Below are 54367 nucleotides of genomic sequence, written 5' to 3'. Positions count from 1 at the left end.
ACCAGGTCGAGGACCTCGATGGAGTGGGAGAGGTCGAGGTAGGTGGTCGGCTCGTCGAGGAAGAGCACCTCGGTCTGCTGGGCCAGGACCATGGAGATCCACACGCGCTGGCGCTGTCCGCCGGACAGGGAGTCCACGGGACGGTCGGCGAGGTTGGCCACCGAGGTCATCTCGAGGGCGGCCATGACCTCCTCCTCGTCGGTGGAGGACCACTGGCGGATCCAGCTCTGGTGCGGGTGGCGTCCACGGGCGACGAGGCCGGAGACGATCAGCCCGGGAGGCGACAGCGGGGACTGCGGCAGCACGCTGATGATCTTCGCCAGGTCCTTGCGCTTCATCGTGCCGATGTCGGTCTCGTCGAGCAGGACGTCGCCGGTGCGCGAGGGCAGCAGGCGGGACAGGGAGCGCAGCAGCGTGGACTTGCCGCAGCCGTTGGGCCCGATGATGGTGGTCACCTTGCCGCCGGGGATGTTCAGCGAGAGGTCGCTGATGATCGGGTCGGCCTTGCCGTAGCCGACGGTGAGGCCGGAGGCGCTGATGGTGTTGGTCTGGAGACTCTTCTGGGTACTCATTCGGTGGAGGCCCTCCGGTTGTTCTGGATGAGCAGGTAGATCAGGAACATGCCGCCGACGGCGGAGGTCAGCAGACCGACGGGCAGTTCGACGGGGAGGATCGACTGGGTGGCCATGTCGGCGAGGATCAGCAGGCAGGAGCCGAACAGGCCGGACGCCAGCAGCGGCGGGGTGGAGCGTCCGCACAGCCGTTGGGCGATCTGCGGGGAGACGAAGGCGACGAAGCCGATGGGGCCGGCGGCGGAGACCGCGACGGCGGCCAGGGCGACGGAGAACACCAGCAGCGCGACCTGCACACCGGTGACGTTCTGGCCCAGCGAGCGGGCGACGTCCGGGCCCAGGATGCTGGCCATGAGCTGGAAGGAGATCCAGGCGAACACCGGCACGCCGATGAGCACCAGGAGGATCACCGGCATGGCGCGCGTCCAGTTGGAGGCGTTCAGCGAGCCGGACAGCCACATCTGTGCGGTGGTGGCGTCCCGCAGGTCCGCCCGCGTCATGAGGAAGGAGATGTAGGCCATCAGCAGGGCGGAGATGATGATGCCGGAGAGCACCAGGCGGAAGGGGTCCATGCCGCGCTGGTAGGCCAGCAGCCAGATGGCCAGGCCGGTGAGCAGGCCGCCGATGAGGGCGGCGACGGGGATGCCGACGCCGGAGAGCCAGCCGACCAGTCCGCCGGACGCCCCGCCGCCGAGCACGATGATGGTCACGGCCATGGCCGAGGCACCGGTGGTGATGCCGAGGATGTCGGGGCTGGCCAGGGCGTTGCGTGTCACGGACTGGGTCAGTGCACCGGAGAGTCCCAGGGCGGCGCCCACGACGATGGCGGTCACCGAGCGGGGCATGCGCCAGTCGAAGACCACGAGCTCCTCGATGCGCGAGGGCTCCACGATCATGTCGCGCAGGCCGGTGAGGTGCAGGGCGTCGAAGAGGCGGGAGACGATGACCTCGGCCACGCGGATCGGGGTCAGCGGGTAGTCACCGAGGCAGATGGACACCAGCAGCAGCAGGACGACGCTGACGGCCAGGGCCGCCGAGACGGCGAACTGCCGGGGACGCCAGACCATCGACAGTGCCCCGAGCCGGAAGGCGGGACGCCCGGGGACCGAGCCCTCGTGGACGTAGGTGCGTTTGGTGCGTGTGCGCGTGTCGGCGTTGCGGGTCATAGCTGCACGACCTTCCTGCGCACGAGCATGTAGATGAACAGCGGGGCACCGACGAAGGCGAGCACGATGCCGACCTGGAGTTCACCGGGGCGGGCGACGAGGCGTCCGAGGACGTCGGCGTAGAGCAGCAGGGTGGCGCCGCCGAGCGCGGAGTACGGCAGGATCCACCGGTAGTCCGGCCCGGTGATGGAGCGCACCAGGTGGGGGACGACGAGGCCGAGGAAGGCGATGGGGCCGGCGGCGGCGGTGGCGGCCGCGGCGAGCAGGGCGATGATGACCATGCCCATCAGGCGGGCAACCTTGGTGTTCACGCCGAGGGCGGTGGCCACGTCGTCGCCGAGGTTGAGGAGGTTGAGCTGCGGGCCGGTGGCGAAGGCGAGGATCAGGCCGATGATGATGATCGGCAGCACGCCCCAGAAGATCGTCATGTCGCGTCCGGCGACGGAGCCGACGGTCCAGAAGCGCATCCGGTCGAGGTTGTTCTCGTCGGTGAGGACGAAGGCGCTGATGATGGCCTGCAGGACGGCGTTCATCGCCGCGCCGCCGAGGATGAGGGTCAGGGGGTGGACGTTGCCGCCGCCGACGGAGGCGAGGCCGAAGACGGCGCAGGTGGCGATCAGTGCGCCGCCGAAGGCCCAGGCGGCGGTGGCCGCGGTGCCGGAGACGTTGAAGACGGCGAAGCTGACGACGACGGCGAGGGCAGCACCCGAGGAGATGCCGAGGATGCCGGGGTCGGCGAGCGGGTTTCTGGTGTGCCCCTGGATCAGTGCGCCGGCGACGCCGAGTCCGGCGCCGACGATGACGCCGATGAGTGTGCGGGGGAAGCGGAGTTCGGCGATGACCTGGAGATCGGGGTCGTCGATCTGGTCGGCGCGTAGTGCGGAAGGAAGCTGGCGCAGGGAGTCCAGCATGACGTCCGTGGGGATGACGCGGGAGCCGTAGGCGAGGCTGAGGAGGAATCCGACGACGAGCAGGACGGTGAGGCCGAGGAGGCCGAGGAGCCGGCGTCTGCGCAGTCGGGAGGTGGCGGATGGGCCGGGTGGCGCGGCAACATCGGTGGTTCCCGTCGTCATCGGGCCCCTTTCACTCGTCGGAACGAGCGTGGAGGCATGGCTCGACCCCTGCATCCACGCTCGAGGATAGGTTCACCTTAGATCTTGGGTGAGACTCACGCAATGAAAGCAGGGGTCGGGGGAGGGGGCGGCGGGGAGTACCCGCCGGGGTCTCCTTAGAGGGCGAGGCTGCCCAGGCCGACGGCGGCGGTGATGAGGCTGATCACGGTGGTGATGCCCTTGACGCCATCGAGCCAGGTGCCGTCGTCGTCGGTCACGAAGGAGCCGAGGACACCGTCGTCGCCGAAGATGTCATCGAGGAACGCCTCGATGTCGATGTTCGAGGATCCCTCGGCGGAACCTTCGCTGGAGCCCTCCGAAGAGCCCTCGGAGGAGCCTTCGCCGAGGGAAGAGGTGATCGAGCTGAGATCGCTGGACTCGGTCTCGTTGGAGGTGGACAGGGAGCCGGGCAGGCTGCCGTCCTGGGCGGTGGCGATGCCGGTGCCGGCGATCGCGAGGGTGGCGGCGGTGATGCCGGCGAGCAGTGACTTCTTGAGCTTCATGGGGATTCCTCTTGTGTCAGTGTCCAGCTACGCCAGGTGGTGTAGCTGACGTGTTCGTTCCGCCTCTTATCATGTTGTATCGAGGAAGAAAGGTCCACAGGGAGATCTTATGCTGCCCCGATCGGGTGTAGTTGCATCGTTCTGACATGCAGAAACACCCCGCCGGAGGGGGCGGGGTGTTAAGTAGTCGGCGCTCGGGCTCTTAGCCGATCTGGTTCTCGATGAAGCCCTGGCTGTCGGCGAGGACGCCCTGGAAGGCGTCGGAGGCGCTGACGACGGCGGTGTAGGCACCGGCGAGGGTGGCGACGGCTGCGCCACCGGCGGCCAGGCTCGCGAGGGCCTCGGAGGCCTTGCCGTAGTCGAACTGTCCGTCGGTCCAGGAGCCGAGGGCGTCGGCGCCGGTGATGGAGCCCAGGACGTCGCGCTGGTTCGACAGCTCAGCGGACGGGGAGGTCGGAGCGCTGCCGGACTCGTCGTTGGAGGCGGAGCTTCCCGTGCTGCCGGTCTCGTCGGGCAGGTCCTCCTGTGCGGAGGCGACACCGGTGCTGGCGATCGCCAGGGTGGCGGCGGTGGCTGCGGTCAGGAGAGTCTTACGGGTCTTCATGCTTGTTTCGCTCCTCTTGAGGATCGGTGGTGAGGGGGACAAAGCAGAACGTAGCATGAACGGTTTTCTCCGGGCAGGGATATATTCGCACTGGTCAAAGCGAAATGCGGGGGAGGGTATAGCGGTGTGAGGTGGCCTGGAGGCGTCGGTGTCGGGCCGGGGGTACGGGGCAGGGTACGAGGGTGTCGATGATGACGGGCATGATCGTAAACGTAGGGGGTGGGGGTATGCACTGCAGTGTCCCGGTGGCGCAGGTGACCGGGAGTTGGACCGGCGTTGAGGAGCTCGCCCCTCGTTCGGGGGTGTAGGCATGCGAAACGGCCCCGACCGAGTGGTCGGGGCCGTTCAGCTTCTTCTGACCCTCTAGGGGGACCTGTCTACCGCGTGGGCGGTGTCAGATTCAGAAGGGGAGGTTCGGGACGGCGGGGAGCTCGAAGCCGTCCACCATCTCCTGGAAGGTCTGGATGGCGTCATAGATGTCCGGGATCAGGGTGATGGAGCCGGCGACGGCGCCACCGAAGTCGTTGACGATGCCGAGGAGCTCGGTGGAGGACTCGATGGTGCTCGGGCCATCGGTGCAGACCTCCTTGCCGTCGACTTCCTTGCACTCCTCGGACGGCTCGAAGAGAGCGGAGCCGGAGACCGACTCGACGATCGCGGAGCCCGTGGTCTCGCCGTCCTCGTTGGTGTTGTTGGCGGACAGGGAGCCGGCGGTGGGCAGGCTGCCGTCGGTGTCCTGGGCGGAGGCGAGGCCGGTGCCGGCGAGGACGAGGGTGGTGGCGGTGGCCGCGGCGAACAGGCTCTTCTTGATGGTCATGAAAGTGTGTTTCCTCACTGAACTGGGGTGATCGGCCGGAGCGTCAGGTCTCCGGTCGAGGGCGGAGGTCCCGCCGTTCGGGAGAGAAGTTACCAGCGGGGAGGGGGCTTGTCGCGGGGTAAAACAGTTTCACTACCCCTATGTTCCGATGTGAAATGTAATTGGAGGCTTACCTGAGTCCGCGCGTCTACGCCCCCGGGTATGAGCCGGCCGCGATCTAAACGATTCAAATGGCGTGCTGCGATGTTCTATCAACGGCGTGGCTGGCGCTGCGAAACTACTGGTAGGGAACTGGGCGACCGCGTGTCGTCCACTTCGCATCGGCCCGGCTCTGGGCATCGTCCATTGCGGCGACAGCGGATGAATGTGACGTAACTCCCGACTGTGCAGAAAGTGAGCAGAACACAGTTTCGGGCGTTACTGTGACGTACCCCATAGGGTACTGGGCGGGGGTAATTCGGCGATCCGGCGTGGCTGCGGGCAACGGCGCGACGGCCGTGCGACAACCGCCGCGCCGACGGTGTCCTCAAGGGGGAGGGGAAGTCAGGTTTGGCCCGTGGCGTTGCTGGTGGCATACTTGAGCGGTTGCCTGTGGTCCACAGGTCGCTCCGGTGCGCTCCGCGCGGACCGGACCGCCGACCGGCTGGACCACGAAGAGGCACGGACCGCGCACGTGAGGGTCGGTAATCCCACGTGCACAGAACTACTAGGTCTACAAGGAGACTAGAAGTGATTCAGCAGGAATCGCGTCTGAAGGTCGCCGATAACACCGGAGCCCGGGAAATCCTGGTCATCCGCGTGCTCGGCGGCTCCACCCGACGCTCCGGCGGTATCGGCGACATCGTCGTCGCCACCGTCAAGGAAGCAACCCCCGGCGGAAACGTGAAGTCCGGTGACATCGTCAAGGCTGTCATCGTGCGCACCAAGAAGGAGACCCGTCGTCCGGACGGCTCCTACATCAAGTTCGACGAGAACGCTGCCGTTCTCATCAAGGGTGCGGACAACACCGACCCCCGCGGTACCCGCATCTTCGGGCCGGTCGCCCGCGAGCTGCGTGACAAGCGCTTCATGCGCATCGTTTCTCTCGCACCGGAGGTGATCTAACCCATGAAGATCCACAAGGGCGATACCGTCCTGGTCATCTCGGGTCCGGACAAGGGCGCGAAGGGTCGGGTCATCGAGGCCTTCCCGCAGCGTGACAAGGTCCTGGTCGAGGGCGTCAACCGCATCAAGAAGCACGTCGTGAACTCCGCGCCCGAGCGTGGCGCCGAGTCCGAGGGCATCGTCACCCAGGAGGCCCCCATCCACGTGTCCAACGTGATGGTCCTCGACGCTGACGGCGAGCCCACCCGCGTCGGCTTCCGCTTCGATGAGGACGGCAAGAAGATCCGCATCTCCCGCCGCACCGGGAAGGACATCTGATGAGCGACAACTACACCCCCCGTCTCAAGAGCCGCTACCGCGGCGAGATCCGGGAGAACCTGAACACCGAGTTCAACTTCGACAACGTCATGCAGATCCCCGGCGTGACCAAGGTCGTCGTGAACATGGGTGTCGGCGAGGCTGCCCGCGACTCCAAGCTGATCAACGGTGCCATCAAGGACCTCACCCTGATCACCGGTCAGAAGCCGCAGATCCGCCAGGCCAAGAAGGCGATCTCGAACTTCAAGCTGCGTGAGGGCATGCCCATCGGCGCCCGCGTCACCCTGCGTGGCGACCGCATGTGGGAGTTCCTCGACCGTCTGCTGACCGTGGCCCTGCCCCGAATCCGCGACTTCCGCGGTCTCTCGGACCAGCAGTTCGACGGCAACGGCAACTACACCTTCGGTCTCAACGAGCAGTCCATGTTCTACGAGATCGACGTCGACTCCATCGACCGTCCCCGCGGTATGAACATCACCGTGGTGACCACCGCCACCAACAACGAGGAAGGCCGCGCGCTGCTGCGCGAGCTGGGCTTCCCGTTCGAGGCCGGCCAGAACGCCGAGAAGTAGTCCCTCGGCAGCGCCGATTTTCTCCGGTGCGTTTTAGCGTCGCCTCGCTCCGCCTGAATGGCGTAGTGGGGCGGCGCTTCTTTCTTTTGGGGTGTAGGGTCAGCTGCCGGCTTGATACTTATGCGTTCTATCAACTTGCCCTAGATCGGGTGCAATCGGTCGGATGACCGGATTATTGAAACTGTCGCCGGTCAGCGGGTTGGAATATTTTTAGGGGGATGGTCATTAATTATTTACTTTCGTCGATTGTCGCCTTGAGTATTGCTGCCACACTGGGCATCGTAATTCGGGCGTTTAGTATTTCTCCCGCTCGGCGAATTGCGGCACTTCCTCCTTCGGAACCTTCAGGTGATCGACTTTGGAATCGTGATGGGTCATTACGGGAGGGGATTGCATGGTTGCGTCTTGACCTAGAATCACAAACCTTGACCCAGTACGAAAAGGGATACTTTCGTCTGATGCTGGGGGCGTTACTGGCGATCGCTATTACGACGGTCTATGTGCTAGCCCCCTACCCCGAGGTTCTTGGCGAAGCTAAGGACTCTTTTGAGACATACAATTTGTTCCGCGACTTGCGTCAGAATGAAATGTATATGGGGTTGATGGTCGGGTTGATGTTGGGGTTCTTGATCTCCCGATATTGCCGGATCGGGCCACGACGGGTCGAAGATTCGGAGATCCGGCGTTTTCAGATCTATTCGAACAAGGCGATGGGTCTGCGGTATTTCGGCGGAGAGACCACACGCCAGCACGAAACGTCTAAGCGTATAGAGTGGAATCACAGTGACGCGCAAGCTGTGCGCTATGTGCGGTCACAATTGAGTGTTCACTATGGGGTTTTGCCGCTAGTTCGCTTTTCCTATTTTTGGTTAGTTCTGGCCCCGCCGTCGGCGATGATTATGTCATTCTATATCGAACGTGCTAACTACTTTGATGTCGACCTTTCGGACATGCCCTACTGGCGCATCCCCTGCACTATTTCTATTCTAGCGGCGATGGCTTTTTTGTTTACCGCGTTTCGCTTTGTAATGTTATTTTGGCAGCGCGGAGATCAGGAATATTCTATTAAGGACTACTTCCTTTATCTGGCTAAGAAAAGTTAGTAAATTTTCCGATGCGGCCCAAGGCTCTTTGCTATAGGTTTGTGGCTATGCTGATCGCGCGGGACTCCGATGCTGATCTTATAGCCGAAATCCTGTAGGTACGATCGTGTCTGTTAAGCTCATCGGCCTCTAGGTAAGTAGTCCACTGCGATATATTTTGATCTCTGACTATTCGGTGAATGACTTCGAGAATAATTCAGGTGTTTTACGATAGGTAGACAATATTGTCTACCTCTTCGGTGTTTCGGTGGTTCTCCCTGTTGTAGGCGCGAGTATAATTATACACGCGTAGCCCTTTTTGGTATCGGTAGTCCACGTAGGTGGTATGCTGTATCCTTGCGGTTTGTTTAGAGCCTCTCTCATCTCTTCATTGACAACCAATACCGGAACATCGTTAACGACGGCTCTCATGACTTCGTTGCCACCTCGGCAATCATCACTTCATTGACAATCTGTCAAGCCCCGGGTTTTGTAGAGGGTGCTATGTTTGTTGATTAGGCCGCGAGGGCCTGGCTTCCGATGAGTTTGTCGCGGACCCCAACTGGCGGCCTGTAGTCAAGGGATTCGACCCCCTTATGGTGGACACGCTGACCCCCGCCGGTGAGCGGGGGTGCAGTGCCGCGTTGCCTTCGCCTGGTAGCGGTCCCAGACTTTGTAGAACGAGGGACGGCTGATGCCGAGACTGCGGCAGAACTGTGAGATCGTTGGAGCCTCGGGATCGGTGGGATCGTAGGTGATGATCTGACGACGAAGAGCGGGTGTGAGTGATTTTGGTATGCCCGATTCTGAAACGACTGCTACCTGTCAACGAAGTCATGAGACCGGTTGTAAGTGAAGTCATGAAACAGGATGTAACCGAAGTGCTGAGAGATAACGCGCCAACTGCGCGTATTGCCGCTACTGACAATAGCTACGTGGCCGTTACCTCGTATCGCGACTATAATTCGATAGTTGGTCGCAATTTCTTCGTTTTTTCGGTCTTCTTCTAGACCTCTCGGTTTCCGTCTTGCGATTGGGATACATTCGTCCGCTCCGGGTAGGTGTTCTGAATGTCGGCACACCGGCACGCATCGTGGTTTTGCAGTTGGCTGACGCTGTTCACCGTGGTCATAGCGTCGCATCTTGGGATATTCTGTTTTGTGGCTACCTACTGATGGACCTGACCAGGTTGGCGCGCGGTCCTGTGTACCGCATGATTCCCACGGTCTTTGAGCTCTCCGTCCCGTCGGACGACCCGGTCGGCCACGAGCGCAAGAGTGCCGCGGCACTGGGATTCATCGGGGCGATCGGTGGTTTCGGAGGTTTCGCCATTCCGCAGGTGCTGAACCTCTCGGATTCCGTCACCGGTGACTTCAGCGTGGCTTTCTGGCTATTCGCAGCCGCGTACGTCCTGATGGCCTTGGTGGCCTGGGGTGTCTACCACCGCCCGGGGACCCGATTCGCCGAGGCGAACGTGTAGTCACGGCGAGTGCTGAGCGCCACCTACCGGTAGTGTCGCCGCTGTGACCAACCACAGCGCACGAACCCCCGACGAACACCTCGCCGCCGTCCGTGAGCTCCTCGGCGAACTCCTCCTTGAGCGGCCCGTGGAGCACGTCGACCCGGCCGCGGCCCTCGGACGTCGCCTCGCCGCGGACGTCACCGCCGTCGAGGACTCACCGCGCTTCGACAACTCCCAGATGGACGGCTACGCCCTGGCCGCCGCCCACCTGGCAGGCGGCACCTTCGCCGTCGACGCCACCGTCGCCGCCGGGGCCGACCCCCGCGACGTCCTGCCCACCGGGGCGGTGGGGGACGCCGTGGTGCCGGTGATGACCGGCGCGCGCCTGCCCGCCCGTACCGCCGCCGTCGTACCCGTGGAGAAGTGCGAACCCGCGCACTTCGGCGCTGCGCAGGTCACAGTTCCGGCTACGCCGGACGCACAGTTCGTCCGGCTGCGCGGCACCGACATCCGCACCGGCGACCTGCTCGTGCCCGCCGGGGAGACCGTCAACCCCCGCACCGTCGGCGTCGCCGCCGCGCAGGGACTCACCACCGTGCCGGTCACGCGCACCGCACGCGTGCTGATCTGCACCGGTGGCGACGAGGTCACCGCCGGGCAGGACGCACCGGCGCAGCTCCCCGGGGCGGCCACCATCCGCGACGCCAACGGCCCGATGCTGCGCGCCCTGTGCCACGTCCACCACATCGACGTCGCCGGCACCGTGCAGACCACCGACAACCCCAACGCCTTCCGCGCCGCACTGTCGGCCGCCATCACCAAGGCAGAGCCGGACGCCGTGGTCACCAGCGGCGGCATCAGCCACGGCGCCTTCGAGGTCGTCCGGCAGACCCTCGAGCACACCCCGGGTGCCTGGTTCGGCCACGTCGCCCAGCAGCCCGGCGGCCCGCAGGGCCTGGCCCGCTTCGAGGGCGTGCCGGTGATCTGCCTGCCCGGCAACCCGGTGTCCACGGCGGTGAGCTTCCGGCTCTTCGTCGCCCCCGCCCTCGGCGAGGCGCCCTGCGCGGTCACCGCCAGGATCACCGCCGCCGAGGACGGCCTGGCGGACAAGGACCGCTACCTGCGCGGCCGCATGCAGGTGTGCGAGGGCGAACTGACCGTGAGCCCCGTCGGCGGCGCGGGCTCACACCTGCTGGCCCAGTCCGTCACCGCCGACGCCCTGATCCGCATCCCCGCCGGGGCCACGGTGGCTGCCGGAGCGCTCGTGGAGATCCATCCTCTGGACCGCTAGCCCCACCCCGGGGAAGTACCCTGTACGCATGTCGACGCCGCCGCACCCGCACAACCCCTTCATCGGATTCTTCGCCAGGACGCAGCCGAAGTTCACCCCGGCGGCCCTGCTGGTCTCCGGGGCGGCCGTGACCGTGGTCATCTGCGTGCTCGGTCTGCTCACCGAGGCCATCGGCCACCCGCTGCTCATGGCCGGGTTCGCGGCGTCCTGCGTGCTGGTCTTCGTCCTGCCCGCCGCCCCGGTGTCCCAGCCGATGAGCGTGCTCGGCGGACACCTCGTGGTGGCGGTCGTGGCGGTGCTGGCCGACTACGTGCTGCCCACGTCCTGGTGGGCGATCGGCCTGGTCACCGGAATCGCGGTGATGCTGATGTGCGCGCTACGCATCCTGCACCCGCCGGCGGCGGTGCTGCCGATCGTGATGATGACCTCCCACGAGCACTGGGAGTTCGTGCTCACCCCGGTGATGTTCGGAGCCCTGATCGTGACCCTCGCCGCCGTGGCCTACCGCGGTATCCTGCGCGGACGTATCCGCTGGTTCTAGAAACGGGCCCCGCTCAGCCGCCGATCGCGCTCATCGTGCGCTCGGGCTGCACGTACTCCGGGTCGTTGAGGGTGACCGCGTCCGAACCGTAGGCCCGCGGCTTGCCCCACATGGCCGTGGCCCAGGCCTGCGCGACCTCCACATCGTCGGCGTCGCCGCGCAGCAGGTGCATCAGGTCGGTCTCCTGCTGGGAGAACAGGCACGTCCGGATCCGCCCGTCGGCGGTGATGCGCGTGCGCGTGCACGCCGCGCAGAACGACTCCGTCACCGAGGCGATGATGCCCACCTTCCCCAACGCGGGGGAGGACGCCGCGGCACCGCGGTCGCGGACCTCCCACAGCTCCGCCGGCGCGGAGCCGCGCGGGGTGGGGTCGGACGCCAGGTCGAAGCGTTGCGACAGGCGTGCGCGGATCTCCTCGGCGGAGACCAGGTTGTCGCGCGCCCACGTGTGGTCGGCGTCCAACGGCATCTGCTCGATGAACCGCAGCTGGTAGCCGCGCTCCAGGCACCACTGCGCCAGGTCCGGCACGCCGTGGTCGTTGACCCCGCGCATCGCCACCGCGTTGATCTTCACTGGCTCCAGGCCGGCGGCCTTGGCTGCCTCGAGCCCGGCGATGACCTGCGGCAGGCGGTCGCGGCGGGTGACCTCGGCGAAGGTCTCCCGGTCCACGGTGTCCAGGGACACGTTCACCCTGGTCAGGCCGGCGTCCACCAGCGCATCCACCCGCTTGTCCAGACCGATCGCATTCGTCGTGATCGAGATCGGCACGTGCGGGTGGAGGGCGCGGACCCCGGCGACGATCTCCTCCAGGTCCTTTCGCACCAGCGGCTCACCACCGGTGAACCGGATGTCCTTGACGCCGAGCACCCGCACGCCGATGTCGGCGAGGCGCACGGCCTCGTCCGCGGTGAGCAGGGCGTCCTTCTTGAGCCACGGCAGCCCTTCGGCGGGCATGCAGTAGCTGCAGCGCAGGTTGCACTTGTCGATCAGCGAGATGCGCAGGTCGTCGGCGGTGCGTCCCCAGCGGTCGGTCAGGCGGAGGCCGGCCTCTGGACGGACGGACGCGAGCGTTGCGGTGATGGGGGCCTCCTCCTTCGGGTGCTCGTTGTTGTGTTCTGCCATGGTAGACCCGTCGTTCGGGCCTGTCTCTCCACCCTGTCTACCGTGAACCCGGGTGCGTGCGTGAATGACGGGCGTGCGGCAGCTCCGAACGCCGGTCCGGAGCCGCAGGCCGGTAGGCGTGGTTCCCGGCCGCGCGTCGTGGAGCGCACGCGGCTAGCATGACGAGGATGCGCGCCTTCGGCGTCGGCAGAGGAGAACCACACGGCAGAACGGAAGAACAATGTCAGCACTCACGACCCGCATCCTTCGCACCACGGCCGTCCTGGCCGCGTCCGGGGGCCTGGTGTTCGCCGCCGCCTGTTCCACCTCCGGCTCCGAGGACGCTGACGGCTCCGAGACCTCGCCGGTGCAGGTCTTCGCGGCCGCCTCGCTGAACAACGCCGGTGACGAACTTGCCGAGGCCTTCGCCGAGGAGCACGGCGACGGGGACGGCGACGGCGTCGATATCCGGTACAACTTCGCGGGCTCCTCCGCCCTGGTCCAGCAGATCGACCAGGGGGCGGACGCCGACCTGTTCATCAGCGCCGACGAGAAGAACATGGACGACGCCCTCGCCCTCGACGCCTTCGACGGTGCCGAGCCCGAGGTCATCGCCACCAACCAGCTGGTGCTGGCCACCGCCCCCGGCAACCCGGCGAACATCACCGCGCTGGACGACCTGGCCACCACCGCCGACGCCCGCCTGGCGGTCTGCGCCGACGGCGTCCCCTGTGGCACCCTGGCCCACGAACTCCTCGACGAGAAGGGCTACGACCTGGCCAACTGGACGGTGTCCGAGGAGGCCAACGTCAGCGACGTCGCCACGAAGGTCTCCACCGGTGAGGTCGACGCCGGCTTTATGTACGCCACCGACGCCATGGCCCTGCAGAAGAACTCCGGCGAGGAGATCACCGTCGTCGAGCTGGACGACGACCTCGAGCCCAACGCCTACCCGGCGGCGCTGACCGTCGACGGGCAGGACAACGAGGTCGCCGGCGAGTTCCTCGAGTGGCTGTCCTCCGACACCGCCCGTGGGATCCTCGAGGACTATGGCTTCGACACCCCGTAAGGCTCGTAACACCGGCTCGCACCCGGTGACCGCCGTGCCGGCGGCGGTGGCCGGTGTCGCCCTGCTCTCCGTCCTGCTGCTGCTCGGCCCCCTGGTCGCGCTGCTGCTGAACATCCCCTGGGCCCGGGCCGTCGAACTGGTCACCGACCCGGCCACCGTCCAGTCGCTCACGCTGTCGCTGTCCACCGCTCTGGTGGCCACCGTGTTGTGCGTGGTCCTCGGCCTGCCGTTGTCGTTGTGGCTGGTGGAGCTGCTGCGCCGGCACCCGCGCCGCGGCGACGTGGTCCAGGTCGTGATCTTCGCCCCGCTGGTGCTCTCCCCGGTAGTCTCCGGCCTGGCGCTGGTGTTCTTCTGGGGACGCCGCGGCCTGGTCGGCCAGTGGCTCGAGGGCCTCGGCCTACACGTGGCCTACACCTCGCTGGCCGTGGTGGTGGTGCAGGTCTTCGTCGCTCTGTCGTTCTTCGTCGCGACCACGGCCACCGCCCTGCGCGCGATCCCCACGGTGGTCACCGAGGCCGCCGCGTTGGACGGTGCGAGCCGCTGGCAGACGGTCACCCGCGTGCTCGTGCCCCTGGCGTGGCCCGGCATGGCCGTCGGCGTGGTGCTCTCCTTCGCCCGCGCTCTGTCGGAGTACGGCGCCACCCTCACCTTCGCCGGCAACGTCGCCGGTGAGACCCGCACGATCCCGCTGCTCGTCGAGCTCGGCCTCAGCGCCAACGACATGGACCGGGCGCTGGGGGCGTGCCTGACCCTGATCGGGCTGTACGTGGTGGTGGTCGGGGGGATCGCACTGGTCAGGAGGAGGAAGGGGTAGCGTCGACGACATGCTCCTGACCCAGCTGACCTACTTCGAGGCGCTCGCCCGCGAGCAGCACTTCGGTCACGCCGCCGCGTCCTGCTACGTGTCGACGTCCACCCTGTCCGAGGCGATCAGAAAACTCGAGGCCGAGGTCGGCTTCCCACTGGTCAACCGCGGCAAGTCCGCGTTCCAGGGGATCACGCAGGAGGGTGAGATCGTGCTGGCCTACGCCCGGCGCATCCTGTCCGAGCAACGCTCCCTGAGCCTCGACCTGGCCCACCGGCGCGGCAACCTCGAGGGCACGGTGCGGTTCGGCACCATCCCGTCCGGCACGGACCGGGCCGCCGGCATCGTGTCCAACCTCGTCGGAGAGCACCCCGCCCTGCGCGTGGACCTGGTCGCCGGGCTGACCAGCGAGGAGATCGTGACCCGGGTGCTCGACCACGACTTCGACGCCGGCATCGTGCACCCGCACGGTAGCGCCGCCCGCGCCGGACGCCACGACCCCGCCCTCACCTTCACCTCCCTGGGCACCACCCGCTTCGTGGCCGTCGGACGCCCCGGCCTGCTCGACGGTTTCGGCGGGCAGGTCACCGGTGCCGAGCTGGCCTCCTTGCCCACCGCGCTGCTGTCGCGCGGCATGGTCGCCCGTGAGGAGTTCGACCGGGTGATGGGCGAGGCGGGTGTGCAGGTCACCCCGGGCGTGGACGCCACCTCGGTGGAGTCGTTGCTCGCCCTGGCGCGCACCGGCACGTGGGCGGTGGTGGTCCCGGCCCCGGCGGTGGGCACCACGCGGCTGACCACGCTGCCCATCGTGGAACCGGAGGTACGCCTGGACCTCGCGCTGGTGCGCCGAGACTCGCGTCCCGCCCCGGTGCTCTCGGCCGCCTTCGACGCTGCGGCGGAGGCCACCGTCAGCTGAGCCAGGGGGATACCACGGGGGCGGCTGCGGGCCGGAATCTGCGAACGGTCGTTCGGCGTCACCGATCGCCACGGCGCGGGCTGCAGGTCAACGTCCTGCTTTCGCAGGTGAACGCAGGTGTGCCGGTCAAACCGGACCCCGGTGCTGGAGTACAAACACCCTATGGCGACGACTACCGAGACGAGAACCGAGAAGGAACCGCTGGCCGGGGCGTTCAACACCGCCGCCGACGCCGCGGTGGCCAAGAAGACCGCCCTGTTCGGCGACGACCTGCCCCGCTACACCGTGCGCGGCGTGCTGGCCGGGGCCTACCTCACCCTCGGCACGGCCTTCGCCGCGGTGTCCGGCAACGCCGTGGAGCAGCTCGCCCCGGGGTTGGGCCCGGTGGTCTTCGGCTTCCTGTTCTTCATCGGCCTGGCCATGACCCTGCAGCTCGGCGCGGAACTGGCCACCGGCTCCATGATGTTCATGGCCTACGGTGCCGCCCGGCACCACATCGGCTGGGTACGGGCCACCGCGATCGTGCTGTGGACGGTGCTGGCCAACCTCGTCGGCGCGGTGGTCATCGCGGTGATGCTCGGGCAGTCGGCGAAACTCGGCGGCATCGGCGTGGACCACCTCATCGCCGCGCTGGCCGACGGCAAGCTCACGAAGAGTCCGTCCGGCGTGCTCGTCGAGGCGGTGCTGGCGAACTTCGTGGTGAACATCGCCATCGTCGGCGGGCTGATGATCAAGGACTACGCGGGCAAGTTCCTGCTGACCCAGATGGTCATCGCCGTGTTCGTGGTGCTGGGCCTGGAGCACCTCATCGCGAACTTCTCCCTGTTCACCCTGGCCTTCTTCGGCCTGGGCGACGGCTTCGCCGCCGGGGCGGGCGTGCTGGACTCGCTGACCCTCGGCAATGTGGCGGTGAACTGGGCGATGGCGCTCGTCGGCAACATGATCGGCGGCGGCCTGCTCATCGGTGTGGTGTACGCGTGGCTGAACCGGGGGAGCAGCCGCGGCGGCGAACTCTACCGGGACTGAAAATTACAGCTCCACGTACTCCACCTCGTCGCCGGCGGCCACACCCTGCGGCGGGACGACGAGCAGGACGTCCGCCGCGGCGTAGCCGCGCAGCATGTGCGAGTGCGCGCCCGGCGCCGGGGTGAGGCGGGGCGCATCAGACTCGCCGGGGGCACTGGTGGCGGGCAGCAGGCGTACCCGCTGGCGGGGCATCGACTCGATCGACACGGCCATGGTCCCGGTGCGCGTCCCCACCGTGTCACCGGCGCCGAGCAGCGCGGCCACCGCCGGGGCGACGAAACTGTGCAGCGCCACGTGCGCGGCGAAGGGGTTGCCCGGCACGCCGATGACCAGCTGGGTGCCTGATCCAGCACTCTGCACCGGCGATCTGGTCGTGACCAGGGTGGGGTGGCCGGGCCGGCAGGCGATCTCCTCGGCGAGCACCTCGTCGGCGGCGCGGGTGATGAAGCGGCGGGCGAAGTCCTGCCCGGAGCGTCCCGACCCGCCGGTGAGCACCACGATGTCGGCGCCGAGCACCTCGGGACGCCGCAGCCAGTCCTCCACGGCCACCGGGTCGTCCGGCAGACGCTGGGTGCCCACGACCTCCGCACCCCAGGCGTCCAGCAGGGCGGGGAAGGAGACGCCGAAGGCGTCGCGCACCTCCCCGGGGCGCGGCAGACCGTGGGTGATGACCTCGTTGCCGGTGAACGCGCACGCCACGGTCGGGCGCGGCGTGACCTCCACGGTGTCGACGCCGCACGCGCCGAGCATCGCCACGTGGCGGGCGGTGAGCCGCACCCCGGCGTCCACCAGGGTCTCGCCGCTCGACCACTCCTGCCCGGCGGGGCGGATGTCCCGGCCGGCGGGCGGGGTGGTGGCCGTCAGCGTGTCATCGGTGACGCGCGCGTCCTCGGCGCGCACCACCGCGGTCGCCCCGTCGGGCACCAGGGAACCGGTGAGCGCCGGAAGCGCCTCACCGTCGGCGAGGGTGCCGCCGGTGATGTGCACATTGCGTCCCTGCGCGCCGACGGCCGGGGCGTCCAGCAGCCGCCAGGGGCCGTCGCCTGCCACGGCGAAACCGTCCATCGCCGAGGACGCGTAGTGCGGCACGTCCATCGGCGCGGTGACCGCAGTGTGCAGGACGTCGCCCGGGGCAGGACGCTTCGTCACCGCCGCGCGTAGCTCACCGGTCGGGGAGAGTGCGGCGACGATGCGCCGCCGGGTCTCCGCCCAGCCCACCGGGTCCATCGTGTGTCCGCTCATGACCTCTCACCGCCGTATCCGTGTTCCACCGCATCCTCCCACGTGTCCACGTCCGCCGCCGTGGCAGCGTCGATCCCGTCGGCCTCGCCGACCTCTGTGAGGTCCAGGCCGCGTAGGACGGCCCGGACCGGGGCGTCGCGCAGGTCGCCGGTGATGGTTGCGCGCAGCCGGTCGAGGCTCACCAGGGCGAGCAGCGGCTGACGCCGTCCGCCGACCACGGCGATACACCCGTCGCCACCGGTCCTCCGGTAGGTCCCGAGCAACCGGGCCATCGCGGCGGCCGGGGCGACGAGGTCCCCGGCGAGCAGGAACACAGCATCCCCGGAGCCTTCAGCGGCCCCGAGCGCGTCCACCCCGGTGGCCAGCGCCGCCGCAGGACCGGACAGGGGCGGGTCCTCACGCACCAAGGTCACGTCCTGCGGCAGGTCCATCACCTGGGCGACGACCACCCTGCGCGTACACCCGACCTGCGCCGCGGCGTCCAGCACCACGTCGATAAGGCGGACGCCGTCGCGTCCGACGAGCAGGGGTTTCGCCGGCGTCCCGTCCGGCGCCGAGGCGGCCAGGCGGGAGCCCGCACCACCGGCGACGACGACCGCATGCACGTCCATCTATCCCCCCGCGAACGGCGGCAGCACGTCCACCCGCGACACCGCGTCCAGCGACGTGGTCGCGGCGTCCTCCCGGGCCACCGAGCGTCCGTCGACGAGGAAACTGCAGCGCTCGAAGACCTGCGACAGGCTCATCCCGCCGGCCGTGAGCCCGGTGTGACGGCTGCCCAGCACCTCGAGCAGCGAGGCCAGGTCGTGCTCGGGCGCAAGCGTCTCCTGTGCGGCACCGCGGGCCGCCCGCGCCGCGGCGAAATAGTGGATCTCCAGCATGATGACAAGTGTAGGTCGGGGTAGCGTGTGACGGTATGGAGAGTCACCCCGATCACCTCACACACGTCCGCGAGGACGGGTCGGCGCACATGGTCGACGTCACCGCCAAACACGAGACCAGCCGCACCGCGGTCGCCACCGGGCGTGTGCGCACCCGCACCGACGTGCTCGACATGATCTTTGACGGCTTGTCTGAGGGCCTGCCGAAGGGCGACGCCCTGCCGGTCGCGCGCGTCGCCGGGATCATGGGTGCGAAGAAGACCCCCGAGATCATCCCGTTGTGCCATCCGCTGCCGCTGGGGAAGATCACCGTGGACTTCACGCGGGAGGACGGTGCGCAGGAGGACGGTGCGGAGTCAGGGGCCGTGCGCATCGAGGCCTCGGTGAAGACCCGAGGGGTCACCGGCGTGGAGATGGAGGCGCTCACCGCGGTGACCAGCGCCGCCCTGACCGTGGTGGACATGGTCAAGGCCGTGGACAAGCACGCCGTGATCGAGGACGTGCGTGTGCTCGCGAAGTCCGGCGGCAAGTCCGGGGACTGGGACGTGCGGGAGGACGTGTGAGAGCGACCGTGATCGTGGCGTCCACCCGCGCCGCCGCCGGCACCTACACCGACCGCACCGGCCCCGTGCTCGTCGAGTGGCTGCGCGGGCGCGGCCTGGACGTGCCGGACGCCACCGTCGTCGCCGACGCCGACATCGCCGCGCAGGTCGACCGCACGCTCGTCGACGAGCAGCCGACGGTGCTTCTCACCACCGGGGGCACCGGGGTGAGCCCCACCGACCAGACCGTGGCAGCCGTCCGCCCGCACCTCACCCACGAACTGCCCGGCCTGGTCACCGCCCTGCAGCAGCGCGGGGTGGACGCCGGGGTGCCGACCGCGGTGCTCTCCGGCGGGGTCGCCGGTGTCGCCGGACGCACCTTCGTGATGACCCTGCCCGGCTCACGCGGGGGAGTGGCCGACGGCATCGCCGTCCTCGACCCGCTGCTGGACCACCTGCTCGACCAGCTGCTCGACCGCCCGACCGCCGACCACGCAGGAGACCACCATGGCTGAGAACCCAGACCCCGCACGCGTGAACGCCGAGACCGGCGTGGTCGTGCACTCCGCCGTCACCCACCAACCCCTGGAGAACCACCTCGCGCACGCCCGCGCCACCACCGCGACGGACGCGATGGGCGCGGTCGTCACCTTCGAGGGCGTGGTCCGCGACCACGACGGCGGCCACGAGGTCAGCGCCCTGACCTACACCAATCACCCCGCCGCCGCCGCCACGCTTGCCGAGATCGCCGACGCCACGGTGCAGTCCCACCCGCAGGTCCGCCTGTGGGCCGAGCACCGCACCGGGCCGCTGGCCATCGGTGAGCTCGCCTTCCTCGTCGTCGTCGCCGCGGCCCACCGCGGGCCCGCCTTCACGGCGATCGCCGAGTTCGCCACCGCCGTGAAGGACGGCGTGCCGATCTGGAAGGAACAGGACCGCCCCGACGGCTCCACCGACTGGGTGGGGCTGTGATGGAGTTCTCCCCACACGAGTACGCCCGCTACCGCCGCCAGATCACCCTCGAGGGCTTCGGTGCGCAGGCCCAGCAGGCCCTGGCGGACGCCCACGTCGTGGTCGTCGGCGCCGGCGGGCTCGGCTCGCCGGCGTTGCTCTACCTCGCCGCCGTCGGCGTCGGGCACGTCACCGTCATCGACGACGACGTCGTCGAGCTGTCCAACCTGCACCGCCAGGTCATCCACACCGACGCCGCGCTCGGGCAGCCCAAGGCGGAGTCGGCGCGCCGGGAGATGCTCGCGCGCAACCCGGAGATGACCGTGACGGTGGTGCGCGACCGCCTCGAGGCGTCCTGCGCGGTGTCCCTTCTCGACGGCGCGGACGTGGTGCTGGACGGCACGGACAACTTCGCCGCCCGCTACGCCGCCTCCCACGGCTGCGCGGTGCTGGGGGTGCCGCACGTGTGGGCGTCGATCCTCGGCTTCGACGCCCAGCTCTCCGTCTTCGGCATGCCGGACGCACCGGTCTACGAGGACGTGTTCCCCACGCCGCCGCCGGCGGGCAGCGTCCCGTCCTGCGCGCAGGCGGGCGTCCTCGGCCCGCTGGTCGGCGTCGTCGGCGCGGCGATGGCGATGGAGGCGGTGAAGGTGCTCACCGGCGTCGGCACCCCGCTGGCCGGACGCATCGGCTACTACTCCGGGCTCACCGGGATGTGGGAGTACATCCCCGTCGCCGCCGACCCGGCGGTCGCCGCGCGCGTGCGCGCGACACCCACTCCCACGCAGGACGCCCCGGGCGCCGCGTCCGTCGCGCCGTCGCTGCCGTCGCTGGACGGTGCGGCGCTGCTGGACGTCCGGGAGCCCGACGAGTTCGCCACCGTGCGCATCCCCGGCGCGGTGAACGTACCCCTCAGCGTCCTGCGCGACCACGTCCCGGCGCAGGTGCGCTCGCTCGGGGACGCCGGGGATCTGGTCGTGTACTGCGCCTCCGGCGTGCGCTCGGCGCAGGCCGTGGAGCTGCTCGAAGCCGCAGGCATCACCGCCACCGACTACCCCGGCGGCATCAACGCCTGGTTGGAGACGCAGTGACCTACGACGACATCGCCTTCGACGAGCACGTCCGTGCCCGCCAGCAGGCCCGCGGGGTCGGCAACAGGGTGGACACCACCGGCAGTGGCGGCAGTGAACTCGACGCCCGTGACATCAAGCTGATCCGCCAGGCGCGCATGTTCATGATGTCCACCGTCACCGGCACCGGCTGGCCGTATGTACAGCACAAGGGCGGACCTGCCGGCTTCGTGAAGGTGTTGAAGGACGGCACACAACTGATGTTCCCTGACTTCGCCGGCAACCGGCAGTTCGTCACCGCAGGCAACCTCGACAGGGACGGACGGGTCTGCCTCTTCTTCGTCGACTTCGCGACGCGCTCGCGGGTGAAGGTGTTCGGGCACGCGCGCACCGTCGAGGCGTCCGACGACCCTGAACTCGTCGAACAGGTCCGTGACCTGGGGGAGCGACGGATCACCTCGGTGATCGAGCGGGTGGTGATCGTGGACGTGGAGGCCTCGGACGCCAACTGCACCAAACAGATCACCCCGCGCTGGACGCGCGAGGAGGTCGAGGAACGTCTGGACCTCTACCGCGCGGACATTGCCGCGCTGAAGGACGAGATCGCGGAGCTGAAGGCCTCCCGGTAGCAACCCAGTAACAACCCGAGCCGATTCTGCCGGTCGGGGACAATGGGACCGACAGATTCGGCCCGCATCCGTGCAGGGGCGCAACCGGCTATGCTTACCGCGAGCGGCAGGGGGCCGCGACCGGGGAGGATCCGGGGGAGGGGACGTCACCATGGCGCACCAGAACAAGAGGGACAGGCCTGCGAAGAAAGTGTGGACGACCGCAGAGCTGACGGCCGCAGGCTGGAACAGCCGCAAGATCGCCGCCGCCGTTGAGGCAGGCACACTGCGCAAGGTAGCTAAAGGGCTCTACGTCACGGTCGCCGACGACAAGGTCGTGCTGGAGGCACTGCTGCGGCCGGGTCTGACCTACACCGGAGCGACCGCCGCGTTCCTGTACGGGGCGATGCCGATGGCCTACCCCGCTCATGCGGCGCACCCCACCACCCAGTTCTCTGACAGGGTGATCACCATCCGCCGGCGCGTGGCGCGCAAGGTGAACATGTTCGAGGGGATGCCGGTGAGCACGCCGGCGCAGACCGCCGTCGACCTCATGAAGGACGACGAGGACGCCGCAGTCCGGGTCCTCGACTTCGGCTACAACAACATCAAGGGCAACGCCAGGCTGGCCGAGGACATGGCGGATCTGTCACGCGCCGAGCGCAAGGCGCTGGAGGGCATCCGTCACAAGACGTTGCTCGGCACCGCCAGCGGGCTGGAGAAGAAGGCGCTCAGGATCATCACCAAGGCGTTGCGTGATGAGGTGGAGAGCGGGGAGATCACCATCGTCGCCAATGCGATGGTCAGGGGCTACTGCTTCGACATCATGATCAAGGAAGCGCGGGTGCTCATCGAGATCGACAGTTACGCCTACCACGGGGAGGGTAATGCGAGACGCTCGAGTTTCACCAACGACCGCTGCAAGGGCAATCAGGCGGCGCGGTGGGACTGGCTGCTGCTGCGCTTCGCCTGTTTCAGCATCAACAAGGCGCCGGGGTACGTGGCCGACGAGGTGGCGGACACGGTGCGCTTCGTGCTGCGGCGACTGCGCCGCTGCCGGAGGGAGGACGAGGCGATCGCCACGGACCAGCCGATGCGGCTGTGGCACCCGGCGGTGTGAGAACGCGATCCGATTCTGTCACCCCGCGACAACGGGGCCGACCGAATCGGCTCGCGTCCCCACACGGGGCAAGCTACCCCAGCTCGCCGGAGTACAGGTTGAACCGGTCGTCTCTGGTGAAGCCGGTGAGCAGCAGGCCGGCCTCTCTAGCCATCTGTGCCGCCAGCGAGGTGGCCGCGGACACCGCGATCAACCCGGAGAACCCGGCGAGCACGGCCTTCTGCACTAACTCGAAGGACGCCCGGCTGCTCATCACCAGGTAGACCGGAGCGTCCTCTCCCTGCGTCTCGCCGGGGAGCCGGTCGGTGAGCAGCAGCGCGCCGATGACCTTGTCGGCGGCGTTGTGGCGTCCGACGTCCTCCCTGATCACCAGCGGACGCCCGTCGGCGGTGAAGGCGCCGGCGGCGTGGATGCCGCCGGTCTTGCGGAACGCCTGCTGGCCCTCGCCGAGACGTTGCGGCATCGCGACGATCTGCTGTGCCGTGGGGTGCACGGGCCGCAACGTGTAGCGGCTGGTCTTCATCAGGTCGTCGATGCTGGTGGTGCCGCACACCCCGCACGCGGAGTTGGTGGTCACGTTCCTGATCGGGATGTAGGGGGTCGGCTGGGGGACCAGCGCCACGTCGAGCGTGTTGTAGGTGTTGGCGTTGTCCGGGCCCACCGCGCCGGCACAGTAGCGAGCGGTGACCACGTCCTGCGCTGTGGTGATCACGCCCTCTGCGTGCAGCAGGCCGTGGACGAGCTCGATGTCGTGGCCGGGCGTGCGCATCGTGGTGGTCAGGTCCGTGCCGTCCACCCGCACCTGCAGCGGTTCCTCCACGGCGAGCCGGTCGGCCCGGGTGTCGGTGGTCACCGAATCATCCGTGACCCGCACCTTCGTCACCCGCGCATTGTCGATCAACCGTCCCATGGGGCCGCAGCGTACCCCTCTACTTCTCGGACGCCGGCATCGGAGGCATGTCGGACGCCCTGCGCCCCGTGGGCTCCAGGCGCACCGGCGTGGACTTCGACACCGGGGTGTTGGACTCCTCGGCCGTGTGGTCCAGCGGGATCACCACGTTCGCCTCCGGGAAGTAGGTCGTGCAGCCGCCGCGCGAGTGGGAGTACTCCACCACGCGGAAGTCCGGGGCGCGGCGCTGCCCGTCGGCCCAGTCGGAGACGATGTCGACCATGTCGCCGTCGGTGAGGCCGCGCTCGCGCAGGTCGTCCTTGTGCACGAAGACCACGCGGCGGCCGTTGCGGATCCCGCGGTAGCGGTCGTGCATGCCGTAGACCGTGGAGTTGTACTGGTCGTGGGTGCGCACGGTGTTCATCATCAGCTCACCCTCGCGCAGCTGCACGGTGTCCGGTTCGTTCACCGTGAGGTGCGCCTTGCCGTCGGGGGTGGTGAAGCGGCGCTCGCGGGGGCCGTTGGGCAGGTAGAACCCGCCCGGGTGCTCCAGGCGTTCGTTGTAGTTCTCGAAGCCGGGGATCGTGGCGGCGATGTGGTCGCGGATCACGTCGTAGTCGTCGATCATCGGCTGCCAGAAGTCGTCGCCGAAGGTCTCGCGCCCGACCGAGCAGATGATGTCCATCTCGCTCTTCAGGTTCTCCTTCCGGTTCGCCCTGCGCTTACCGGTGGAGGCGTGGACCTTGCCCACGGAGTCCTCCACGGTGACCGACTGGCGCCCGGACTTCTGCAGGTCCAGGTCGGTCCGGGAACGCACCGGCAGGATCAGCGACCTCGCACCGGGCCAGGCGTGCGAGCCGTTCGGCTTCGTCGACAGGTGCACGGTCAGGTCGTTGGACGCCATGCCCTGCTCGGCGACGGAGGTGTCGGAGACCACGCGCACCAGGTTGCCGCCCAGCGACATGAAGAAGCGGTTGGTGCCCTCGCGCATGGCGCGCAGCGCGTCCACCGTGTCGTGTCCGTGCTCGCGGGGGACGGGGAAACCGAAGTGGTCCTCGATGGAGGACAGGAAGCTCTCCGGGGACCGCTCCCAGACGCCCATCGTCCGGTTGCCCTGCACGTTGGAGTGGCCGCGCAGCGGGCAGGTGCCGGCGCCGGGCTTGCCGATGTTGCCGGTGAGCAGCAGGGTGTTGGTCATCTCGCGGATGGTGGCCACGGCGTTCTTGTGCTGGGTCACCCCCAGGGTCCAGGTGATGATCATGGTGCCGGCGGCCACGATCTCGTCCACGGTGGACAGCACCTGGGCGCGCGGGATGCCGTGCGCGGCGGCGAGCTCGTCGTCGTCGAGCGACAGCAGGTGCTCGCGGACCTCGTCGAAGCCGGTGGTGAACTGGTCGATGAAGGCGTGGTCCACCGCGTCGCGGGTCACGAGTTCCTTGTTGATGGCCAGGAACAGGGCCCGGTCGCCGTCGAGGCGGACCTGCAGGTAGTCGTCGGCGAGCTTCTGCTTCATACCCACGTAGGTGCCCAGGGCCTGCGGCTCGCGGAAGTTCATCAGCCCGGTCTCGGGGATGGGGTTGACCGCGAGGATGCGTCCGCCGTTCTCCTTGCAGCGCGAGAACGCCGTCAGGGCGCGCGGGTGGTTGGTGCCCGGGTTCTGGCCGACGGAGATCAGCAGGTCGGTGGAGTGGATGTCGTTCATCGTCACCGACCCCTTGCCCAGCCCCAGGGTGGAGGACAGGGCGGAGCCGGTGGACTCGTGGCACATGTTCGAGCAGTCCGGCAGGTTGTTGGTGCCCATGCGCCTGGCCAGCAGCTGGAACACGTAGGCGGCCTCGTTGGACGCCTTGCCGGAGGTGTAGAACACCGCGTCCTCCGGCGCGGTGTCGCGCAGCTGCTCGGCGATCACGCCGAAGGCGGTCTCCCAGCTCACCGGACGGTAGTGCCCGTCGCCGGAGGCGCGGTCGTAGAGCATCGGCTCGGTGATGCGTCCGACCTTGCCGAGCCAGTGGTCGGTCTTCTCCCGCAGGTCCTCCACGGTGTGGGCGGCCCAGAAGTCCGGGCCGGCCTTCTTCGGGGTGGTCTCCTCGGCGACGGCCTTGGCGCCGTTCTCGCAGAACTCCACGATGTTCAGGTCGGCCTGGTCGGGCTCCGGCCAGGCGCAGCCGGGGCAGTCGAAGCCCTTGTGCTTGTTGATGGTCAGCAGGGAGGGGGCGGCGTTGTTCGGCACCGCGTGCTCCATGGCGTGGATCACGGCCGGGATGCCGGTGGCGATCTTCTCCGCCTCGCTGACGTCCGGGTGGTCGTACCGGTTGGCGACCGCATTCACCTGGGCGGAGGGTTCTTGCAGGCTAGTCATGGCAGCGATCCTAGTCGCGGGTGGGATGCCTCAAACCCGCGCAGGACGCCCCGGCCGGGGCGCCGCGCGGCGAAGGTGCTGGTGGCGGCGCGGTGCGTCCGGCAGGGCCTCAGGGCTGTTCGGAGATTCCGTCCAGCGCCAGGGTGGTGATCCGCTCGACACGGGGGTGGGCCTCGGCGTAGAGGTCCTGATCCTGGCCCGCCGCCCGGCCGGCGGCCAGGCCGATGAGGAAGGCGGTGACGGGAGCGGCGGGGCGCGAACGGTGGTGCGCCACCGCGGACGTCAGGTCCAGCACGTCCTTCACGCTGGCGCGGACGACGTCCTGCGGCAGGCCGAGCTCCTCGGCCACCTGCTCCAGCCACGCGTGCGCGCTGAGCATCTGTTCGGGGGAGTCCTTCTGTGTACCCACGGGTGGCACCGACCTTCACGGGGGTTGGGGGCGAGGTTGTCGGCCCCCAAGTTACTCGCTGTCGGCTGCATCCCCGTAGAGGGCGGTCGCCGCGGTGAGCAGCATCTCGCCGGACTGCGGGCCGAAGCTCAGCGACTGGCTGTCCGGGATCGCCAGGATGCGCTCGTTCTGCCCGGCGGTGGTCTGGGCGATGCCCGGCTTGGCGAGCAGGCCGTCCAGCCCGCCGGTGGAGTCCAGTCCGGCCGACATCATCACCATGACGTCCGGGTTGAGGTCCGCCAGCGACTCGGCGTTGGCGGGGGAGGCCTGGCCGATGCCCTCCTCCTTCGCCGCGTCCACCCCGCCGAGGGACTCGATGAGGTCGTCGGTGCCGTCGTCGGGGCCGAGGATGTAGAACACGCCGCCGTCGCCGCGGGCGTAGAGGAACGCCATGCGCAGCGGGTCGCCCGAGACGTCGCCGAGCGCGTCGTCGATGGCCTCGACGGCGCGGGAGATCTCCGCGTCCGCACGCTCGCCGAGACGTTCGCCGTTGCCGGGCAGTCCGACGATGCCGGCGATGGTGTCGATGTCCTCGCTGACGGTGTCGATGGTGTGCTTCGGGTTGATCTTCACCACGGACACCCCGGCGTCGCGCAGCTGGTTGAGGGCGTCGTCCGGGCCGATCGTGCCGTCCACGACGACCAGGGAGGGGTTGAGGTTCAGCACCGCCTCGGCGTTGATCGAGTGCCCGCCCTGGGTGACCACCGGCAGGTCCTGCAGGCTGGGTTCGGTCGACGAGACGGTGCGTCCCACGATGTTGTCGCGCAGTCCCAGCCCGGCCAGCGTGCGCGAGATGGTGCCGTAGATGTCGAGCGGGATGATCCGGGAGACGTCGTCGACGGTGACGTCGCGGCCGTCGGCGTCGGTGAGCTCCACCGGCAGCTCGGCGTCCTCCGCAGCGCTGCTGTCGCTGCCGTCACCGTCGATCGGGGTGACGTCGCCGACGGTGTCGGCGTGCGACACCCCGCGCTGCCCGTGCGGGTCCGTGATCCCGGCGTCCGCCATCTCCGTGAAGTCGTCCAGGGCGGTGTCGAAGGACGTCTCCTGCGCCTCGGCGGTGGTGCCGGAACCGTTGTCGGCGCCGACGCCGCAGGCGGTCAGCGAGCCGGCAACCAGGACGGACGCGGCAGATACGGCGAGGAACAGGGACGGCAGGCGGCGCGGGAACATGGCATGAAATTAGCACATGCTTACCGCAGTCACGGGCGCGGTGTCTCCGGTCCGCCGATCGCCTGGCGGGAGTGCGCGGCCAGCTCGCGGGCGAGGGCGGGCATCTCCAGCTGCCAGGAGTCGCCGGCGGTGTCGTCCGCCGAGTCGCTGACCACCTTGGCCAACTCGACCGGTACCCCGAACCACTGGGCGACGGCGGCGACGGCGTAGCCCTCCATGTCGACCAGGTCGGCGTCCTGCGCGAGTCGGTCGCGCGTGGCGCCGTCCTCGACGAAGACGTCGCCCGTGGCCAGGGTGAGGCCGTCGGTGCCCTGCGCACCGAGGTCGATCGGCGGGTACTCGTCGCGTCCGGTCAGGCGCGCCACGCCGTCGTGGGAGAAGTCGTGCAGCAGCACGCGGGAGATCCGGCGCACCCCGGTCAGTCCGGGGCGTAGCGCCCCGGCGGTGCCGATGTTGACGATCGCGCTGGGCAGGCCGCCGGCACGCAGGTAGCGGTGCAGGCAGTCGGTCAGCGCCAATGTGGCGTTGAGCCGTCCGATGCCGGTGATGAGGACGGGGGCGTCCTCGTCCATCTCGGCGGCCTCGGAGGCGACGGCGACGACGATCAGCGGCTGGCCGGGTGCGACCCGGCCGCGGAAGAGTTCGAGCATGCCCCCGAGCGTAGCGCTCAGGAGTCCTGGTTGTCGCGGACCCAGTCCAGGTACTCCTGGGTGACCGAGCCGGTCACGTACTTGCCGTCGAAGCAGCTCATGTCCAGCCCGTCGAGCTGGGTGTCCGTCTGTCCGTCGAGGATCGCGCCCTCCAGGTCCTCGACCTTCTGGTACACCAGATGGTCGGCGCCGAGCACCTGGGCCACCTCCGGCACGGACCGTCCCGCGGCCACCAGTTCGGCGCGGTCGGGAATGTTGATGCCGTAGACGTGCGGGTAGCGTATCGGCGGGGCCGCGGAGGCGAAACTCACCTCGCGGGCACCGGCGGCGCGCGCCATGGCGATGATCTCGTAGCTGGTGGTGCCACGCACGATCGAGTCGTCGATGAGCAGGACGTGCTTGCCGGCGAACTCCGTGGACATCGCGTTGAGCTTCTGGCGCACGCTCTTCTTGCGCACCGCCTGGCCCGGCATGATGAACGTGCGTCCCACGTAGCGGTTCTTGAAGAACCCCTCGCGGTAGGGCAGGTCCAGGACGCGGGCGACCTCCATCGCCGCCGGACGCGCGGAGTCCGGGATCGGCATGACCACGTCCACGTCCTCGGTGGGCACGTGCTCGGCGATGGTCTTCGCCAACCGTGCGCCCATGCGCAGGCGGGAGTCGTAGACGCTGATGCCGTTCATCACCGAGTCCGGACGGGCGAGGTAGACGTACTCGAAGGAGCAGGGCTCCAGGGTGGCGTCTGCGACGCACTGGCGCGAGTGCAGCACGCCGTCGGCGGTGATGAACACGGCCTCACCCGGGGCGACCTCACGCACGATCTCGTAGTCGGCGTTCTCCAGCACCAAAGACTCGCTGGCGACGACCCACTCGTCGTGCCCGCCCACGGCGTGCGAACCGCCCGTGGCGGTCGGGCGCCGACGGCCCAGCACCAGCGGGCGGATGCCGTTGGGGTCGCGGAAGGCGAGCAGCCCGTGGTGGGCGATCAGCGAGATCACGCCGTACGCGCCCTCGATGCGTCCCATCGTGGCGGTGACGGCGTCGAAGATGCCGTCGGCGTTGAGGTCGTCCGGCCCGGTGGTGGACTGCAGCTCATTGGCCAGGACGTTGAGCAGCAGCTCGGTGTCGCTGGAGGTGTTGAGGTGACGACGGTCGCGGTGGCGCATCTCCGTGGTCAGCTCGCGGGTGTTCGTCAGGTTCCCGTTGTGCACCAGGGTGATGCCGTAGGGGGAGTTGACGTAGAAGGGCTGCGACTCCTGCTCGTTGGAGGCCGCACCACGGGTCACGTACCGGACGTGTCCCAGCCCGGCGGTGCCGAGCAGTGCCCGCATGTCGCGGGTGCGGAAGGACTCCCGCACCATGCCACGGGCGTGGAAGAGGTGCATGTGACCGCCGTCCTCGGCGGTGGCCATGCCCGTCGAGTCCTGCCCGCGGTGCTGCAGGAGCAGAAGAGCGTCGTAAATGTCCTGGTTGACCGGCTGGTTACCCACCATGCCGACGATGCCGCACATTGCGCTGGAGTGTCCTCACTGTGTCCCGGAAGATGGATGCAGGTGTAGAGCCTACGCCCATAGTTGTCCGGAACAACGATCGGGCGGGGTGGGCGGAAGGCTGGCGGTGGGCGGAGGACGTCGGTTTTGCCTTTGTTTGCCCAGGTTGGTAGCGTGAACAGGTCTCGCTGTGGGCCGAGTGCGTCCGATGAGGATCGCGCCGCGACACCGCAGCATGTCGAGACTCTCTGAACATGAACCACTTTGTCGCAGGCCCACCGCCTATTGCGGCCGCGCGGAACACAAGGCAGCGAGCAATCCGGACTACTGAGTCCGGGGAGCGTCGAGTTGCCGGACACAAATGCGCGGTGACGCCCGGGTGGACGGGGAACCGTGACGAGAAAGGCAAGAGGTCACTTTCATGACCATGACTGACCCCATCGCGGACATGCTGTCCCGCGTGCGGAACGCGTCCAACGCGTACCACGACAGTGTCTCGATGCCGTCCTCGAAGATCAAGGCCAACATCGCCGAGATCCTCAAGTCCGAGGGCTACATCGCCGACTACGCCGTCGAGGACGCCTCGACGGGCAAGAAGCTCACCCTGGAACTGAAGTACAGCACGACCCGCGAGCGTTCGATCGCCGGTCTGCGCCGCGTGTCCAAGCCGGGCCTGCGCGTGTACGCCAAGTCCACCAACCTCCCGAAGGTCCTCGGCGGCCTGGGCGTGGCGATCATCTCCACCTCCCATGGCCTGCTGACCGACCGTCAGGCGACCGAGAAGGGCGTGGGTGGGGAAGTCCTCGCCTACGTCTGGTAGAAGGAGGACGAAGCAATGTCACGAATCGGTAAGAACCCCGTGGCCGTTCCCTCCGGCGTCACCGTCACCATCGACGGTCAGAACGTCGAGGTCAAGGGCCCCAAGGGAACTCTCTCGCAGGTCATCCCGGATCCCATCTCCGTTGTCCAGGAGGACAACGAGCTCGTGGTGAGCCGTCCCGACGACCACCGCAAGAACCGCTCCCTGCACGGCCTGTCCCGGTCCCTCGTCAACAACATGGTTGTCGGCGTGACCGAGGGCTACACCACCAAGATGGAAATCTTCGGTGTCGGCTACCGCGTCCAGGCCAAGGGCAGCAACCTCGAGTTCGCCCTCGGCTACTCCCACCCGGTCCTCATCGAGGCCCCCGAGGGAATCACCTTCGCGGTCGACGGAAACACCAAGTTCTCCATCACCGGTATCGATAAGCAGCAGGTCGGACAGATCGCCGCAAATATCCGTCGTCTCCGTAAGGACGACCCCTACAAGGGCAAGGGTATCCGCTACGCGGGCGAGCAGATCCGTCGCAAGGTCGGAAAGACGGGTAAGTAGAGATGGCACAGAGCACTGCAAGCAACAAGCGCCTCCCGGTGGGCAAGGACATCTCCACCCGCCGCCGCGTCGCACGCGCACGTCGTCACTACCGTCTGCGCAAGAACATCACCGGTACCCCCGAGACCCCGCGTCTCGTGGTGCACCGCACCTCCCGTCACATGCACGTCCAGGTCATCGACGACACCAAGGGCCACACCCTGGCCGCTGCGTCGACGATCGAGCCGGACGTCCGTGCGCTGGAAGGTGACAAGAAGGACCGTGGCGCCCGTATCGGTCAGCTGATCGCCGAGCGCGCCAAGGCCGCCGGTGTCGAGGCCGTCGTCTTCGACCGTGGTGGTTACCAGTACCACGGCCGTGTCGCCGCCCTGGCCGACGCCGCCCGTGAAGGTGGTCTGAAGTTCTAATGCGCAACGACAATATTTTCACCGACGGAAGGACTGCGTGATGTCGGATCGTAACGGCGGACGCACCGCCGACAGCAACAACAAGGACAACAAGGACAACCGCGGCCGCGGCAACAACGGTGGTCGTGACGACCGTCGTGGTGGCCGTCGCGACCAGCAGGACGAGCGCTCGCAGTTCCTCGAGCGCGTCGTGACCATCAACCGCGTCTCCAAGGTCGTCAAGGGTGGTCGTCGCTTCAGCTTCACCGCCCTCGTGATCGTCGGTGACGGCCAGGGCATGGTCGGCGTCGGCTACGGCAAGGCCAAGGAAGTCCCCGCCGCCATCCAGAAGGGTGCCGAGGAAGCTCGCAAGAACTTCTTCCGCGTCCCGATGATCGCCGGCACCATCACCCACGAGGTCCAGGGCGAAGCTGCCGCTGGTGTCGTGTGGATGAAGCCCGCTGCGCCGGGTACCGGTGTCATCGCCGGTGGCGCCGCCCGCCCCGTGCTCGAGTGCGCCGGCGTCCAGGACGTCCTGTCGAAGTCCCTGGGCTCCGACAACGCGATCAACGTCGTCCACGCCACCGTGGACGCACTCAAGCAGCTGGTCCGCCCCGAAGAGGTCGCCGCACGTCGCGGTAAGTCCCTCGAAGAGGTCGCCCCGGCTCAGATGCTGCGCGCCCGCGCCGCAGGACAGGGAGCGTGATTGAGATGGCACTGAAGATCACCCAGCTCAAGGGCACTGTCGGAACCATTTCGAAGCAGCGCAACTCGCTGCGCTCGCTGGGCCTGAAGCGTATCGGTCAGTCGGTCACCCGTGAGGACGGTCCCATCGTCCGCGGTCAGATCAACACCGTGCGCCACCTGGTCCAGGTCGAGGAAGTAGCAGGGGAGTAATCATGAGCGAACCCATCAAGCTGCACGACCTGCGGCCCTCCAAGGGCGCCAACACCGCCAAGACCCGCGTGGGTCGTGGCGAGGCGTCCAAGGGTAAGACCGCCGGCCGTGGTACCAAGGGCACCCGCGCCCGCAAGCAGGTCTCTGCCGCCTTCGAGGGTGGCCAGATGCCGCTGCACATGCGTCTGCCGAAGCTCAAGGGCTTCAAGAACCCGGCGAAGGTCGTCTTCCAGGTCGTCAACGTCTCTGACCTGGAGAAGGCATTCCCCAAGGGCGGCGACGTGACCGTGGCGGACATCGTGTCCGCCGGCCTGGTCCGCGTCAACCAGCCCGTCAAGGTCCTGGGCGACGGCGAGATCTCCGCATCACTGAACGTGACCGCGGACAAGTTCTCCCGCTCCGCCAAGGAGAAGATCGAGGCTGCCGGCGGTAGCGTGAAGAACGCCGCCGACGCATCCTAGTATCACCCGTGTGGTAGCTGTCGGGCCTCGTGCCTGACGGACACCGCCGGTGAATGAACCCCGCCCCCGCCGATTATTCGGCGGGGGCGGGGTTTTCGTGTGTGCGGGTTACGGGGCAGTGGGGGAGGGGGCAGACATCGCGTACACGGTGCTCGCACGGGGATCCCGCAGCGCCCGCTGACGCGTGACGGGGACACCGCACGGCGGTGTGCGCACAGGGTTCGGCGTCCGGCACCGCGGAGTTGGTCACGGAAGTGTAACCTTCCATGCGACCCCTGCTATCCTTGTGCAGTTGTCTGTCCCCATGTGGTGCGCCCGAAAGTTCTCGGGGGTGTCCGGCAGGGGACCCAGTGACCGAACACCTACCCCAAGCAGAAACCTTCGGCGGCCCGACCCGGGAGTGGTACTCCCGACCGAGACTGCCGAGCCAGGAGGCAAACGTGACCGCCTTGCTCTCGGCGTTCCGGGATGCTGATCTCCGCAAGAAGATCTTCTTCACCCTTGCGATGATCATCCTCTACCGGATCGGAGCACAGATCCCGACCCCCGGTGTCGACTACGCGGAAGTCACCTCGCAGGTCCGTTCACTGACCGAGGACGGATCGAACAGCATGTACACGCTGATCAACCTGTTCTCCGGTGGCGCCCTGCTCCAGTTGTCGGTCTTCGCGATCGGCATCATGCCGTACATCACCGCGTCGATCATCGTGCAGCTGCTGACCGTGGTCATCCCGCGCTTCGAACAGCTCAAGAAGGAGGGGCAGTCCGGTCAGGCCAAGATGACCGAGTACACCCGCTACCTCACCGTTGCGCTGGCCCTGCTGCAGTCGGCGGGCATCGTGGCGCTGGCCGACCGCCAGCAGCTGCTGGGCAGCGACGTCCGCGTGCTCCACGAGGACGTCGGGATCTTCGGCCTGGTGATGATGGTGCTCATCATGACCGCCGGTGCCGTGCTGGTGATGTGGTTCGGTGAGCTGATCACCGACCGCGGCGTCGGCAACGGTATGTCGCTGCTGATCTTCGCCGGTATCGCCACGCAGCTGCCGGCGCAGGGCATGCAGATCCTGCGCAGCTCCGGCGGCTTCGTCTTCGCCGGTGTCGTGGTGGCGGTGCTGATCCTGGTCATCGCCGTCATCTTCATCGAGCAGGGGCAGCGCCGTATCCCGGTGCAGTACGCCAAGCGCATGGTCGGTCGTCGCCAGTACGGGGAGACCTCCACGTACCTGCCGCTGAAGGTGAACCAGGCGGGCGTGATCCCGGTGATCTTCGCCTCCTCGATCCTCACCGTGCCTATCCTGATCACGCAGATCATCCAGTCCGGCAATGCCGGGCAGGAGGACAACTGGTGGAACCGCAACGTGATGACCATGCTTTCGGACCCGTCCAGCTGGCCCTACATCCTGATCTTCGCCCTGCTGATCATCTTCTTCTCGTACTTCTACGTGTCGATCCAGTACGACCCGAACGACCAGGCCGACAACATGAAGAAGTACGGTGGATTCATCCCGGGCATCCGTCCGGGGCGTCCCACCGCCGAGTACCTCTGGTACGTCATGACCCGTCTGCTGCTCGTCGGTTCGATCTATCTCGCCGTCATCGCCGTTCTGCCGAACGTAGCGATTACGATGGGACTTGCCTCTGACGGCGCCGCCTCAAGTCTCGGCGCATTCGGTGGTACCGCTATCCTGATTATGGTCTCGGTCGCACTGACCACCGTCAAGCAGATCGAGTCCCAGCTCATGCAAGCCAACTACGAAGGATTCCTCAAATGAGACTCGTTCTCCTCGGCCCTCCCGGTGCAGGTAAGGGCACACAGGCCGCCATCCTCGCCGATTCGCTGGGCGTGCCGCACATCTCCACGGGTGATCTCTTCCGGGAGAACATCTCCAAGGAGACCGACCTCGGTCGCCAGGCGCAGGAGTACATGGACGCCGGCAAGCTCGTCCCCACCTCCGTCACCGCCGACATGGTGAGCAAGCGGCTCGACCAGCAGGACGCCGCCGACGGCTTCCTCCTCGACGGGTTCCCCCGCACGGTCGAGCAGGCCGAGATCCTCTCGGAGATCCTCGAGGGCAAGGGCACGTCCCTGAACAACGTCCTCAACTACCAGGTGACCGAGGACGTCGTGGTGGAGCGCATGTTGGCCCGCGGCCGCAGCGACGACACCGAGGACACGATCCGCACCCGCCTGCAGGTCTACCGCGACGAGACGGCCCCGCTGATCGACTACTACTCTGACATCATCGTCAACGTGGACGCCGAGGGTACCGTCGAGGACATCTCGTCCTCCACGCTGGACGCACTGGACCGCTGAACGCGCTGATTGGTTGATGATGGGTTTCCGTAGGAAGAACAAGGTCATCCAGGGCAAGACCCCTGGGGAGCTCGACGCGATGCAGGCGTCCGGCGAGATCGTCGGACGTGCCCTGCAGGCCGTGCGCGCCGCCGCGAAGGCCGGTGTGAGCACCCTCGACCTCGACGCCGTCGCCGAGGAGACGATCCGCTCCGCCGGCGCCGTGCCCACCTTCAAGGGGTACGGCGGATTCCCGGGGAGCATCTGCTCCTCCGTGAACGACATGATCGTCCACGGCATCCCGGACTCGGCCACCGTGCTGAAGGACGGCGACCTGGTCTCCATCGACTGTGGCGCCACCCTCGACGGCTGGGTCGGCGACTCCGCCTGGACCTTCGCCGTCGGCGGGGACGACGCGCTCGCCCCCGAGACCCTCAAGCTGAACCAGGCCACTGAGTGGGTGCTGTACCAGGGGATCGAGGCGATGCTCCCGGGCAACCGCCTCACCGACATCTCCTGGGCGCTGGAGGAGGCCACCGAGCAGGCCGTCGAGAAGTTCGGTGTGCAGCTCTACATCGTCGACGGGTACGGCGGCCACGGCATCGGTCACGAGATGCACGAGGACCCCTACCTCGCCAACGAGGGCGCCCCCGGCAAGGGACCGCGCATCGAGGAGGGCAGCACGCTGGCCATCGAGCCGATGCTCGCCCTCGGCACCGTGGACTCCTACGTCCTCGAGGACGACTGGGGTGTCAAGACGCTCGACGGTACGCCGGCCTCCCACTGGGAGCACACGGTCGCCGCCACGAAGGACGGCCCGCGGATCCTCACCCCGCGGTACTGAGTTTTCCCGGGCTTCCCGGATTACACCGGAGTACACCGGACCTCACGGCCCTGGACGTGACGAATGCACCCGCATTTGTCATGTCCAGGGCCGATGCCGTATGGTCAACCGTTGGTGTGAACACTGGGGCACTGTGAAATAGCAGTCTGCCCGACACATCAACGAGACCAGACCTAAAGGTCCGTCCCTCACGGGGTGGGCCGGGAAAAGTGGAGGATATGGCTAAAGAAGGCGCCATCGAGGTTGAGGGCAAGATCGTCGAGCCCTTGCCGAACGCGATGTTCCGCGTTGAGCTGGACAACGGGCACAAGGTGCTCGCACACATCTCCGGCAAGATGCGTCAGCACTACATCCGTATCCTCCCCGAGGACCGGGTCGTCGTGGAGCTGTCTCCCTACGACCTGACTCGCGGCCGGATCGTCTACCGCTACAAGTAGACGACTCCGACCGGTAGCGCTGGTCGCACAAGTCATTCAAGCCTCCACTCATCCGCCCGCACGGTAGCCGTCCCCTTCACGGGGACCGTAACCCGGGCAACCACCTTCGGCCGCGGCGGCTGGAGCCCGCCGTCCCTCTCCCCACCCTTCACCGGGCGGGGCAGGGACGGAACCACGGGACGTGTGTGGAGAAAACCGCCGCTGTAATCCGGAAGGAACTGCCATATGGCACGCCTTGCTGGTGTTGACCTCCCGCGCGACAAGCGCATGGAGGTTGCACTCACCTACATCTACGGCATCGGCCCCGCCCGTGCCGCCGAGCTGCTGGAGAAGACCGGCATCTCTCCCGACCTGCGGTCCAAGGACCTCACGGACGAGCACATCTCCATTCTGAGGGACGCGATCGAGAGCACCTGGAAGGTCGAGGGCGATCTTCGCCGCGAGGTCCAGGCTGACATCCGTCGCAAGATCGAGATCGGTTGCTACCAGGGCATCCGCCACCGTCGTGGCCTGCCCGTGCGCGGTCAGCGCACGAAGACCAATGCTCGTACGCGCAAGGGCCCGAAGAAGACGATCGCAGGAAAGAAGAAGTAGTCTATGCCTCCCAAAGCACGCTCCGGCGCACGCCGTACCGGCCGTCGCGTCGTAAAGAAGAATGTGGCCCACGGCGCCGCATACATCAAGTCCACCTTCAACAACACCATCGTGTCCATCACGGACCCGAAGGGTGCTGTCATCTCCTGGGCCTCCTCGGGACACGTCGGCTTCAAGGGCTCCCGTAAGTCCACGCCGTTCGCTGCCCAGATGGCCGCCGAGTCCGCCGCCCGCAAGGCGATGGAGCACGGCATGAAGAAGGTCGACGTTTTCGTCAAGGGCCCGGGCTCCGGCCGCGAGACCGCCATCCGTTCCCTGTCCACCGCCGGCCTTGAGGTCGGAACGATCTCCGACGTGACCCCGCAGCCGCACAACGGCTGCCGTCCGCCGAAGCGTCGTCGCGTCTAGAAGAAAGGATAGGGATACCACATGGCTCGCTATACCGGATCCGCCACCCGTAAGTCCCGTCGTCTCCGCGTCGACCTCGTCGGCGGGGACCGCTCGTTCGAGCGTCGCCCGTACCCCCCGGGACAGGCCGGTCGTACGCGCATCAAGGAGTCGGAGTACCTGACCCAGCTGCAGGAGAAGCAGAAGGCCCGCTTCACCTACGGCGTCATGGAGAAGCAGTTCCGCCGTTACTACGCCGAGGCGAACCGTCGTCCCGGCAAGACCGGTGACAACCTGGTGATCCTCCTGGAGTCGCGTCTCGACAACGTCGTCTACCGTGCAGGCCTGGCCCGCACCCGTCGACAGGCACGTCAGCTCGTCTCCCACGGTCACTTCACCGTGAACGGCAAGAACATCAACGTGCCGTCCTTCCAGGTCTCCCAGTACGACATCATCGACGTCCGGGACCGTTCCCGCTCGATGCTGTGGTTCGAGGAGGCCCAGGAGCTCCTGGTCGACGCCGTCGTCCCGGCCTGGCTCCAGGTCGTGCCGTCCTCCCTGCGCATCCTCGTGCACCAGCTGCCCGAGCGCGCCCAGATCGACGTCCCGCTGCAGGAGCAGCTCATCGTCGAGTTCTACTCCAAGTAGGACGTTCGTCGCACCACCGTTTCACCCCGTCACCGCCTGCATGGGCCGGTGGCGGTTCCCGAGAAGTATTCAGTTGTTCATCCCTACGGCGTCAAATAACGGTCGCCACCTAGGAGAAGCAAGATGCTCATTTCACAGCGCCCGGCGTTGAGCGAAGAGTTCGTCAGCCCCGCCCGCTCCCGGTTCGTCATCGAGCCGCTGGAGCCGGGTTTCGGCTACACCCTCGGAAACTCGCTGCGCCGTACCCTGCTGTCGTCCATCCCGGGCGCAGCGGTCACCTCCATCCGGATCGAGGGTGTGCTCCACGAGTTCACCACCATCCCCGGCGTGAAGGAGGATGTCTCCGACATCATCCTGAACATCAAGGCCCTGGTTCTGTCCTCGGACTCCGATGAGCCGGTCACGATGTACATCCGCAAGGAGGGCGCCGGTGAGGTCACCGGGGCTGACGTCGTCACCCCGACCGGTGTGGAGGTCCACAACCCGGACCTGCACATCGCGACCCTGAATGAGCAGGGCAAGATCGACATCGAGCTCGTCGTCGAGCGTGGCCGCGGATACGTCCCGGCCGCACCCACCACCGGTGAGATCGGCCGTATCCCGGTCGACCAGATCTACTCCCCGGTGCTGAAGGTCAGCTACAAGGTCGAGGCAACCCGTGTGGAACAGCGCACGGACTTCGACAAGCTGGTCATCGACGTCGAGACGAAGAACTCCATCACCGCCCGCGACGCCATGGCGTCCGCAGGCAAGACCCTGGTGGAGCTGTTCGGTCTGGCCCAGGAACTCAACCTGGCTGCTGAAGGTATCGAGATCGGCCCGTCCCCGATGGAGACCGAGCACATCGCCGCCTACAGCACCCCGATCGAGGACCTCGACTTCTCCGTGCGGTCGTACAACTGCCTGAAGCGTGAGGACATCCACACCGTCGGCGAGCTCGCCGGCCGGACCGAGTCCGACCTGCTGGACATCCGCAACTTCGGTCAGAAGTCCATCAACGAGGTCAAGGTCAAGCTCGCTGAGCTGGGCCTGGGTCTCAAGGACGCGCCCGAGGGCTTCGACATCAACGACATTGAGGGCTACGACCCGGAGTCCGGCGAATTCGTCGACACCGAGGGCGAAGACATCGCAGAGTAGCAACTCGTTTCGGGAACCGCCGTCGGCTGTGCTGTGTGGGACACCGGTGGTTCGCCGACACCGCGCTTGACACAGTCTGACTAGAGAAACACACGAGGAGAAGTTATGCCTACCCCGAAGAAGGGTGCCCGCCTCGGCGGATCTGCTTCCCACCAGAAGAAGATCCTCGCCAACCTGGCAGCTCAGCTCATCGAGCACGGCGCCATCAAGACCACGGACGCGAAGGCCAAGCTGCTGCGCCCGTACGTCGAGAAGATCATCACGAAGGCGAAGAAGGGTACCGTCGCCGACCGTCGTAACGTGCTGAAGCTCATCACGGACAAGGAGGTCGTCGCCTACCTGTTCAACGAGCTCGCGCCGAAGTTCGAGGGCCGTAACGGTGGTTACACCCGCATCATCAAGCTCGAGAACCGTAAGGGTGACAACGCTCCGATGAGCCAGATCTCCCTGGTCCTCGAGGAGCTCGCCTCCTCCGAGGCGACCCGCGCCACCCGCGCGGCCGCCTCCAAGGCCGCCGAGGAGACCCCGGTCTCCGAGGACGCACCGGTCGTCGAGGCCGACGAGGCCACCGACGCCGCTGCCGCCGACGAGGCTGCAGAGGCTGAGGAGTCCACCGAGGAGAAGTAAGTCCCCGGTACTCTCCGCACACGCGGAAATCGACCACGCCCGTCCCCACCGTGAAACGGTGAGGGCGGGCGTTGTTGCATGTGCAGTCGTGAACGTGGTTCCCGGCGTTCTCCTTGGTAGAGTCATGCCCTGTGTTGACCTACCGACTTTCCGGCGTGCTGCTGATCCTCAGCGGTCTCGCCACCGGGTTCGGCCACATCGCCGCCCTGCTGAGCTGGCGTGGCCTGTACTCCTTCACGGACAACCGGCTCGGCGACTACACCGTCACCGAGTGCCAGGTGCTGCGTGACAACCTGGGCACCCGGTACGTCTGCAACCCCGCCTACCTGGTCACCAACGTCTCCTACGTGGCCGCGGGGTTCCTCATCGTGGTCGCCGCCGGGGTGATGTGGATCGCCGCCGGGTCGGAGAGGCACCGCTCGGTGCGCATGTCCGCGGTGCTCATCGGCGGCGCCGGCGCGATGTACATGCTGGCGGGCTTGTTCCCCTACGACGTGTCCGCGGCGATCCACGACCTGTCCATGTTGTTCTACGCGATCCTGATGTGGGCGTTCATGGCCTTCCTCACCGGTGTCGGGACGGCCCGCACCGCGGGGGGACGTGGTCCGCACCCGTTGATCTACGGCGGCTACCTGCCGATCACCCGCCTGATGCTCACAGCCTCGGTGGTGGGCCTGCTGGCGTTGCTGCTGCTCGGGCCGCGCGGTATGCCGGGCGCCTACGAGCGGCTGGCCTTCGACACGTTGACGGTCTGGTTGATGATCATCGGGGTGTGCATGTACTCCCTCGGCGGGGCGGGCGACCAGGAGAGCCGTCGCGTGGCCGAGATGGCTGAGACGGCCGAGTTCGAGGCCCTGGAATTCCCGGACTCCGCCCCCGGCCACAACCAGCGCCGTTACCCGGGCTTCGCCGGACTGTCCGGTTCCCGGGCGAGCGGCTGGGGCCGGCGCCGACACGACGACCGCGACAACCATGACGACCGCGACGGCAACACCACCCAGGAGGATTCATGACCGGGCAGGTCCGCGTCCGGCTCGACGTCGCCTACGACGGCACGGACTTCCACGGCTGGGCGCGCCAGAAGGGTCCGCAGGAGGGTCTGCGGACCGTCGCTGGTGTGCTGGAGGACGCGCTGTCGCTGGTCGTGCGGGAACCGGTGGAGCTCGTCGTCGCCGGACGCACCGACGCCGGCGTGCACGCCGACGGGCAGGTAGCGCACGTCGACCTGCCGTCCTCCGCGTTCGAGCAACGCTCGCTGGACCGACCGGAGGCGCTGGTGCGTCGGCTGTCGCGGATGCTGCCGACGGACATCCGCCTGCACGGTGCCACGGCCGCACCGGAGGGTTTCGACGCGCGGTTCTCCGCGCTGTCGCGGCGCTACCGCTACCGGGTGACCACCGCGGACGCCGGGGTGCTGCCGGTGCGCGCCCGCGACACCGCCACCTGGCGGCGCGACGTGGATCTCGCCGCGGTGCAGACCGCGTCGGACGTCCTGGTCGGCCTGCACGACTTCGCCGCCTTCTGCAAGTACCGGCCCAACGCCACCACGGTGCGCGAACTCCAGGAGTTCACCTGGCGTGACGTGTCCACCGTCGCCGAACCGCAGACCTACGAGGCGACGGTCGTGGCGGACGCCTTCTGCTGGTCGATGGTGCGCTCCCTGGTGGGCGCGGTGTTGAGCGTGGGGGAGGGGCGCCGCGACGAGGCATTCACCCGTGGGCTGCTCGACGAGCGTTCACGCAGTTCGGCGGTCGCCGTGGCCCCGGCGTGCGGGCTGAACCTCGTGGAGGTGCAGTACCCGCCGCAGGACGAGATGGCGGCCCGCGTGGCCGTCACCCGTGACCGGCGGGCACCGGTGGATGCGTCGGACGCTCAGGGATCATCAGCGGAACCGTCCTGACCAGCACCACCATCGCCACCAGTTCGACGAGTGTCTGGGTGACCACCACCAGCGGGGCGAGTTCGTAGCCGGCGGGCAGGGCGAGCACCAGCGGCAGGACGACCAGCGAGTTGCGGGTCACCCCGGTGAATACCACCGCCCGACGCGCCGGCACGTCCAGCGCACCCGGCGTCCCGCCGCCGGGGCGTCCGGCGAGCCAGCCCAGCGCCGTCATCACCACCACGAACGCCACGTACACGGGCACGACCTGCACCAGCCACGAGAGTTGCCGGTTCACCCCGGCGATCTGTGATGCCACCACCAGCGCCAGGGTCAGCATCATCAGCGGGACCATGAGCCCGGCCATCACCTCGCGTACGGCGTCCCCCGCCCGCCCGGGGATCGCCTGGGTCGCCGCGGCGGCGCACAGCGGCAGCACGATGAGCACCCCCAACGCCTCGACGAAGGGGCCGGCGTCGAATCCGCCCAGTACCTCGGATCCGAGGAAGGCCCACAGGAACACCGGCAGCAGCAGCATCTGGGCGGCCATGAGCAGCGGGGCCGCGGCGAGCAACCGGTCTGCCGCGCCACCGGCGAGCCCGGTGAACACGATCACGTAGTCGATGCACGGGGCCAGCAGCACGAACAGCACCCCGACGAGCAGCACCTCGTCCCCGGCGATGGGCCGGGTCAGCAGCCACACCACCAACGGCACGGCCACGAAGTTCACCATGGCCACCGTGGCCAGGAAGCGCAGGTCGCGCAGGGTGGACAATGCCCGGCGCAGCGGGATGCCCAGGAACGTCACGTAGAGCAGCAGACCCAGCACCGGGTTCACCAGGTGCCCGGCCGCCCCGGCGGTACCGGACCCTGCCAGCATGCCGACGACACCGCCGACAAGGATGGCGAGCAGGTACAGGGCGATCTGGTGGCGCTCCATGCCCGCGACGAGTCTCTTCACGGCCCCCAGGTTAGCGGGGCACCCGCAGCGGCAGGGCGGTCACCTCGACAGTGACGTCGGCCGACATCAGCGTCCCGGCGTCGAGGTCGACCACCACGTCCGCCACCACATCCGCGAGAAGCTCGTCCAACTCCCCGTCCTGCACCACCACGCGGCAGCGCTGCGGATGCCACGCGGCGCGCCACGCCTCGGCCGACTCGACCAGCGCCACGTCCTGCCCCGGGACGCGGCCGGACGGCGCGACGGTGCGCGCGACCGTCGCGGCGTCCCGCCCGCGCAGCAGCACCGTGGTCCCCGGCGGCAGGTGCAGCACCACCGGCGCCCCGTACACGTCCGTGCCCACCATCCAGCCGGGCAGCGGGCCGGCCTGCAGCCCGCTGCGCATCGTCGCCGTTGCAGGTAGATCGGGCAACCGGGAGGCCAGCAGCCCACAGCCCGCCGCCGCCCACGGCATCCGCTCGGCCGCCTCGGCAGGCACGCCGACAAGGCAATGCCCAGGGATACGCAGCAGCGACGCCAGGCCCACGTAGGAACGCTCCAGCGGGGAGGACGCCCGCGGCGACGGGGCCACCGCGGTCGCCAGAAGCCCGGAGCCCACCCGCAGGCCCGCGGCGAGGCTCTCGAGCAGCGGGGCGTCCAGCGCCACGGGGTCGACGTGCGCCTCGCCCCAGGTCCGTGTGTGCGGCACGTGCACGCGGAACCACACCCGCTCGCCCTCACCGGCCGCGGCTCCGCCGTGCACCTGCCGGTGGTACCACCGCACCGCAGCCATAAACCTGCCCATGAACTCCCCCTCGGTTTCCCCTGCCCCCAGCGCACCCGATGATGTACCACCCGCAAGCATAGGCACAGTGTGCCGGGGGAAACAACAGGGGGAAGTCTTTCATGAGGACCACAGGTCTGCAGGTGTCCGGTTACTCGTTCCTGCTGCGACGCGCCGAATTGGCACTGGTCACCGGGGATGCGCGTATGGCGCAGGACCCGTTGCGCACGCAGCGTCGGGCGGTGGGGGTGGGGCTGCTGCTCACCCTGCTGGTCACCGGCGGGATCCTGCTGGTGGCGATGCTGCGGCCCCAGCCGTCCATCGACGACGCCGGCATCGTCGCCGACGAGGCCGGCACCCTGCACGTGCGCATCGGCACCGACTTCCACCCGGTGACCAACGTCGCCTCCGCCCGCCTGCTGCTCGGCGCGCCCGAGGAGGTGACCTCCTCGACGTCGGGGCAGTTGGCGTCCTTCGGTACCGGGCCCACGCTCGGCGTGCCGGACGCCCCGGGCCTGGTGCCCGCCCCCGTGGTGTCCTGGGCGCGTTGCGCCGACGGGGTGGTCGCCGCACCCGCGTTGCCGGACGCCGGGGCGGCGGTGCTTGCCGCACCGTCCGGCACGTGGCTGGCGGTGGACGGACGACGGTTGCTGCTGCCGGACGGCCCGGTGCTGGCCCGGGCCCTGGGGGTGGCCCCGGTTCCGGTGAGCCAGGACGTGCTGGAGGTCCTGGATCGTGGGCCGGACGTGGCGTTGGGCTCGTTGCAGCACGCCGTCGCCGCCGGCGACCGGGTCTTCCTCACCGGGCAGGACGGTGTCGCCGAGGTCACCGGTGCGCGCCGGGCGATCGTGGAGGCCCTGGTGCCGCACCAGGCCAGCGAACCGTTGTCGGTGGTGCTGTCGCGACCGGAGGTCACCGGGCTGGCGGCCCTGTCGCATGTGCCGGTGGAGCTGGACCTGGTGGACGGGGCGGCGGTGGGTGAGGTGTGCATCGGTGAGCATGTGGTGATGGCCGATGATCTCGAGCGCGACGCCCCGCGGCCGGGCTCGCACTTCGTGGGCCCGCGGGGTACCTCCGCCCTGCTCACCGAGCGTGGCTACGTGCTCGTCGCCGAATCCGGGGTGCGCTACCAGGTGACGGCCGCCGAGGACCTGCGGGTGCTGGGGCTGGTGGAGGGTGAGGATGGTTCCGGTGTCGAGGACCTGGCGCAGGTGCCGTTCCGGGTGCTGAAGGGACTGCCGGACGGCGGGGTGCTCTCCGAGGAGCGGGCGAGCCGCACCCTCACCGGTCGCTAGCGGCGGACCCGAAGGATGAACGCGGTCAATATCGCCACCGCCACGACCCCCGCCAACGCCAGGGGAACCCGCAGGTCCGCCGGGACGTCGACGGCACGCACCACGGAGACCTCGGCGGGCATCTCGTAGTGCGCGGCGGCTTCAGCGTGCCCTGCGATTTCTGCGGAACCCGCCCGGTCCAGTACCGCGCCCACCGCCGCCACCGGGGAGACCACCGGCACCACACCCTGCTCGGCGGTGTCGACGAGCAGGGCGCGCACCTCGGCGGCGGAGAGTTCCGGGCGCAGCTGCCACACCAGGGCGGCCGTACCCGCGACCACGGGTGCGGCGAAACTGGTGCCGGAGAACGGGGCGGGGTCGCCGACGATCGTCCTGTCGGTGCCGTCGGTCTGCAGCGTCGCCGACACCGGACCGCCCGGTGCGTGCAGGTCCACCCACTCGCCGGGCACGGAGTAGTCGGCGGGGCGTCGTCCGGCGTCGGGGTCGGTGTCGGGATCGGTATCCGGTTCTCGCGCGTCGACCCCGCCCACGGTGAGTACGCCGGGCAGCGCGGCGGGGTAGGGGGCCTGGTCGTCCCGGCACTGTCCGGCATTGCCGGCGGCGGCGACGAGCAGCAGCCCCTCGCGTTCCACGGCGTCGACGGCGCGGCGTAGTTCGGCGGTGTCCTCGCAGGCCACCACGGAGACGTTGAGGATCCGCACCCCGTGTTCGGAGGCGGTGGTGCGGGCTCGGTCGAGTGCGTCGACGAGGTCGGCGACGGTGGTGTTCGACCCGTCGCCCTGGCGTACGGAGACCACGCGTGCTCCCGGGGCGACGGTGCGCAGCACCCCGGTCACCGCGGTGCCGTGCAGCAGGCAGTGGTCCCGGTCGCCGGGGCGCTCGGTGACCACGCCTGGGGCGGAGGCCCCGGTGTCCACCACGGCGACCCCCACGTCGTGCCCGGTGGACAGGTCGTGCGGCAGGGCGACGTCGACGGGCAGGACGTCGCCGACGAGCGGCTCATCGCAGCGTTGCTGCGCCTGGGCCGGTGGCAGCACCACCGCGCCGGACGCCACGAGCAGGGCCAGCGGTACCAGCACCGCCGCCCGTACACGCTGCCGTATCGGGCTCATCCGATACCCCGCAGCACCTCGAAGACACCGGTGGTGCTGATCAGCAGTGGGACGGAGACGGTGAAGGCCACGGTCTCCAGCACGTCGAGGACGCGTCCGGCCAGCGGGGAGGTGATCCGCACCGCCGGCAGGGCCACCGGCGCCAGGGCCAGCAGCGACCACGGTGCGGGCAGCTGCAGCACCACCCAGAGAAGCAGGAGCACGGCGGTGACGGTGACGGTCACCGCGTGCACCGGGCGGGTGGCGCGCGCGGACAGGCCGGTCACGGCGACGGCGAGCAGCGCGGCCAACGTCCACAAGCTCGCCTCGCCGTGAAGGGGCAGGAGCTGGACGGCACCGGCGAGTATGACCACACAGCAGGTCACCACGATGGCAGGGTGCAGGCGCAGCGCCCGGGCAGCCCGGTCGGAACGGTCGGCAGGGCCGTCGGTGGCCCCGACGACCCCGCTGGCCCCGCCCTCCTGCGCGGCGGCGGCGAAAAGCCCGGTCGCCGGCACCCGCGGCAGGGTGATGCCGGCCAGACCCACGGCGAGCTGCCCGGAGAAGGTCAACGCCACCACGGCCACCAGCGTGGTCAGCCCCGGGCTCACGTTGACCGCGGCGGCCAGCGCCAGGCCCACGGTCACGGTGCGCACAACCCCGGGGCGCCACACCGACATCGCGGCGAAAACGCAGGCCGTCAGAACGTTGACCTGCAGTCCGAGCCCGAAGCCGAGGACCGCCGCCACCGGTACGAAACGCCGGTCCACCAGGGAACCGGCGGCCGCGGCGAGCGTGGCGAGCAGCAGCACCGCGCACACCGCCAGCGCGCCGCCGCGTCCGGCGACGTCCCCGGCGAGCAGTGCCACGGCGAGGTCGCTGACGTCGGCGGGGTGCCAGCGCACGTGCTCCTCGGGGGCCCACAGCGGCGCCCACACGAGGGAGCACACCGTGGCGGTGAGCAGCGCGGCGACCCACACCGCCGGGGAGGATGCCACCGGCGCGCTGAGGCGTCCGACGTCGTCGACCGGCGGGGCGGGCAGTGCGTCCTTGTCGAGGGTGAGGCGTTCGCCCGGGCGGACCCCGGACTGCGCCAGGGAGTCCTCCGGGCGCAGCACGCCGAGCGGGCCGGACAAGCGCCAGACCTCCCCGGGGGAGGCGTCGACCAGGTGTGGGACGAGTTCGGCGACGGGCACGGTGTCGGCCACGGTGGCCTCCACGGTGCGCTCGCGTGCGACGGTGATGCTCACGGCGATCATGGGTGGTGTGGTTCCCCGGTTCTGTACTTTCCTGAGTCCCGCGGCCGGTCACGTCCCCCTGACGTGTCCCCGACGGCCACGGTCGGATGCTTCGAGAGTGTACAGTGATGTTCCGACAGCTGTCGCGCAGGGGGCGTGGCAGGGGGACGCGAGGGGATTTTCGCAGATGAAGTCGCAGGCACCACCGACGTTGCCGAAGAGCAAGCAGCCGTTCGTCCGGATCCTCATGCCCGTGGTGATGGTCGTCGCGGTGGTGGGCATGGTCGCCGCGATGGTGCTCTCGGGGATGGGCCGCTCGCCCATGTCCTTCATTTTTCCCTTAATGATGCTCAGCAGCCTGGCGATGATGATCAGCCCCGGCGGGCAGGACGTCGACGAGGTCCGCCGGGGTTTCCACCGGCACCTGGACGCCCTGTCGGACTCGTTGCACCGGGCGCGCCGGGAGCAGTGGGCGCGCATGGCGGTCACGCACCCGGACCCGCGCGCGCTGTGGACGCGTGTGACGGAGGACGGTACGGCAGGCACCGCAGGCACGGCAGAATCCGAGGGCACGGCCCAGCGTGCCGAGCCCGGGGTGGTGCGCATCGGCACGGCGGTGCAGGCGCCGGACGACCCGCTGGAGATCCCGGTCGACGCCCCGCCGGAGGACCTGGAACCGGTGTGCGCGACCACGTTGCGCGACCTGGCGCGCACCTACGCCACCATCGAGGCGCCGGTGGCGGTGGACCTGCGCGAGTTCGACTGCGTGGTGGTCACCGGCGACGGCGCGGGCGGGCTGGTCAACGCGATGCAGGGGCAGGCGGTGATGCAGGACGACCCGGCGGTGCGGGTCTCCGGACCGCACGACAGGTGGCTGTCCGCAGAGGACGGCACCTTGCACGTGCGCTTCCGCCACGTGGGTCGGGATGCTGCGCCACCTGCGGTGACGTCGGGGGCGGGCTCGGTCACGGTGCTCGCCGACCCGGCGTCGGTGGCGGCCGGGTGGCAGGACGCCGCCGCGGACGGCGGGCTGCTGCTCCACGCGCAGGACGGCGTCCTGGCGGCGTGGACGGTCGACGGGTGGCGTCCCTTCGCCACCGCCGACGAGCTCAGCGACGTGGAGCTCGCCGCCCTGTGCCGGTCGCGGACGTCCGCCCGGGCGTCCCGCTCGGTGCTGGACGTACCGGGCGGCGGACTGCGCGCGGCGGTCGGGTTCTCCCCGGCTCCGGTGCACCTGGACATCCGGGAGGCGGCGAAGGGCGGCATCGGCCCGCACGGGCTGTGCATCGGGGCCACCGGCAGCGGGAAATCCGAGTTCCTGCGTTCCGTGGTCACCAGCTTCGCCCACCGGCACTCCCCGGAGGAACTGAACTTCGTGCTCGTGGACTTCAAGGGTGGTGCGGCCTTCGCCGGCATGGAGCGGCTGCCGCACACCTCGGCGGTGATCACGAACCTCTCGGACGAGGCGGTGCTGGTCGACCGGATGCAGGACTCGTTGCTCGGGGAGCTGCACCGTCGGCAGGAGAAACTGCACGCCGCGGGCATGGCGACGGCCTCGCAGTACAACCAGGTCCATCCCGGGGAGATGCCGGCGTTGTTCATCATCGTCGACGAGTTCTCCGAGCTGCTGCACGCCCGCCCGGAGTTCGCCGATGTCTTCGCCGCGATCGGACGTCTCGGCCGCAGCCTGCAGATCCACCTGCTGCTCGCCAGCCAGCGGCTGGAGGAGGGCCGGCTGCGCGGCCTGGAGTCGCACCTGTCGTACCGTATCGCCCTACGTACGTTCTCCGCCTCGGAGTCACGCCAGCTCATCGGGTCCACAGCGGCCTATGAACTGCCCTCGACCCCTGGTGCGGCGATCCTGAGTTCGGCGGGCCTGGGGTCCACCGGCCAGGTGCGTTTCCAGTCGGCGTACGTCTCCGGCCCCGAGGTGCCGCTGGACTCCCGGCTGGTGCGCGAGCTGGGCGTGGAGCCGGAGGCGGCGGGAACCACGATGGAGCTGGTCGTCGACCGGTTGGCGGGGCCGAACCGTAACCCGATCTGGTTGGAGCCCCTGCCGGAGCTGCTGCCGGCCAGTGCCGTGATGGGTGCAGGGGACACCCGTGCCGACGCGCTCACCGTTCACCTGGGCCTGGAGGACCTGCCCTTCGACGGGGTGCAGCGTCCGTGCGTGCTGGACCTGCGCCGACGCCACTGGGCGGTGGTCGGCCAGCCCGGCACCGGCAAGACGACGCTGGTGCGGTCGCTGGTGCTGGGCCTGGCGTTGAGCTCCCCGGGCGTGGCGGTGTACGTGGTGGACCCCGGTGGCGGGCTGCGCGACCTGGCGCGCCTACCGCAGGTCGCCGCGGTGGTGGGGGTGGACCTGCTGGGCCGGGTCCTCGACGAGCTCGGGCAGGACGCTACGGGTGGTGCAACGCACCGCGTGCTGGTCGTCGACGGTCTCGACGCCCTCGACCCCTCCGGCGACGACGACCGGCGCCTGGCGTCGCTGGTCGCCGGCGGGATGCAGCGCGGGGTGCACGTGGTGGTCACCTCCCTGCGCTGGACGTTCCGTCCCGCCCTGCGTGACCTGCTCACCGGTGCGGTGGAGCTGCGCCTGACACCCGCCGAGTCGCAGTTCCGCGACGCCCAACGCACCCTGCCCGACCACCCGGGACGCGGGGTCTCCCCGGGTGGCAAGCACCTGCAGGTCGCCTACTCCGACGCCCAGGACGTGGAGCACGCGCGCAAGGTCAGCGTGGCGCGTGGGGAACAGGACCGCACCCTGCGCGTCCTGCCCTCGCAGGTCTGCGTCGATGAGCTGGAGGAGGTCTCCGGTGACCTGGTGGCCCTCGGCATGGGCGGGCGGACCCTGTCCACGGTCCACTGGGATCCGGAGGCGTTCCCGCACCTCACGGTGGTGGGGCAGGCGCGCGCCGGGGCCACGACCGCGCTGCGCACCGTCGCCTGGGCGTCCTCGCACCGGGAGGGTGTGGAGGTGCTGGCCACGGACGTGCGCCGTGGGCTGCTCGGCGTGCCGGGGTACCGTCCGGCCGCGGGGTTCCTGCGTGCGCTGACCGGCTGGGTCGAGGAGCTGAAAGCACGGGTGCCGGGGGAGGACGCCGAGCTCACCGCCGCACAGTTGCGCGACCGTAGCTGGTGGAGCGGGACGCGGCGGGTGATCGTGGTCGACGACCTCGACCAGTCGGCCGACCTGGCCGCGGCGGTGGACCTGCTGGTGCCGTTGCTGCCGCACGCCGCGGACATCGGCCTGCACCTGGTCACGGCCCGACGCAGCGCGATGATGGGCCGCAGCGCCTACACCCCGTTGATGCAGGGGATCCGTGACCTGACCGGCTGGCTGGTGCTCTCGGCACCGCGGGAGGACGGCCCGGTCGCCGGGCAGGTGCTCACGTCCCTGCCGCCGGGACGCGGCGTGCTGGTGCAGGACGCCGCGGAGGACGTGCAGGTCGCGACGGTGGACACGGAGAACGCAGACACGGAGAAGGCGGGGGCGCGGGTATGAGCACGACGATGGTGGCCGACGCGGTGGCGCTCACGGAGTCCGGGGTGCTGGTCAACGGGCTGTGCGTGACGGACCTCCTCAGCGGGCTGGAGGTCCGTGGCGAAGATATAGAGGACACAGCGGACACAGGGGACGCGAGCCCGGTGTTCCGTGGCTCGGGTGTACCACTGCGGCGGTTGGAGTCCGTCCGTGAGCTGGTGGAGGAGGTGCTGGAGGCCCGGGCGGTCGACCCGGAACTCACCAGCGCCAACCCGGTGGTGCCGCGCACGGTCTTCCCCTGGGGGATCGGTGCGCAGGTGTCGGACGTGCTGGTCGTCGGGCCGGACAAGGAGGCCACGGCGGCGTACCTGCGGATCAGCGGGCTGCGTGCCCGCACGGTGGACGTGGCCCGGCCCTGCGCCTGGCCGGTGACCTGGCGGCGGCGCGCGCCGAACTCGAGGACCCCGCCCCGCCGGAGCCGGAACCGGTGCAGGACGTCCCGCGGCGTCGGGGGCTCGTGTTGTCGGCGGTGGGGGCGACCGCAGTGGCCGCCGTGACCACAATCGCGCTGGTATCTACCGGTGTCGTGGGCGGCGGCGCGGCCGACGTGGCGGGCGCGCCGGAGACTGCCCAGGCTGCAACACAGACGCCGGACGCCGCACCGCCTGAGGCGTCCGGGGCGTCCGATGCGTCCGGCACAGTGGAGGAGCCGGAGGCGGAGGCGTGGCGGGAGATGAGCTCCGGTGGTGAGATGGAGTACGCCGACCACCCGGACGCACCGCAGGTGACGGTGGACGTCCCCGGCTGGGAGGTCACCGAGAGCACCGCCGAGCGCGACATCTGGACCTCGGGGGACGCCGGGATGCGGGTGCTCCTCGCCGCGACGCCGACGCCCGTCGGGACGCAGGGGGAGCTGGACACCGCGATGCTGCGCGTCCTCGACGGCGCCGACGACGTGGTGGTGACGAACCGGTCGCCGGTGTCCTACGAGGAGCACTTCCCGGACTCGACGACGTCGTGGCGCGTCCGGCTGGTCGACGGTCACCAGGTGTCCGTCGGCTGCCAGTACCGTGACCTCACCGAGGACCGGCAGGCGGTGTGCGACCGGTTCGGCGCGACCGCCCGGGTGCTACTTGCCGAGTGAGCTGAGCGACGGGTCGATCCGGTTGAAGCGCGACAGCTGGGTGACGTGCTGCGGGCCGAGCTCCTCGAGGCTGGTGACCTGCAGCAGCTTCATGGTGCGCTCGATCTGGGAGCGCAGGATGCTGATCGTGCGGTCCACGCCCTCGCGTCCGCCGGCCATCAGGCCGTAGAGGTAGGCGCGGCCGACGAGGGTGAAGTCGGCGCCGAGGGCCATGGCGGCCACGATGTCGGCACCGTTCATGATGCCGGTGTCGACGAGGATCTCCATGTCGCCGCTGACCTCGCGGACGACCTCGGGCAGCAGCTGGAAGGGCACGGGTGCGCGGTCGAGCTGGCGTCCGCCGTGGTTGGACAGCACCACGGAGTCGACGCCGAGGTCGGCGAGGGTCTTGGCGTCCTCCACGTTCTGCACGCCCTTGACGGAGATCTTGCCGGGCCACATCTCGCGGATGATCTCGAGGTCCTTGTAGTTGATGGTGGGGTCCATCGCGGAGTCGAGCATCTCGCCGACGGTGCCGCCGGTGGAGGTCAGGGAGGCGAACTCCAGCGGCGGGGTGGTCAGGAAGTCGATCCACCACCAGGGGCGCGGGATGGCGTCGAGCACCGTCTTGGCGGTGAGCTGCGGCGGGATGGAGAAGCCGTGGCGGGTGTCGCGCATGCGGTTGCCGGCGACCGGGGTGTCGACGGTGAAGAACAGGGTGTCGAAGCCGGCCTTGGCGGCGCGCTCGACGAGCCCGTAGGAGATGTCGCGGTCCTTCATCACGTAGAGCTGGAACCAGTTGCGGCCGTGCGGGTTGGTGGCCTTGACGTCCTCGATGGAGGTGGTGCCCAGGGTGGAGAGGCTGAAGGGAATGCCGGCGGCGGCCGCGGCGCCGGCGCCGGCGACCTCGCCCTCGGTCTGCATCAGGCGGGTGAAGCCGGTGGGTGCGATACCGAAGGGCAGGGCGGAGGTGCCGCCGTGGATGCTGGCGGTGGTGTCGATCTGCGAGGCGTCCTTGAGGATGGACGGGTGGAACTCGACGTCCTCGAAGGCCTGGCGGGCGCGTGCGATGGAGATCTCCTCCTCGGCGGCACCGTCGGTGTAGTCGAAGGCGGAGGCCGGGGTGCGCCGCTTGGCGATCTTGCGCAGGTCGTAGATGGTGAGGGCGGAGTCCAGGCGACGCTTCTTCGCATTGAGCTCGGGCTTCTTGAACTGCATGAGTTCGAGGATCTCGGCGGGGTGGGGGAGTTGGCGCTTGACCATGGTGTTCTCCTTCGTGATGGGTGTGTGTGGTTTGTTATGGGTCCTATGAGGTCGGACCACAGGGTCCGTTTTCGAGCGTACTCGCTACGGGATCATCCAATCCAGGACGGTGGCCTGCAGTCCGTTGATCAGGCAGATGGCCGCGAGCATGCCGATGCTCCACCACATGACCTTGCGCAGGATCTCCGACTCGCGGCCGGCCAGGCCCACCGCGGTGGCGACGATCGTCAGGTTCTGCGGGCTGACGAGCTTGGCCACGACACCGCCGGAGGTGTTGGACGCCACCATCAGTGCCGGGTCCAGGCCGGCCTGGTTCGCCGCGGTCTGCTGCAGGGTGGCGAACAGGGCGTTGGCGCTGGTGTCCGATCCGGTGACTGCGGTGCCCAGCCAGCCCAGGACGGGCGCGAAGAAGGCGAAGGCGGCGCCGGCACCGGCGATCCAGTGGCCGATGGTGATCGTCTGGCCGGACTGGTTCATCACGTACGCCAGCGACAGGACGGCGGCGACGGTGAGGATCGAGAACCGCATCTTCACCAGGTTCTCCCAGTACGCCTGCACGGCGACCTTCGGGGAGACCCGGTACACCGCGGCCACGATCACGCCGGTGATCATCAGCAGGGTGCCCGGTGAGGACAGCCACGGGAAGCCGTAGACGGTGGAGGAGGAGACCGAGCCGGTGGCGGTGAGCACGTTGCCGTCCAGGCCCGGCCACGGGATCGACACGTCGGTGGAGGCCAGGAAGTCGACGACCGGGTCCCACAGCTTGGCCACCGAGAAGATCACGATGACCAGCAGGTAGGGGAACAGCGCCATCAGGGTGCGCGAGGTCGTGAGTTCGCGGGTGACCACCTCGGCGCCGCCGGCGGCCGCGGCGTGGGCGTTGTCGGTGCTCGTGACGTCCTGCACCTCGCCGTTCTCCTCCTCCTCACGACGTTCGGTGAGCAGCCGCTCCCGCGCCTCGGCGGTGCCCGCCGGGCGCCAGAACTGCAGCATGACCACGGCGACGGCGAGGCCGGCGAGCGCGGAGATGATGTCGGTGAGCTCCACGGAGATGTAGTTGGAGGAGATGAACTGGACCACCGCGAAGACCGCGCCGATGACCAGGGCGATCGGCCAGCACTGCTTCAGTCCCTTCTTCCCGTCCACCAGCAGGCAGAGGAACAGGGGGACGAACACGGCGATGAACGGGGTCTGGCGTCCGACGATGGCACCGATGTGCTCGTAGTCGATGCCGGTCAGCGCGCCGGCGGTGATGATCGGGGTGGCGATCGCGCCGAAGGCCACCGGGGCGGTGTTGGCGATGAGCACGGCGACGGCCGCACGCATGCGTGCGAAGCCGACGGCGAGCAGCATCACGCCGGTGATCGCCAGCGGGGCGCCGAAGCCGGCGAGGGCCTCGAGCATGCCGCCGAAGCAGAACGCGATGAGGATGGCCTGAACACGCGGGTCGTCGGAGATGCGGTCGATCACCGCGCGCAGGTCGAGGAAGCGTCCGGAGCGCACGGTGAGTTCGTAGAACCAGATCGCCGCGACCACGATCCACATGATCGGGAACAGGCCGAAGACCGCACCCTGGGTGGCCGAGAGCCCGGCCAGGTGCACGGGCATGCCGTACACGGCGACGGCGATGACCAGGGACACGGCCAGGGCGCTGAGCCCGGCCCAGTGGGCACGCCAGCGCAGTACGCCGAGGGTGACGAAGACG

General features: G+C 68.6%; 60 protein-coding genes (2 of these 60 running past the window's edge). 38 read left to right on the top strand and 22 right to left on the bottom strand.

From position 1 onward, the window contains the following. The 6 genes from ACT3UN_RS06200 to ACT3UN_RS06175 all read right to left on the bottom strand — a co-directional run. Positions 1-572: the 5' portion of an ABC transporter ATP-binding protein gene (locus tag ACT3UN_RS06200; RefSeq protein ID WP_444656769.1), read on the bottom strand. 265 nt of this gene lie to the left of the window's left edge; the window shows 572 of its 837 coding nt (coding positions 1-572); its start codon is at positions 570-572; the stop codon falls past the left edge of the window. Continuing rightward, on the bottom strand, positions 569-1738 hold the full coding sequence (locus ACT3UN_RS06195) for a FecCD family ABC transporter permease (protein WP_444656768.1): 1170 nt from the start codon (positions 1736-1738) through the stop codon (positions 569-571). The genes ACT3UN_RS06200 and ACT3UN_RS06195 overlap by 4 nt, the downstream gene beginning before the upstream one ends. Further along, entirely contained in the window at positions 1735-2811 is a 1077-nt protein-coding gene (locus tag ACT3UN_RS06190) for a FecCD family ABC transporter permease (RefSeq protein ID WP_444656767.1), read from the bottom strand. Before ACT3UN_RS06190 ends, ACT3UN_RS06195 begins: the two co-directional genes overlap by 4 nt. A 155-nt stretch (positions 2812-2966) precedes the next feature. Continuing rightward, entirely contained in the window at positions 2967-3353 is a 387-nt protein-coding gene (locus tag ACT3UN_RS06185) for a hypothetical protein (RefSeq protein WP_444656766.1), read from the bottom strand. Positions 3354-3555: 202 nt separating this feature from the next. Continuing rightward, positions 3556-3957 carry a hypothetical protein gene (locus ACT3UN_RS06180; protein WP_444656765.1) on the bottom strand — a complete coding sequence of 134 codons (402 nt, stop codon included), beginning with the start codon at positions 3955-3957 and terminating at the stop codon, positions 3556-3558. A gap of 400 nt (positions 3958-4357) precedes the next feature. Continuing rightward, positions 4358-4774, bottom strand: a complete 417-nt coding sequence (locus tag ACT3UN_RS06175) for a hypothetical protein (protein WP_444656764.1) — start codon at positions 4772-4774, stop codon at positions 4358-4360. Between the two features lie 729 nt (positions 4775-5503). Between ACT3UN_RS06175 and rplN the strand changes: the two genes are divergently transcribed. From rplN to ACT3UN_RS06140, 7 genes are all read left to right on the top strand, one after another. Continuing rightward, entirely contained in the window at positions 5504-5878 is a 375-nt protein-coding gene (gene rplN, locus ACT3UN_RS06170) for a 50S ribosomal protein L14 (protein ID WP_301442354.1), read from the top strand. 3 nt (positions 5879-5881) lie between these two features. Next, entirely contained in the window at positions 5882-6196 is a 315-nt protein-coding gene (rplX, locus tag ACT3UN_RS06165; RefSeq protein WP_301442353.1) for a 50S ribosomal protein L24, read from the top strand. Beyond that, positions 6196-6768, top strand: a complete 573-nt coding sequence (gene rplE, locus ACT3UN_RS06160) for a 50S ribosomal protein L5 (RefSeq protein ID WP_301442352.1) — start codon at positions 6196-6198, stop codon at positions 6766-6768. Before rplX ends, rplE begins: the two co-directional genes overlap by 1 nt. A gap of 218 nt (positions 6769-6986) precedes the next feature. Continuing rightward, complete coding sequence (locus ACT3UN_RS06155) at positions 6987-7871, top strand: hypothetical protein (RefSeq protein ID WP_444656763.1); 885 nt, start codon at positions 6987-6989, stop codon at positions 7869-7871. Positions 7872-9063: 1192 nt separating this feature from the next. After that, positions 9064-9330, top strand: a complete 267-nt coding sequence (locus tag ACT3UN_RS06150) for a hypothetical protein (RefSeq protein WP_444656762.1) — start codon at positions 9064-9066, stop codon at positions 9328-9330. Positions 9331-9373: 43 nt separating this feature from the next. Continuing rightward, positions 9374-10603: a molybdopterin molybdotransferase MoeA gene (locus tag ACT3UN_RS06145; protein ID WP_444656761.1), complete on the top strand. Its 1230-nt coding sequence runs from the start codon at positions 9374-9376 to the stop codon at positions 10601-10603. Between the two features lie 28 nt (positions 10604-10631). Further along, positions 10632-11144 carry an HPP family protein gene (locus tag ACT3UN_RS06140; RefSeq protein WP_444656760.1) on the top strand — a complete coding sequence of 171 codons (513 nt, stop codon included), beginning with the start codon at positions 10632-10634 and terminating at the stop codon, positions 11142-11144. A 13-nt stretch (positions 11145-11157) separates the two neighbouring features. On the opposite strand, the gene moaA is transcribed toward ACT3UN_RS06140, so the two are convergent. Beyond that, entirely contained in the window at positions 11158-12267 is a 1110-nt protein-coding gene (gene moaA, locus ACT3UN_RS06135; RefSeq protein WP_444656759.1) for a GTP 3',8-cyclase MoaA, read from the bottom strand. Positions 12268-12487: 220 nt separating this feature from the next. On the opposite strand from moaA, the gene modA reads away from it, so the two are divergent. The 4 genes from modA (at position 12488) to ACT3UN_RS06115 (ending at position 16062) form a co-directional block, all read left to right on the top strand. Beyond that, entirely contained in the window at positions 12488-13315 is an 828-nt protein-coding gene (gene modA / locus ACT3UN_RS06130; protein WP_444656758.1) for a molybdate ABC transporter substrate-binding protein, read from the top strand. Next, entirely contained in the window at positions 13296-14129 is an 834-nt protein-coding gene (locus ACT3UN_RS06125) for a molybdate ABC transporter permease subunit (protein WP_444656757.1), read from the top strand. The genes modA and ACT3UN_RS06125 overlap by 20 nt, the downstream gene beginning before the upstream one ends. 10 nt (positions 14130-14139) lie before the next feature. After that, a complete protein-coding gene (locus ACT3UN_RS06120) occupies positions 14140-15036 on the top strand; it encodes a LysR family transcriptional regulator (protein ID WP_301443357.1) in 897 nt (298 codons plus the stop codon). Positions 15037-15198: 162 nt separating this feature from the next. Then, on the top strand, positions 15199-16062 hold the full coding sequence (locus ACT3UN_RS06115) for a formate/nitrite transporter family protein (protein WP_444656756.1): 864 nt from the start codon (positions 15199-15201) through the stop codon (positions 16060-16062). A gap of 3 nt (positions 16063-16065) precedes the next feature. On the opposite strand, the gene ACT3UN_RS06110 is transcribed toward ACT3UN_RS06115, so the two are convergent. From ACT3UN_RS06110 to ACT3UN_RS06100, 3 genes are read right to left on the bottom strand one after another with little or no spacing between them, the layout of a single operon-like run. After that, on the bottom strand, positions 16066-17304 hold the full coding sequence (locus tag ACT3UN_RS06110) for a molybdopterin molybdotransferase MoeA (RefSeq protein WP_444656755.1): 1239 nt from the start codon (positions 17302-17304) through the stop codon (positions 16066-16068). Beyond that, entirely contained in the window at positions 17301-17915 is a 615-nt protein-coding gene (gene mobA / locus ACT3UN_RS06105) for a molybdenum cofactor guanylyltransferase (RefSeq protein WP_444656754.1), read from the bottom strand. Before mobA ends, ACT3UN_RS06110 begins: the two co-directional genes overlap by 4 nt. Beyond that, the gene (locus ACT3UN_RS06100; RefSeq protein WP_444656790.1) at positions 17916-18182 is read right to left on the bottom strand and encodes a MoaD/ThiS family protein; all 267 of its coding nucleotides are present in this window, start codon (positions 18180-18182) and stop codon (positions 17916-17918) included. 38 nt (positions 18183-18220) lie between these two features. Between ACT3UN_RS06100 and moaC the strand changes: the two genes are divergently transcribed. The 6 genes from moaC (at position 18221) to ACT3UN_RS06070 (ending at position 22476) form a co-directional block, all read left to right on the top strand. After that, on the top strand, positions 18221-18748 hold the full coding sequence (moaC, locus tag ACT3UN_RS06095; RefSeq protein ID WP_444656753.1) for a cyclic pyranopterin monophosphate synthase MoaC: 528 nt from the start codon (positions 18221-18223) through the stop codon (positions 18746-18748). Next, complete coding sequence (locus ACT3UN_RS06090; RefSeq protein ID WP_444656752.1) at positions 18745-19242, top strand: MogA/MoaB family molybdenum cofactor biosynthesis protein; 498 nt, start codon at positions 18745-18747, stop codon at positions 19240-19242. The genes moaC and ACT3UN_RS06090 overlap by 4 nt, the downstream gene beginning before the upstream one ends. Beyond that, positions 19235-19699: a molybdenum cofactor biosynthesis protein MoaE gene (locus ACT3UN_RS06085; protein ID WP_444656751.1), complete on the top strand. Its 465-nt coding sequence runs from the start codon at positions 19235-19237 to the stop codon at positions 19697-19699. The genes ACT3UN_RS06090 and ACT3UN_RS06085 overlap by 8 nt, the downstream gene beginning before the upstream one ends. Next, positions 19699-20769 carry a ThiF family adenylyltransferase gene (locus ACT3UN_RS06080; RefSeq protein ID WP_444656750.1) on the top strand — a complete coding sequence of 357 codons (1071 nt, stop codon included), beginning with the start codon at positions 19699-19701 and terminating at the stop codon, positions 20767-20769. Before ACT3UN_RS06085 ends, ACT3UN_RS06080 begins: the two co-directional genes overlap by 1 nt. After that, the gene (locus tag ACT3UN_RS06075; protein WP_444656749.1) at positions 20766-21377 is read left to right on the top strand and encodes a pyridoxamine 5'-phosphate oxidase family protein; all 612 of its coding nucleotides are present in this window, start codon (positions 20766-20768) and stop codon (positions 21375-21377) included. Before ACT3UN_RS06080 ends, ACT3UN_RS06075 begins: the two co-directional genes overlap by 4 nt. A 151-nt stretch (positions 21378-21528) precedes the next feature. Continuing rightward, positions 21529-22476: a hypothetical protein gene (locus ACT3UN_RS06070; RefSeq protein WP_444656748.1), complete on the top strand. Its 948-nt coding sequence runs from the start codon at positions 21529-21531 to the stop codon at positions 22474-22476. Positions 22477-22549: 73 nt separating this feature from the next. Here the strand turns inward: ACT3UN_RS06070 and fdhD are convergent, their stop codons facing one another. The 6 genes from fdhD to purF all read right to left on the bottom strand — a co-directional run bounded on the left by fdhD (position 22550) and on the right by purF (position 29503). Then, positions 22550-23386 carry a formate dehydrogenase accessory sulfurtransferase FdhD gene (gene fdhD / locus ACT3UN_RS06065; protein ID WP_444656747.1) on the bottom strand — a complete coding sequence of 279 codons (837 nt, stop codon included), beginning with the start codon at positions 23384-23386 and terminating at the stop codon, positions 22550-22552. Positions 23387-23405: 19 nt separating this feature from the next. After that, positions 23406-25724 (bottom strand): FdhF/YdeP family oxidoreductase, encoded by a 2319-nt coding sequence (locus ACT3UN_RS06060; protein ID WP_444656746.1) that lies wholly within the window; start codon positions 25722-25724, stop codon positions 23406-23408. A gap of 109 nt (positions 25725-25833) precedes the next feature. Further along, the gene (locus ACT3UN_RS06055; protein WP_301443231.1) at positions 25834-26133 is read right to left on the bottom strand and encodes a DUF6457 domain-containing protein; all 300 of its coding nucleotides are present in this window, start codon (positions 26131-26133) and stop codon (positions 25834-25836) included. A gap of 51 nt (positions 26134-26184) precedes the next feature. Further along, on the bottom strand, positions 26185-27342 hold the full coding sequence (locus ACT3UN_RS06050; RefSeq protein WP_444656745.1) for a heme/hemin ABC transporter substrate-binding protein: 1158 nt from the start codon (positions 27340-27342) through the stop codon (positions 26185-26187). Positions 27343-27371: 29 nt separating this feature from the next. Beyond that, complete coding sequence (locus tag ACT3UN_RS06045; RefSeq protein WP_301443233.1) at positions 27372-27992, bottom strand: nucleosidase; 621 nt, start codon at positions 27990-27992, stop codon at positions 27372-27374. A gap of 17 nt (positions 27993-28009) precedes the next feature. Continuing rightward, positions 28010-29503, bottom strand: coding sequence for an amidophosphoribosyltransferase (gene purF / locus ACT3UN_RS06040; protein ID WP_444656744.1), 1494 nt, complete (start codon positions 29501-29503; stop codon positions 28010-28012). Positions 29504-29903: 400 nt separating this feature from the next. Here purF and rpsH point away from each other — a divergent pair, with 400 nt between their 5' ends. From rpsH to truA, 17 genes are all read left to right on the top strand, one after another. Next, complete coding sequence (gene rpsH / locus ACT3UN_RS06035) at positions 29904-30302, top strand: 30S ribosomal protein S8 (protein WP_441588114.1); 399 nt, start codon at positions 29904-29906, stop codon at positions 30300-30302. 15 nt (positions 30303-30317) lie between these two features. Next, positions 30318-30854, top strand: coding sequence for a 50S ribosomal protein L6 (rplF, locus tag ACT3UN_RS06030; RefSeq protein ID WP_444614975.1), 537 nt, complete (start codon positions 30318-30320; stop codon positions 30852-30854). 2 nt (positions 30855-30856) lie between these two features. Next, positions 30857-31261 carry a 50S ribosomal protein L18 gene (rplR, locus tag ACT3UN_RS06025; protein ID WP_444656743.1) on the top strand — a complete coding sequence of 135 codons (405 nt, stop codon included), beginning with the start codon at positions 30857-30859 and terminating at the stop codon, positions 31259-31261. A gap of 40 nt (positions 31262-31301) precedes the next feature. Then, a complete protein-coding gene (gene rpsE, locus ACT3UN_RS06020) occupies positions 31302-31946 on the top strand; it encodes a 30S ribosomal protein S5 (RefSeq protein WP_444656742.1) in 645 nt (214 codons plus the stop codon). 5 nt (positions 31947-31951) lie between these two features. Beyond that, complete coding sequence (gene rpmD / locus ACT3UN_RS06015; RefSeq protein ID WP_441578941.1) at positions 31952-32137, top strand: 50S ribosomal protein L30; 186 nt, start codon at positions 31952-31954, stop codon at positions 32135-32137. A gap of 2 nt (positions 32138-32139) precedes the next feature. Beyond that, positions 32140-32598, top strand: coding sequence for a 50S ribosomal protein L15 (gene rplO, locus ACT3UN_RS06010; protein ID WP_441578942.1), 459 nt, complete (start codon positions 32140-32142; stop codon positions 32596-32598). Positions 32599-33038: 440 nt separating this feature from the next. Continuing rightward, positions 33039-34370, top strand: coding sequence for a preprotein translocase subunit SecY (gene secY / locus ACT3UN_RS06005; protein ID WP_301443813.1), 1332 nt, complete (start codon positions 33039-33041; stop codon positions 34368-34370). Next, on the top strand, positions 34367-34912 hold the full coding sequence (locus tag ACT3UN_RS06000; RefSeq protein WP_301443814.1) for an adenylate kinase: 546 nt from the start codon (positions 34367-34369) through the stop codon (positions 34910-34912). Before secY ends, ACT3UN_RS06000 begins: the two co-directional genes overlap by 4 nt. 19 nt (positions 34913-34931) lie before the next feature. Further along, entirely contained in the window at positions 34932-35735 is an 804-nt protein-coding gene (map, locus tag ACT3UN_RS05995; RefSeq protein ID WP_301443815.1) for a type I methionyl aminopeptidase, read from the top strand. 218 nt (positions 35736-35953) lie between these two features. Beyond that, the gene (gene infA / locus ACT3UN_RS05990) at positions 35954-36172 is read left to right on the top strand and encodes a translation initiation factor IF-1 (RefSeq protein ID WP_291477496.1); all 219 of its coding nucleotides are present in this window, start codon (positions 35954-35956) and stop codon (positions 36170-36172) included. Between the two features lie 225 nt (positions 36173-36397). Beyond that, positions 36398-36766 (top strand): 30S ribosomal protein S13, encoded by a 369-nt coding sequence (gene rpsM / locus ACT3UN_RS05985; RefSeq protein WP_301443816.1) that lies wholly within the window; start codon positions 36398-36400, stop codon positions 36764-36766. Between the two features lie 3 nt (positions 36767-36769). After that, a complete protein-coding gene (gene rpsK / locus ACT3UN_RS05980; RefSeq protein WP_038546448.1) occupies positions 36770-37174 on the top strand; it encodes a 30S ribosomal protein S11 in 405 nt (134 codons plus the stop codon). A 21-nt stretch (positions 37175-37195) separates the two neighbouring features. Beyond that, positions 37196-37801, top strand: coding sequence for a 30S ribosomal protein S4 (gene rpsD, locus ACT3UN_RS05975; RefSeq protein WP_038546451.1), 606 nt, complete (start codon positions 37196-37198; stop codon positions 37799-37801). Positions 37802-37924: 123 nt separating this feature from the next. Beyond that, complete coding sequence (locus ACT3UN_RS05970) at positions 37925-38938, top strand: DNA-directed RNA polymerase subunit alpha (RefSeq protein ID WP_301443745.1); 1014 nt, start codon at positions 37925-37927, stop codon at positions 38936-38938. A 105-nt stretch (positions 38939-39043) separates the two neighbouring features. After that, positions 39044-39565 (top strand): 50S ribosomal protein L17, encoded by a 522-nt coding sequence (gene rplQ, locus ACT3UN_RS05965; protein WP_301443746.1) that lies wholly within the window; start codon positions 39044-39046, stop codon positions 39563-39565. A gap of 131 nt (positions 39566-39696) precedes the next feature. Further along, on the top strand, positions 39697-40578 hold the full coding sequence (locus ACT3UN_RS05960; RefSeq protein WP_444656741.1) for a DUF998 domain-containing protein: 882 nt from the start codon (positions 39697-39699) through the stop codon (positions 40576-40578). Then, positions 40575-41465 carry a tRNA pseudouridine(38-40) synthase TruA gene (gene truA, locus ACT3UN_RS05955; protein ID WP_444656740.1) on the top strand — a complete coding sequence of 297 codons (891 nt, stop codon included), beginning with the start codon at positions 40575-40577 and terminating at the stop codon, positions 41463-41465. The genes ACT3UN_RS05960 and truA overlap by 4 nt, the downstream gene beginning before the upstream one ends. Here truA and ACT3UN_RS05950 read toward each other — a convergent pair. Both ACT3UN_RS05950 and ACT3UN_RS05945 read right to left on the bottom strand, forming a co-directional pair. Then, positions 41398-42405 (bottom strand): arsenic resistance protein, encoded by a 1008-nt coding sequence (locus ACT3UN_RS05950; protein ID WP_444656739.1) that lies wholly within the window; start codon positions 42403-42405, stop codon positions 41398-41400. The two genes, truA and ACT3UN_RS05950, sit on opposite strands and share 68 nt — an antisense overlap. 10 nt (positions 42406-42415) lie before the next feature. After that, positions 42416-43189, bottom strand: a complete 774-nt coding sequence (locus ACT3UN_RS05945) for a hypothetical protein (RefSeq protein WP_444656738.1) — start codon at positions 43187-43189, stop codon at positions 42416-42418. Between the two features lie 101 nt (positions 43190-43290). Between ACT3UN_RS05945 and eccB the strand changes: the two genes are divergently transcribed. Beyond that, positions 43291-44463 carry a type VII secretion protein EccB gene (gene eccB / locus ACT3UN_RS05940; RefSeq protein WP_444656736.1) on the top strand — a complete coding sequence of 391 codons (1173 nt, stop codon included), beginning with the start codon at positions 43291-43293 and terminating at the stop codon, positions 44461-44463. Here the strand turns inward: eccB and ACT3UN_RS05935 are convergent. Then, on the bottom strand, positions 44460-45575 hold the full coding sequence (locus tag ACT3UN_RS05935; RefSeq protein ID WP_444656734.1) for a S8 family serine peptidase: 1116 nt from the start codon (positions 45573-45575) through the stop codon (positions 44460-44462). The genes eccB and ACT3UN_RS05935 overlap by 4 nt on opposite strands. Then, a complete protein-coding gene (locus ACT3UN_RS05930; protein WP_444656732.1) occupies positions 45572-46813 on the bottom strand; it encodes an EsaB/YukD family protein in 1242 nt (413 codons plus the stop codon). Before ACT3UN_RS05930 ends, ACT3UN_RS05935 begins: the two co-directional genes overlap by 4 nt. A 166-nt stretch (positions 46814-46979) precedes the next feature. Between ACT3UN_RS05930 and ACT3UN_RS05925 the strand changes: the two genes are divergently transcribed. From ACT3UN_RS05925 to ACT3UN_RS05915, 3 genes are read left to right on the top strand one after another with little or no spacing between them, the layout of a single operon-like run. Continuing rightward, positions 46980-50297, top strand: a complete 3318-nt coding sequence (locus ACT3UN_RS05925; RefSeq protein ID WP_444656730.1) for an FtsK/SpoIIIE domain-containing protein — start codon at positions 46980-46982, stop codon at positions 50295-50297. Then, positions 50294-50833, top strand: a complete 540-nt coding sequence (locus tag ACT3UN_RS05920; RefSeq protein ID WP_444656728.1) for a hypothetical protein — start codon at positions 50294-50296, stop codon at positions 50831-50833. The genes ACT3UN_RS05925 and ACT3UN_RS05920 overlap by 4 nt, the downstream gene beginning before the upstream one ends. Continuing rightward, the gene (locus tag ACT3UN_RS05915) at positions 50830-51420 is read left to right on the top strand and encodes a type VII secretion-associated protein (protein WP_444656726.1); all 591 of its coding nucleotides are present in this window, start codon (positions 50830-50832) and stop codon (positions 51418-51420) included. Before ACT3UN_RS05920 ends, ACT3UN_RS05915 begins: the two co-directional genes overlap by 4 nt. On the opposite strand, the gene ACT3UN_RS05910 is transcribed toward ACT3UN_RS05915, so the two are convergent. Beyond that, positions 51406-52662, bottom strand: coding sequence for an alpha-hydroxy acid oxidase (locus ACT3UN_RS05910; protein ID WP_444656724.1), 1257 nt, complete (start codon positions 52660-52662; stop codon positions 51406-51408). The two genes, ACT3UN_RS05915 and ACT3UN_RS05910, sit on opposite strands and share 15 nt — an antisense overlap. Positions 52663-52746: 84 nt before the next feature. Further along, positions 52747-54367 carry the 3' portion of an L-lactate permease gene (locus ACT3UN_RS05905; protein WP_444656722.1) on the bottom strand. The gene runs 86 nt beyond the window's last position, so only the last 1621 of its 1707 coding nucleotides appear in the window; its start codon lies beyond the right edge, outside the window; its stop codon occupies positions 52747-52749.

Origin of the sequence: Corynebacterium sp. AOP12-C2-36 (genome assembly GCF_052379185.1) — a bacterium.
Taxonomy (GTDB): Bacteria; Actinomycetota; Actinomycetes; order Mycobacteriales; family Mycobacteriaceae; genus Corynebacterium.
Note: the sequence above shows the minus strand (reverse complement) of the source record. Positions and strands in the feature narration are given on the sequence as shown.

What these genes read in the sequence shown, in the direction of transcription:
- ACT3UN_RS06195 (WP_444656768.1), bottom strand. Translation starts at nt 1,738, where the DNA reads ATGACCCGCAACGCCGACACGCGCACACGCACCAAACGCACCTACGTC.
- ACT3UN_RS06190 (WP_444656767.1), bottom strand. Translation starts at nt 2,811, where the DNA reads ATGACGACGGGAACCACCGATGTTGCCGCGCCACCCGGCCCATCCGCC.
- ACT3UN_RS06185 (WP_444656766.1), bottom strand. Translation starts at nt 3,353, where the DNA reads ATGAAGCTCAAGAAGTCACTGCTCGCCGGCATCACCGCCGCCACCCTC.
- ACT3UN_RS06180 (WP_444656765.1), bottom strand. Translation starts at nt 3,957, where the DNA reads ATGAAGACCCGTAAGACTCTCCTGACCGCAGCCACCGCCGCCACCCTG.
- ACT3UN_RS06175 (WP_444656764.1), bottom strand. Translation starts at nt 4,774, where the DNA reads ATGACCATCAAGAAGAGCCTGTTCGCCGCGGCCACCGCCACCACCCTC.
- rplX (WP_301442353.1), top strand. Translation starts at nt 5,882, where the DNA reads ATGAAGATCCACAAGGGCGATACCGTCCTGGTCATCTCGGGTCCGGAC.
- rplE (WP_301442352.1), top strand. Translation starts at nt 6,196, where the DNA reads ATGAGCGACAACTACACCCCCCGTCTCAAGAGCCGCTACCGCGGCGAG.
- ACT3UN_RS06155 (WP_444656763.1), top strand. Translation starts at nt 6,987, where the DNA reads ATGGTCATTAATTATTTACTTTCGTCGATTGTCGCCTTGAGTATTGCT.
- ACT3UN_RS06150 (WP_444656762.1), top strand. Translation starts at nt 9,064, where the DNA reads ATGATTCCCACGGTCTTTGAGCTCTCCGTCCCGTCGGACGACCCGGTC.
- ACT3UN_RS06140 (WP_444656760.1), top strand. Translation starts at nt 10,632, where the DNA reads ATGTCGACGCCGCCGCACCCGCACAACCCCTTCATCGGATTCTTCGCC.
- moaA (WP_444656759.1), bottom strand. Translation starts at nt 12,267, where the DNA reads ATGGCAGAACACAACAACGAGCACCCGAAGGAGGAGGCCCCCATCACC.
- modA (WP_444656758.1), top strand. Translation starts at nt 12,488, where the DNA reads ATGTCAGCACTCACGACCCGCATCCTTCGCACCACGGCCGTCCTGGCC.
- ACT3UN_RS06125 (WP_444656757.1), top strand. Translation starts at nt 13,296, where the DNA reads ATGGCTTCGACACCCCGTAAGGCTCGTAACACCGGCTCGCACCCGGTG.
- ACT3UN_RS06120 (WP_301443357.1), top strand. Translation starts at nt 14,140, where the DNA reads ATGCTCCTGACCCAGCTGACCTACTTCGAGGCGCTCGCCCGCGAGCAG.
- ACT3UN_RS06115 (WP_444656756.1), top strand. Translation starts at nt 15,199, where the DNA reads ATGGCGACGACTACCGAGACGAGAACCGAGAAGGAACCGCTGGCCGGG.
- ACT3UN_RS06110 (WP_444656755.1), bottom strand. Translation starts at nt 17,304, where the DNA reads ATGAGCGGACACACGATGGACCCGGTGGGCTGGGCGGAGACCCGGCGG.
- mobA (WP_444656754.1), bottom strand. Translation starts at nt 17,915, where the DNA reads ATGGACGTGCATGCGGTCGTCGTCGCCGGTGGTGCGGGCTCCCGCCTG.
- moaC (WP_444656753.1), top strand. Translation starts at nt 18,221, where the DNA reads ATGGAGAGTCACCCCGATCACCTCACACACGTCCGCGAGGACGGGTCG.
- ACT3UN_RS06085 (WP_444656751.1), top strand. Translation starts at nt 19,235, where the DNA reads ATGGCTGAGAACCCAGACCCCGCACGCGTGAACGCCGAGACCGGCGTG.
- ACT3UN_RS06080 (WP_444656750.1), top strand. Translation starts at nt 19,699, where the DNA reads ATGGAGTTCTCCCCACACGAGTACGCCCGCTACCGCCGCCAGATCACC.
- ACT3UN_RS06070 (WP_444656748.1), top strand. Translation starts at nt 21,529, where the DNA reads ATGGCGCACCAGAACAAGAGGGACAGGCCTGCGAAGAAAGTGTGGACG.
- fdhD (WP_444656747.1), bottom strand. Translation starts at nt 23,386, where the DNA reads ATGGGACGGTTGATCGACAATGCGCGGGTGACGAAGGTGCGGGTCACG.
- ACT3UN_RS06060 (WP_444656746.1), bottom strand. Translation starts at nt 25,724, where the DNA reads ATGACTAGCCTGCAAGAACCCTCCGCCCAGGTGAATGCGGTCGCCAAC.
- ACT3UN_RS06050 (WP_444656745.1), bottom strand. Translation starts at nt 27,342, where the DNA reads ATGTTCCCGCGCCGCCTGCCGTCCCTGTTCCTCGCCGTATCTGCCGCG.
- ACT3UN_RS06045 (WP_301443233.1), bottom strand. Translation starts at nt 27,992, where the DNA reads ATGCTCGAACTCTTCCGCGGCCGGGTCGCACCCGGCCAGCCGCTGATC.
- purF (WP_444656744.1), bottom strand. Translation starts at nt 29,503, where the DNA reads ATGTGCGGCATCGTCGGCATGGTGGGTAACCAGCCGGTCAACCAGGAC.
- rpsH (WP_441588114.1), top strand. Translation starts at nt 29,904, where the DNA reads ATGACCATGACTGACCCCATCGCGGACATGCTGTCCCGCGTGCGGAAC.
- rplF (WP_444614975.1), top strand. Translation starts at nt 30,318, where the DNA reads ATGTCACGAATCGGTAAGAACCCCGTGGCCGTTCCCTCCGGCGTCACC.
- rplR (WP_444656743.1), top strand. Translation starts at nt 30,857, where the DNA reads ATGGCACAGAGCACTGCAAGCAACAAGCGCCTCCCGGTGGGCAAGGAC.
- rpsE (WP_444656742.1), top strand. Translation starts at nt 31,302, where the DNA reads ATGTCGGATCGTAACGGCGGACGCACCGCCGACAGCAACAACAAGGAC.
- rpmD (WP_441578941.1), top strand. Translation starts at nt 31,952, where the DNA reads ATGGCACTGAAGATCACCCAGCTCAAGGGCACTGTCGGAACCATTTCG.
- rplO (WP_441578942.1), top strand. Translation starts at nt 32,140, where the DNA reads ATGAGCGAACCCATCAAGCTGCACGACCTGCGGCCCTCCAAGGGCGCC.
- ACT3UN_RS06000 (WP_301443814.1), top strand. Translation starts at nt 34,367, where the DNA reads ATGAGACTCGTTCTCCTCGGCCCTCCCGGTGCAGGTAAGGGCACACAG.
- map (WP_301443815.1), top strand. Translation starts at nt 34,932, where the DNA reads ATGGGTTTCCGTAGGAAGAACAAGGTCATCCAGGGCAAGACCCCTGGG.
- infA (WP_291477496.1), top strand. Translation starts at nt 35,954, where the DNA reads ATGGCTAAAGAAGGCGCCATCGAGGTTGAGGGCAAGATCGTCGAGCCC.
- rpsM (WP_301443816.1), top strand. Translation starts at nt 36,398, where the DNA reads ATGGCACGCCTTGCTGGTGTTGACCTCCCGCGCGACAAGCGCATGGAG.
- rpsK (WP_038546448.1), top strand. Translation starts at nt 36,770, where the DNA reads ATGCCTCCCAAAGCACGCTCCGGCGCACGCCGTACCGGCCGTCGCGTC.
- rpsD (WP_038546451.1), top strand. Translation starts at nt 37,196, where the DNA reads ATGGCTCGCTATACCGGATCCGCCACCCGTAAGTCCCGTCGTCTCCGC.
- ACT3UN_RS05970 (WP_301443745.1), top strand. Translation starts at nt 37,925, where the DNA reads ATGCTCATTTCACAGCGCCCGGCGTTGAGCGAAGAGTTCGTCAGCCCC.
- rplQ (WP_301443746.1), top strand. Translation starts at nt 39,044, where the DNA reads ATGCCTACCCCGAAGAAGGGTGCCCGCCTCGGCGGATCTGCTTCCCAC.
- truA (WP_444656740.1), top strand. Translation starts at nt 40,575, where the DNA reads ATGACCGGGCAGGTCCGCGTCCGGCTCGACGTCGCCTACGACGGCACG.
- ACT3UN_RS05945 (WP_444656738.1), bottom strand. Translation starts at nt 43,189, where the DNA reads ATGGGCAGGTTTATGGCTGCGGTGCGGTGGTACCACCGGCAGGTGCAC.
- eccB (WP_444656736.1), top strand. Translation starts at nt 43,291, where the DNA reads ATGAGGACCACAGGTCTGCAGGTGTCCGGTTACTCGTTCCTGCTGCGA.
- ACT3UN_RS05935 (WP_444656734.1), bottom strand. Translation starts at nt 45,575, where the DNA reads ATGAGCCCGATACGGCAGCGTGTACGGGCGGCGGTGCTGGTACCGCTG.
- ACT3UN_RS05930 (WP_444656732.1), bottom strand. Translation starts at nt 46,813, where the DNA reads ATGATCGCCGTGAGCATCACCGTCGCACGCGAGCGCACCGTGGAGGCC.
- ACT3UN_RS05925 (WP_444656730.1), top strand. Translation starts at nt 46,980, where the DNA reads ATGAAGTCGCAGGCACCACCGACGTTGCCGAAGAGCAAGCAGCCGTTC.
- ACT3UN_RS05920 (WP_444656728.1), top strand. Translation starts at nt 50,294, where the DNA reads ATGAGCACGACGATGGTGGCCGACGCGGTGGCGCTCACGGAGTCCGGG.
- ACT3UN_RS05910 (WP_444656724.1), bottom strand. Translation starts at nt 52,662, where the DNA reads ATGGTCAAGCGCCAACTCCCCCACCCCGCCGAGATCCTCGAACTCATG.